This window comes from Adhaeribacter pallidiroseus (assembly GCF_003340495.1).
Lineage (GTDB): Bacteria > Bacteroidota > Bacteroidia > Cytophagales > Hymenobacteraceae > Adhaeribacter > Adhaeribacter pallidiroseus.
Genome location: NZ_QASA01000001.1, coordinates 3,227,558 through 3,285,228 on the forward strand (window position 1 = coordinate 3,227,558; position 57,671 = coordinate 3,285,228).

Annotated in this window: 55 protein-coding genes and 1 pseudogene (2 of these 56 running past the window's edge); 27 read left to right on the top strand and 29 right to left on the bottom strand. The window is 42.0% G+C overall.

Annotation, left to right across the window (positions count from 1 at the left end):
- From AHMF7616_RS12765 to AHMF7616_RS12800, 8 genes are all read left to right on the top strand, one after another.
- Positions 1 to 1,214, top strand: partial view of a peptidylprolyl isomerase gene (locus AHMF7616_RS12765; RefSeq protein WP_115373233.1) — the 3' portion only. It extends 1,075 nt beyond the left edge of the window; the window shows 1,214 of its 2,289 coding nt (coding positions 1,076-2,289); the start codon falls outside the window, past its left edge; it ends in the stop codon at positions 1,212 to 1,214.
- Positions 1,215 to 1,383: 169 nt separating this feature from the next.
- Positions 1,384 to 2,757: a peptidylprolyl isomerase gene (locus AHMF7616_RS12770; protein WP_115373234.1), complete on the top strand. Its 1,374-nt coding sequence runs from the start codon at positions 1,384 to 1,386 to the stop codon at positions 2,755 to 2,757.
- An 8-nt stretch (positions 2,758 to 2,765) separates the two neighbouring features.
- The gene (locus AHMF7616_RS12775) at positions 2,766 to 3,731 is read left to right on the top strand and encodes an AAA family ATPase (protein ID WP_115373235.1); all 966 of its coding nucleotides are present in this window, start codon (positions 2,766 to 2,768) and stop codon (positions 3,729 to 3,731) included.
- Between the two features lie 96 nt (positions 3,732 to 3,827).
- Positions 3,828 to 4,088 carry a hypothetical protein gene (locus AHMF7616_RS12780; RefSeq protein WP_115373236.1) on the top strand — a complete coding sequence of 87 codons (261 nt, stop codon included), beginning with the start codon at positions 3,828 to 3,830 and terminating at the stop codon, positions 4,086 to 4,088.
- 146 nt (positions 4,089 to 4,234) lie between these two features.
- Positions 4,235 to 5,197 (top strand): YopA family protein, encoded by a 963-nt coding sequence (locus AHMF7616_RS12785; protein ID WP_115373237.1) that lies wholly within the window; start codon positions 4,235 to 4,237, stop codon positions 5,195 to 5,197.
- A 22-nt stretch (positions 5,198 to 5,219) separates the two neighbouring features.
- The gene (locus tag AHMF7616_RS12790; protein ID WP_115373238.1) at positions 5,220 to 5,975 is read left to right on the top strand and encodes a class I SAM-dependent methyltransferase; all 756 of its coding nucleotides are present in this window, start codon (positions 5,220 to 5,222) and stop codon (positions 5,973 to 5,975) included.
- 126 nt (positions 5,976 to 6,101) lie between these two features.
- Positions 6,102 to 6,536 (top strand): hypothetical protein, encoded by a 435-nt coding sequence (locus AHMF7616_RS12795; protein WP_115373239.1) that lies wholly within the window; start codon positions 6,102 to 6,104, stop codon positions 6,534 to 6,536.
- A 135-nt stretch (positions 6,537 to 6,671) separates the two neighbouring features.
- Positions 6,672 to 7,259, top strand: a complete 588-nt coding sequence (locus AHMF7616_RS12800; protein ID WP_115373240.1) for a GNAT family N-acetyltransferase — start codon at positions 6,672 to 6,674, stop codon at positions 7,257 to 7,259.
- A 118-nt stretch (positions 7,260 to 7,377) separates the two neighbouring features.
- Here the strand turns inward: AHMF7616_RS12800 and tsf are convergent, their stop codons facing one another.
- From tsf to AHMF7616_RS12840, 8 genes are all read right to left on the bottom strand, one after another.
- Positions 7,378 to 8,214 carry a translation elongation factor Ts gene (gene tsf / locus AHMF7616_RS12805; protein WP_115373241.1) on the bottom strand — a complete coding sequence of 279 codons (837 nt, stop codon included), beginning with the start codon at positions 8,212 to 8,214 and terminating at the stop codon, positions 7,378 to 7,380.
- Positions 8,215 to 8,371: 157 nt separating this feature from the next.
- Positions 8,372 to 9,133 (bottom strand): 30S ribosomal protein S2, encoded by a 762-nt coding sequence (gene rpsB, locus AHMF7616_RS12810; protein ID WP_115373242.1) that lies wholly within the window; start codon positions 9,131 to 9,133, stop codon positions 8,372 to 8,374.
- A gap of 21 nt (positions 9,134 to 9,154) precedes the next feature.
- Complete coding sequence (gene rpsI, locus AHMF7616_RS12815) at positions 9,155 to 9,541, bottom strand: 30S ribosomal protein S9 (protein WP_115373243.1); 387 nt, start codon at positions 9,539 to 9,541, stop codon at positions 9,155 to 9,157.
- Positions 9,542 to 9,555: 14 nt separating this feature from the next.
- A complete protein-coding gene (rplM, locus tag AHMF7616_RS12820; RefSeq protein ID WP_115373244.1) occupies positions 9,556 to 10,002 on the bottom strand; it encodes a 50S ribosomal protein L13 in 447 nt (148 codons plus the stop codon).
- Between the two features lie 443 nt (positions 10,003 to 10,445).
- Entirely contained in the window at positions 10,446 to 11,126 is a 681-nt protein-coding gene (locus tag AHMF7616_RS12825) for a hypothetical protein (RefSeq protein WP_115373245.1), read from the bottom strand.
- A 363-nt stretch (positions 11,127 to 11,489) separates the two neighbouring features.
- Complete coding sequence (locus tag AHMF7616_RS12830) at positions 11,490 to 12,272, bottom strand: TIGR03915 family putative DNA repair protein (protein WP_115373246.1); 783 nt, start codon at positions 12,270 to 12,272, stop codon at positions 11,490 to 11,492.
- A 62-nt stretch (positions 12,273 to 12,334) separates the two neighbouring features.
- The gene (locus AHMF7616_RS12835) at positions 12,335 to 12,523 is read right to left on the bottom strand and encodes a hypothetical protein (RefSeq protein WP_115373247.1); all 189 of its coding nucleotides are present in this window, start codon (positions 12,521 to 12,523) and stop codon (positions 12,335 to 12,337) included.
- A 48-nt stretch (positions 12,524 to 12,571) separates the two neighbouring features.
- Complete coding sequence (locus AHMF7616_RS12840) at positions 12,572 to 13,837, bottom strand: putative DNA modification/repair radical SAM protein (protein WP_115373248.1); 1,266 nt, start codon at positions 13,835 to 13,837, stop codon at positions 12,572 to 12,574.
- A 241-nt stretch (positions 13,838 to 14,078) separates the two neighbouring features.
- Between AHMF7616_RS12840 and AHMF7616_RS12845 the strand changes: the two genes are divergently transcribed.
- From AHMF7616_RS12845 to AHMF7616_RS12885, 9 genes are all read left to right on the top strand, one after another.
- The gene (locus tag AHMF7616_RS12845) at positions 14,079 to 15,968 is read left to right on the top strand and encodes a POTRA domain-containing protein (RefSeq protein WP_115373249.1); all 1,890 of its coding nucleotides are present in this window, start codon (positions 14,079 to 14,081) and stop codon (positions 15,966 to 15,968) included.
- 342 nt (positions 15,969 to 16,310) lie between these two features.
- A complete protein-coding gene (locus AHMF7616_RS12850; protein ID WP_115373250.1) occupies positions 16,311 to 16,823 on the top strand; it encodes an RNA polymerase sigma factor in 513 nt (170 codons plus the stop codon).
- Complete coding sequence (locus AHMF7616_RS12855) at positions 16,810 to 17,580, top strand: HEAT repeat domain-containing protein (protein WP_115373251.1); 771 nt, start codon at positions 16,810 to 16,812, stop codon at positions 17,578 to 17,580. The genes AHMF7616_RS12850 and AHMF7616_RS12855 overlap by 14 nt, the downstream gene beginning before the upstream one ends.
- A 93-nt stretch (positions 17,581 to 17,673) precedes the next feature.
- On the top strand, positions 17,674 to 18,585 hold the full coding sequence (locus tag AHMF7616_RS12860; RefSeq protein WP_233507518.1) for a DUF4097 family beta strand repeat-containing protein: 912 nt from the start codon (positions 17,674 to 17,676) through the stop codon (positions 18,583 to 18,585).
- A 26-nt stretch (positions 18,586 to 18,611) separates the two neighbouring features.
- Entirely contained in the window at positions 18,612 to 19,316 is a 705-nt protein-coding gene (locus AHMF7616_RS12865; RefSeq protein WP_115373252.1) for a DUF4097 family beta strand repeat-containing protein, read from the top strand.
- A gap of 296 nt (positions 19,317 to 19,612) precedes the next feature.
- Positions 19,613 to 22,033, top strand: coding sequence for a DUF4331 family protein (locus AHMF7616_RS12870; protein WP_115373253.1), 2,421 nt, complete (start codon positions 19,613 to 19,615; stop codon positions 22,031 to 22,033).
- A gap of 78 nt (positions 22,034 to 22,111) precedes the next feature.
- Complete coding sequence (locus AHMF7616_RS12875) at positions 22,112 to 23,452, top strand: tetratricopeptide repeat protein (RefSeq protein ID WP_115373254.1); 1,341 nt, start codon at positions 22,112 to 22,114, stop codon at positions 23,450 to 23,452.
- Positions 23,453 to 23,807: 355 nt separating this feature from the next.
- Positions 23,808 to 24,206, top strand: a complete 399-nt coding sequence (locus AHMF7616_RS12880; protein ID WP_115373255.1) for a hypothetical protein — start codon at positions 23,808 to 23,810, stop codon at positions 24,204 to 24,206.
- A gap of 196 nt (positions 24,207 to 24,402) precedes the next feature.
- Positions 24,403 to 26,622, top strand: coding sequence for a TonB-dependent receptor (locus tag AHMF7616_RS12885; protein ID WP_233507519.1), 2,220 nt, complete (start codon positions 24,403 to 24,405; stop codon positions 26,620 to 26,622).
- 256 nt (positions 26,623 to 26,878) lie between these two features.
- Here AHMF7616_RS12885 and AHMF7616_RS12890 read toward each other — a convergent pair whose 3' ends face one another.
- Complete coding sequence (locus AHMF7616_RS12890; RefSeq protein WP_115373257.1) at positions 26,879 to 27,652, bottom strand: cupin domain-containing protein; 774 nt, start codon at positions 27,650 to 27,652, stop codon at positions 26,879 to 26,881.
- A gap of 79 nt (positions 27,653 to 27,731) precedes the next feature.
- On the opposite strand from AHMF7616_RS12890, the gene AHMF7616_RS12895 reads away from it, so the two are divergent.
- Positions 27,732 to 28,742 (top strand): helix-turn-helix transcriptional regulator, encoded by a 1,011-nt coding sequence (locus tag AHMF7616_RS12895; protein WP_115373258.1) that lies wholly within the window; start codon positions 27,732 to 27,734, stop codon positions 28,740 to 28,742.
- A gap of 295 nt (positions 28,743 to 29,037) precedes the next feature.
- Positions 29,038 to 29,880, top strand: coding sequence for a CvfB family protein (locus tag AHMF7616_RS12900; protein WP_115373259.1), 843 nt, complete (start codon positions 29,038 to 29,040; stop codon positions 29,878 to 29,880).
- Positions 29,881 to 30,079: 199 nt separating this feature from the next.
- On the opposite strand, the gene AHMF7616_RS12905 is transcribed toward AHMF7616_RS12900, so the two are convergent.
- The 5 genes from AHMF7616_RS12905 to AHMF7616_RS12925 form a co-directional block, all read right to left on the bottom strand.
- Complete coding sequence (locus tag AHMF7616_RS12905) at positions 30,080 to 30,943, bottom strand: hypothetical protein (protein ID WP_115373260.1); 864 nt, start codon at positions 30,941 to 30,943, stop codon at positions 30,080 to 30,082.
- A 635-nt stretch (positions 30,944 to 31,578) separates the two neighbouring features.
- The gene (locus AHMF7616_RS27950; RefSeq protein WP_115373261.1) at positions 31,579 to 32,016 is read right to left on the bottom strand and encodes a tetratricopeptide repeat protein; all 438 of its coding nucleotides are present in this window, start codon (positions 32,014 to 32,016) and stop codon (positions 31,579 to 31,581) included.
- On the bottom strand, positions 31,992 to 32,207 hold the full coding sequence (locus AHMF7616_RS12915; RefSeq protein WP_115373262.1) for a hypothetical protein: 216 nt from the start codon (positions 32,205 to 32,207) through the stop codon (positions 31,992 to 31,994). Before AHMF7616_RS12915 ends, AHMF7616_RS27950 begins: the two co-directional genes overlap by 25 nt.
- Positions 32,188 to 32,481 (bottom strand): hypothetical protein, encoded by a 294-nt coding sequence (locus AHMF7616_RS12920; RefSeq protein ID WP_115373263.1) that lies wholly within the window; start codon positions 32,479 to 32,481, stop codon positions 32,188 to 32,190. The genes AHMF7616_RS12915 and AHMF7616_RS12920 overlap by 20 nt, the downstream gene beginning before the upstream one ends.
- A gap of 240 nt (positions 32,482 to 32,721) precedes the next feature.
- Complete coding sequence (locus AHMF7616_RS12925) at positions 32,722 to 33,084, bottom strand: hypothetical protein (protein ID WP_115373264.1); 363 nt, start codon at positions 33,082 to 33,084, stop codon at positions 32,722 to 32,724.
- Positions 33,085 to 33,984: 900 nt separating this feature from the next.
- Here AHMF7616_RS12925 and AHMF7616_RS12930 point away from each other — a divergent pair.
- The 4 genes from AHMF7616_RS12930 to AHMF7616_RS12945 all read left to right on the top strand — a co-directional run bounded on the left by AHMF7616_RS12930 (position 33,985) and on the right by AHMF7616_RS12945 (position 40,311).
- Positions 33,985 to 34,719, top strand: a complete 735-nt coding sequence (locus AHMF7616_RS12930) for an oxidoreductase (RefSeq protein ID WP_233507520.1) — start codon at positions 33,985 to 33,987, stop codon at positions 34,717 to 34,719.
- 170 nt (positions 34,720 to 34,889) lie between these two features.
- Entirely contained in the window at positions 34,890 to 35,684 is a 795-nt protein-coding gene (locus AHMF7616_RS12935; RefSeq protein WP_115373266.1) for an SAM-dependent methyltransferase, read from the top strand.
- Positions 35,685 to 35,946: 262 nt separating this feature from the next.
- Positions 35,947 to 36,621: a response regulator transcription factor gene (locus tag AHMF7616_RS12940; protein WP_115373267.1), complete on the top strand. Its 675-nt coding sequence runs from the start codon at positions 35,947 to 35,949 to the stop codon at positions 36,619 to 36,621.
- Between the two features lie 660 nt (positions 36,622 to 37,281).
- Positions 37,282 to 40,311 carry a ligand-binding sensor domain-containing protein gene (locus AHMF7616_RS12945; RefSeq protein WP_115373268.1) on the top strand — a complete coding sequence of 1,010 codons (3,030 nt, stop codon included), beginning with the start codon at positions 37,282 to 37,284 and terminating at the stop codon, positions 40,309 to 40,311.
- 40 nt (positions 40,312 to 40,351) lie between these two features.
- On the opposite strand, the gene AHMF7616_RS12950 is transcribed toward AHMF7616_RS12945, so the two are convergent.
- From AHMF7616_RS12950 to AHMF7616_RS12960, 3 genes are read right to left on the bottom strand one after another with little or no spacing between them, the layout of a single operon-like run.
- Complete coding sequence (locus AHMF7616_RS12950; RefSeq protein WP_115373269.1) at positions 40,352 to 41,317, bottom strand: succinylglutamate desuccinylase/aspartoacylase family protein; 966 nt, start codon at positions 41,315 to 41,317, stop codon at positions 40,352 to 40,354.
- Positions 41,317 to 42,231 carry a 30S ribosomal protein S6--L-glutamate ligase gene (gene rimK / locus AHMF7616_RS12955; RefSeq protein ID WP_115373270.1) on the bottom strand — a complete coding sequence of 305 codons (915 nt, stop codon included), beginning with the start codon at positions 42,229 to 42,231 and terminating at the stop codon, positions 41,317 to 41,319. Before rimK ends, AHMF7616_RS12950 begins: the two co-directional genes overlap by 1 nt.
- Positions 42,228 to 42,701: an ATP-dependent zinc protease family protein gene (locus AHMF7616_RS12960; protein WP_115373271.1), complete on the bottom strand. Its 474-nt coding sequence runs from the start codon at positions 42,699 to 42,701 to the stop codon at positions 42,228 to 42,230. The genes rimK and AHMF7616_RS12960 overlap by 4 nt, the downstream gene beginning before the upstream one ends.
- A 194-nt stretch (positions 42,702 to 42,895) precedes the next feature.
- Here AHMF7616_RS12960 and AHMF7616_RS12965 point away from each other — a divergent pair, with 194 nt between their 5' ends.
- Together AHMF7616_RS12965 and AHMF7616_RS12970 are read left to right on the top strand one after the other, a co-directional pair.
- Positions 42,896 to 43,411, top strand: coding sequence for a hypothetical protein (locus AHMF7616_RS12965; protein WP_115373272.1), 516 nt, complete (start codon positions 42,896 to 42,898; stop codon positions 43,409 to 43,411).
- 176 nt (positions 43,412 to 43,587) lie between these two features.
- Positions 43,588 to 44,337 (top strand): DUF4184 family protein, encoded by a 750-nt coding sequence (locus AHMF7616_RS12970; protein ID WP_115373273.1) that lies wholly within the window; start codon positions 43,588 to 43,590, stop codon positions 44,335 to 44,337.
- 27 nt (positions 44,338 to 44,364) lie between these two features.
- Here the strand turns inward: AHMF7616_RS12970 and AHMF7616_RS12975 are convergent, their stop codons facing one another.
- The 4 genes and pseudogenes from AHMF7616_RS12975 to cmk all read right to left on the bottom strand — a co-directional run bounded on the left by AHMF7616_RS12975 (position 44,365) and on the right by cmk (position 47,666).
- Positions 44,365 to 45,168, bottom strand: coding sequence for an alpha/beta fold hydrolase (locus AHMF7616_RS12975; RefSeq protein ID WP_233507523.1), 804 nt, complete (start codon positions 45,166 to 45,168; stop codon positions 44,365 to 44,367).
- An 89-nt stretch (positions 45,169 to 45,257) separates the two neighbouring features.
- On the bottom strand, positions 45,258 to 45,800 hold the full coding sequence (locus AHMF7616_RS12980) for a DUF502 domain-containing protein (protein ID WP_115375599.1): 543 nt from the start codon (positions 45,798 to 45,800) through the stop codon (positions 45,258 to 45,260).
- Positions 45,801 to 45,884: 84 nt separating this feature from the next.
- Positions 45,885 to 46,756: pseudogene (locus AHMF7616_RS12985) on the bottom strand (4-hydroxy-3-methylbut-2-enyl diphosphate reductase).
- A 205-nt stretch (positions 46,757 to 46,961) separates the two neighbouring features.
- Positions 46,962 to 47,666: a (d)CMP kinase gene (gene cmk / locus AHMF7616_RS12990; RefSeq protein WP_115373275.1), complete on the bottom strand. Its 705-nt coding sequence runs from the start codon at positions 47,664 to 47,666 to the stop codon at positions 46,962 to 46,964.
- A gap of 260 nt (positions 47,667 to 47,926) precedes the next feature.
- Here cmk and ade point away from each other — a divergent pair, with 260 nt between their 5' ends.
- The gene (gene ade / locus AHMF7616_RS12995) at positions 47,927 to 49,576 is read left to right on the top strand and encodes an adenine deaminase (RefSeq protein ID WP_115373276.1); all 1,650 of its coding nucleotides are present in this window, start codon (positions 47,927 to 47,929) and stop codon (positions 49,574 to 49,576) included.
- 180 nt (positions 49,577 to 49,756) lie between these two features.
- Positions 49,757 to 50,623 (top strand): sulfite exporter TauE/SafE family protein, encoded by an 867-nt coding sequence (locus AHMF7616_RS13000; RefSeq protein WP_115373277.1) that lies wholly within the window; start codon positions 49,757 to 49,759, stop codon positions 50,621 to 50,623.
- A 10-nt stretch (positions 50,624 to 50,633) separates the two neighbouring features.
- Here AHMF7616_RS13000 and AHMF7616_RS13005 read toward each other — a convergent pair whose 3' ends face one another.
- From AHMF7616_RS13005 to cysQ, 8 genes are all read right to left on the bottom strand, one after another.
- Entirely contained in the window at positions 50,634 to 51,566 is a 933-nt protein-coding gene (locus AHMF7616_RS13005) for an EamA family transporter (RefSeq protein WP_115373278.1), read from the bottom strand.
- Positions 51,567 to 51,919: 353 nt separating this feature from the next.
- Positions 51,920 to 52,858, bottom strand: a complete 939-nt coding sequence (locus AHMF7616_RS13010) for an NAD-dependent epimerase/dehydratase family protein (protein WP_115373279.1) — start codon at positions 52,856 to 52,858, stop codon at positions 51,920 to 51,922.
- A gap of 3 nt (positions 52,859 to 52,861) precedes the next feature.
- Entirely contained in the window at positions 52,862 to 53,539 is a 678-nt protein-coding gene (locus AHMF7616_RS13015) for a phosphoadenylyl-sulfate reductase (protein ID WP_115373280.1), read from the bottom strand.
- Between the two features lie 166 nt (positions 53,540 to 53,705).
- On the bottom strand, positions 53,706 to 54,848 hold the full coding sequence (gene moeB / locus AHMF7616_RS13020) for a molybdopterin-synthase adenylyltransferase MoeB (protein WP_115373281.1): 1,143 nt from the start codon (positions 54,846 to 54,848) through the stop codon (positions 53,706 to 53,708).
- 95 nt (positions 54,849 to 54,943) lie between these two features.
- The gene (locus tag AHMF7616_RS13025; RefSeq protein WP_115373282.1) at positions 54,944 to 55,222 is read right to left on the bottom strand and encodes a MoaD/ThiS family protein; all 279 of its coding nucleotides are present in this window, start codon (positions 55,220 to 55,222) and stop codon (positions 54,944 to 54,946) included.
- Between the two features lies 1 nt (position 55,223).
- Positions 55,224 to 55,661, bottom strand: coding sequence for a M67 family metallopeptidase (locus tag AHMF7616_RS13030; protein WP_115373283.1), 438 nt, complete (start codon positions 55,659 to 55,661; stop codon positions 55,224 to 55,226).
- 58 nt (positions 55,662 to 55,719) lie between these two features.
- Positions 55,720 to 56,652, bottom strand: coding sequence for a PLP-dependent cysteine synthase family protein (locus AHMF7616_RS13035; RefSeq protein ID WP_115373284.1), 933 nt, complete (start codon positions 56,650 to 56,652; stop codon positions 55,720 to 55,722).
- A 450-nt stretch (positions 56,653 to 57,102) separates the two neighbouring features.
- Positions 57,103 to 57,671 carry the 3' portion of a 3'(2'),5'-bisphosphate nucleotidase CysQ gene (gene cysQ / locus AHMF7616_RS13040; protein WP_115373285.1) on the bottom strand. 211 nt of this gene lie beyond the right edge of the window, so the window shows 569 of its 780 coding nt (coding positions 212-780); its start codon lies beyond the right edge, outside the window; it ends in the stop codon at positions 57,103 to 57,105.

The following is a 57,671-nucleotide window of genomic DNA, read 5'->3' on the forward strand; positions in this document are numbered from 1 at the left end:
GCTCCGAATTAAATAAATCGGCTTTTCTAAAGAGAATTAAGCAAGAAAATAACTTTCAGGAAACAAAAGCCGCCAAAGACTTTGCTTTGAGTAAAGCTACCGATGCCTTAAAGGAGGGCAGTTGGCAATATACCGGCGCTGACAAAGAAATGAATCAAACTCTTTTTTTGCTTCAGGACCGGCCGTTTACGGTAAAGGATTTTTTTGCTTACGTCCAACAAAATCAAAAAGGCACTACTAATCCCACCTCTCCTACGCATTTAATGAATGTGCTATACGATAATTATGTAACAGCTAGCCTATTGAACTATGAACGGGAGCACCTGGAAGCGAAATACGTGGATTACCGCATGTTAGTAAACGAATACCGCGACGGCATTTTGCTGTTTCAGTTAATGGATGAAAAAGTATGGTCTAAAGCCATTCAGGATACGGTTGGTTTACAAACCTTTTTTAAAAATAACAAAGAAAATTATAAATGGGATACCCGGGCCGATGCTATAATAATTAGTGCTGCCAACAAAGATATTTTAACTCAAGCCCAGCAGATGCTTACTGCTGGTAAATACGAATTAAGTAAATTACGTCCGGAGCCTTTGTTGTTTCCGGCGGGAAAGGAAGTTATTACTCCCACCATGACCAATCAACTAAACGAAGTTTACGATCGGTTATCCAGTGATCCGTCGCTTACCCTCCAGCTTACCGGTAACGCCGACAGCAAAGAAAGTACCGGCAAAAATGCTGGTCTGGCTAATAAAAGAGCGCAGCAAGTAGCCGCTTTTCTTACCGGCAAAGGCATTACAGCTAATCGCCTGACTATTACTGCTAATAAGCCTAAAGCAGTAGCTACTGCTAATCGTAATGTAACCTTTACCTTATTTACCAGTGACCTGAAAGGGATAGAAGAAGCACTAAATACCTCTAACCCTTTAGACGTTCAGGTGCAAAATAAACGTTTTCAGAAAGGCGAAAACAAGATACTGGATGAAATTACCTGGCAGGAAGGCACCTATAACCTGGATAAAGATGGACGGGCTATTTATATTAAAATAAATAAAATTTTACCTCCTGGTTATAAAACCCTGAACGAAGTGCGTGGCTTAGCCACTTCCGATTATCAATCCTACTTGGAGAAGGAATGGCTGAAAGAGTTGCGCCAAAAGTACCCCGTAGAAGTAAATGCAGCTGAAGTACAAAAACTTACTCAAAAATAAATTTGTTAATACCCGCTCAGATAGAAGCGCGCCATACTGGTTGCGCTTTTATTTTGTTCAATTAAACCGTACCTTTGCCGGAAACGCATTAAACATAAAATTTATCTTAAACTTATACGTTAGCGTTTTTGCAGGCAACGCTTGCACCAGATTTAACATCTCATAATTCATGAACTATATTTTTAAAATTAGCTTTTTAGCCAAACTTTTACCTATTGTAGGTTTATGTCTGGGTTTGGCTACTTCCGGGCAGGCACAACAACGTACCGCTAAAGCCATTGATGGAATAATTATAAAAGTAGACAATCAAATTATTCTACGGTCGGAGTTGGAAACGGCTTTAGCTCAAGTGGCGAGCGAAGGGCAGCCCATTACTCCGGAATTGCGTTGCAATATATTGCGTTCGCTGTTAACGAACAGCTTAATGCTGGCCCGCGCCGAGATAGACTCCGTAGTAGTAGAAGAAGATCAGGTAAACAGTGAACTCGATCGTCGCATGGCTTACTTTGTGCAGCAGATTGGCAGCGAAGAAAAGCTGGAAGAATATTATAACAAAAGCCTACGGCAACTAAAAGACGATTTGCGTCGGCAGGTAAAAGACCAATTAGTATTGCAGAAAATGCAGTCGGAGTTAACCGAGAAAATTACGGTAACACCGAACGAAGTAAAAAAATATTTTAATCAGATTCCAAAAGACAGTTTACCTTATTTTTCTACGGAAGTAGAAATCGGACAAATTGTAAAATTGGCCCAAATTGATAAAAAAGAAAAAGATAAAGTACGGGCACGATTAGAAGAAATTAAAAAACGTATTCAAAACGGCGAAGACTTTGCTACTTTAGCTAAAGAATTTTCGGAAGATCCGGTATCCGCAAAAGATGGGGGTAACTTAGGTTTTTTTAAGAAAAAAGAACTGGTACCCGAATACGAAGCGGCTTCGCTTAAGCTAGAACCCGGACAATTATCGGATGTAATTGAGTCGCAATTTGGTTTTCACTTAATTCAGTTAATTGAGCGGAGAGGCGAGCAATATAATACGCGTCATATTTTGTTAAAGCCTGGTTCTACTGATCTGGATATGGAGCAAACAGCCCAAGAATTAGAAAAAATTCGCAACCGAATACTTGCTGACAGTATTTCTTTTGCCAAAGCCGCCAAAGATTTATCAGATGATGCGGCTACCAAAAATAACGGCGGCTTATTACCTAATCCGCAAGACGGTAGTACTTATATTCCGCTGGACAAAGTTGATCCGGGTATATTCTTTACCATTGATACCATGAAAGTAGGTAGTATAACCAAACCGCTGCCTTACCGTACCGAAGATGGGAAACAAGCCATGCGGATTCTTTATCTGAAATCGAATTTGGCCCCTCATCAGGCCAACTTAAAAGACGATTATCAGAAGATTTCGGCCGCCACACTAAACGAAAAACGGCAAAAAGCTATGAATACCTGGTTTAATAAAAACAAAAGTACCGTATTTATCGATATAGATCCGGAGTTTGATGCCTGTAATATTCTGCAATCGATAAACAACTAAGGTTCTTCATGAAGCAATTCTCTTCCGATAAAGAAGCGGCCGATGCGTTGGCCCAAGCCTACAAAAATTTAACTAGCGAAATTTCAAAAGTAATTATTGGTCAGGATGAGGTAGTACGTTTAGTATTAACCGCCGTGTTTAGCCAGGGGCATTGTTTGCTCGTGGGAGTACCCGGTTTAGCCAAAACCTTGCTGATCCAAACCATTGCTTCTTCCCTGGATTTGTCGTTTAACCGCATCCAGTTTACTCCCGACTTAATGCCATCAGATATTGTGGGTTCCGAAACCATGGATCAAAGTCGCAATTTCCAATTTGTAAAAGGTCCGATTTTCGCCAACATTATTCTGGCTGACGAAATTAATCGCACGCCGCCCAAGACCCAAGCCGCTTTGCTGGAGTCGATGCAGGAGTATTCGGTAACCGTGGCGGGCCAAAAATACGAGTTGAACCGGCCATTTTTTGTGTTAGCAACGCAAAACCCGATAGAACAAGAAGGTACGTATCCTTTACCGGAAGCCCAGCTCGATCGGTTTATGTTTAACATTTTGCTGGATTACCCGAGTTTTGCGTCGGAGCTGCAAATTGTAAAAAATACTACTTCCGATGTGAGTTATCGTTTGCCCACTGTATTGCACGCCGACGAAATTACGGCTTTCCAGCACTTAGTACGCCGGGTACCGGTGGTTGATAATGTAGTAGAATACGCGGTAAAACTAGTGCACCAAACCCGGCCCAATACCGCTATGGGTACCGCGCAAGCTTCGCAATATTTAGAATGGGGAGCCGGTCCTCGGGCCTCGCAGCATTTAATTGTCGGAGCTAAATGTAATGCCTTGCTGAACGGTAAATATTCTCCGGATATTGAAGATGTGCAAGCCGTAGCCTTACCCATTTTACGGCACCGCATTGTTCGTAACTTTAAAGCAGAAGCAGAAGGTATAAGTGTAGAAAAAATTATTCAAGATCTGTTGTAGCCTGAAACCTGAACTATAATTTTAAAAATTTAAAAGCCTGGTAGTTTTACCAGGCTTTTTAGTTTACTCGACTTTCTCAAATACATATTCTTTTTTATGGATGAAACTACAGATGAAATACTTAAGAATACGCCTCCAATAACTACATTTCCTGTTTTAATGGATGAAGTTAATCAACCCATTCTGATTTATAAGGGTGGCTTTCAGTTGAAACATGGAGATAAAATTATTTCAGTAATTGGAAAAGTTTTTATGATTGGTTTCCAACACTCGGATCAAAGTTTTCAGGTAAAGCAACAAATACCTCTATCTTTGAAATATTCCCTTTATTTGATAAACCTGGCAAATCAGAATTAATTATTGATGGATTATCATTTGGGGATGTTTCTATCACAGGTGCAGAAGATTGGCCGGATGGTACAAGCTTAGAAGGTTCTATTCCTTATGCAATCAAAGGAGATAGTTCTATTTTAGTTACAAAGGTAAGATTTGGCATACCCAATTTGAGAAATTTTAATGGAGGAAGTCAAACAAAAGAATTCTTTGAAGAGAGTGATCGTATAAGTTCCACCAGATTAACCTTCGAAAATGATGAATATCTCATTAATATTGATAAAAGACGTAATTATGAAGAACAAAGAAAAAATTTAAAAAATAAAGGTGGATTTTTTCTTCTTTACTCAGGTGAACTTACTAAGAAAAAAGGTCCCATAAATCTGAAAGAACTTAAAGATGTATTTCGCTGCTTTTCAAACTTCTTATGGTTTTTAAATGGTAGAAGATGCTCACCTCTATTTATTCAAGGCATTGTTCAAGATAATACAGTTTGGACTGATTACAGCAGGAATCTAGTTGACCAATATAAATACATTATTACTTGGCCTAAGAGATATTCTATTGAAGGTCTTAATAAACTTTGGCAGCACTTTAGTAATGATTGGAAAAATGAAAATGATAGGAATTTCTTCATCAGTGCAATCCATTGGTACATAGAGTCTAATTCTAATTCAGGATTTGCAGAAGGAGCAATCATAATGGCTCAAACTGCTTTAGAATTAATCTACAACTATCTTATAATTGAAAAGAAAAAGTTATTAAAAGGGAAAGATGCTGCAAGTATTTTAGCATCTAATAAAATTCGGCTATTATTATCCCTTTTAAATATAGACTTTGAAATACCAAGTGCGTTTTTACACCTTCAATCAATCGCAAAAAGATTAGAAGCAGAAGATGCTCCTGATGTATTTGTTAAAATAAGGAATGCAATCGTTCATTCACAAGAGGTTAAAAGAAAGGAGTTAACTAATATGCACGATGAAGTAAAACATGAGGCTTTACAACTTGCTTTATGGTATATTGAACTTTCACTCTTATATATTTTAAAATTTGATGGGAAGTATTTCAACAGAACTTTGGTTGATTATTCTGCAATAGAATCGGATGAAGTCTTTGTACCTTGGAAATGAGTAGCTTTATATTACTACCGGCATGAAACCCGTTAAGAACTTGTTTTCTGCACAGGCGAAGGAATACAAACAATTCCGGCCAACTTACCCTGTTGCTTTGTACCAGCGGATATACCAAGAAGTACTTTTCAAAGAACACGCCTGGGATTGTGGTACCGGTAATGGGCAAGTGGCAAAAGAATTAGCTAAAATTTTTAAAAAAGTAGCTGCTACTGACATAAGCCAATCCCAAATAGCGCAAGCAGAGCACCAGGACAATATTACTTATACTGTAAGCCGTGCCGAGCAAACTAACTTTGCTTCTGAAACATTCGATTCAATTACCGTAGCCCAAGCTATTCATTGGTTTGATTTTGAGTTATTTTACCAGGAAGTAGCCCGGGTAAGTAAACCTGACGCCTTATTAGCAATATGGGGATATGGTTTAATTCAGTTTAACGAAGCAACAATAAATACCATAATTAGACACTTTTATAAAGAAATTACCGGACCTTACTGGGACACCGAACGGCATTATATTGATGAAGCTTACCAAACCATACCGTTCCCATTTCCGGAAATCCAGATCAAGGAAAGATTTTATATAAACCGAGATTTTACTTTGTCGGAGCTAGCCGGTTATCTAAATACGTGGTCGAGCATTCAGAAATACAAGCTGGTAAATCATTTAAATCCTGTAAATGAGCTTTTAACTTCTTTGCAACCCTACTGGCAGGAAAATAAATCGCAAACTGCGACTTTTCCTCTGTTTCTGCGTTTAGGAAGAATTAAAAAGTAGCTGAGCTCCTACTTTATGTTTCTGTTTTATAATCAAAAAGACAAAAGTAAAAGCCTGTTACTTCAGACTGAATCCTTAAATTTACTTTCCTGATCAAAAACAAAGTCTATAACCAGCATTAATTCTATGGAAGCCCCTGCCCTTTTTGCCCGTTTTGAAGAAAACTTAAATACCATACTCACTATTCTGGAATCGAATAAAGTGGATATCAGCCGTACTCCTTTTGAATCCGTGATACCGCTGGAAGTTACTCGCCTCTGTGAAATACTAAATACCGCCGGCGAGCATTTTGCTATTACCGGCAATGGGCAACAAACAATATTTAACTTTCGGCAACAATACATGCAGCATAGCCAAAGTGCCGCCGAAGCTATGGCTAAAATTTTGAATGATAAAAAATCGTACATGAAAACCCCGGAAGGTTCTCTTTTAACGAAAGAATTACTCATTCGCCGCCTGGAGTATTTTAACGAAATGGCCCGTACTTTTAATATTATGATTACGCAACAGCAGTTAGGCAGTCCATTACAATACAGCTCTCAAGCATTGCTAAAAAAATAAAATTTTTAAAAATTTACTTAAAAGCCTGGCTTACCTGAGCCGGGCTTTTTTGATTTATAGTTATCGTGCTCTATTTTGCTTTATAAATAAAAAGCGCACATTACTTTTAAAATTATTTCATCAGCTCCATTTGTCATGAACTTCCCCATCCCCACTGAGTTGCGTACGGAAAGGCTGCTACTTCGGCGTTACGCGGCCTCTGATGCTTATGACTTTCTGCAACTTCTTTTAAAAAACCAAGCTCGCTTATCACTTGCTTTTCCCGGCAGAGTGGCTATGACCCAGAAATCAGAAAATGCCGAATACTTTATCCGGCAAATGCGAGCCGACTGGCAGTCAAAAAAAGTGTATGAATTTGGTATTTGGCTACAGGATAGAGAGCAGTATATCGGGGACATCGCTCTTAAAAATATCGAAAAAAGAGTACCAAAAGGAGAAATAGGATATTACCTGGATGCCGCTGCCGAAGGGCAAGGTTTGGCTGGCGAAGCACTACGGGCGGTAATCAATTTCGGCTTCGACAACCTGGCGCTAAATAAATTATTCATCAAAATGCCCATTCAAAATCAACGTAGTTACCATTTAGCCGAGCGTTGCGGATTTACCCGGGAAGGTTTATTGCGGCAAGACTTTCGGTCGGATGAGAAAACCGGTTTAGTGGATGTTTATTACTACGGAATGACGCGCACCGATTATGAGATGCGCGAACAAGCAAAAATTTAAAAAAACTTAGTTCCAGTCTTATATTTTCTGGAAATAAAAGGCTGTTGTATACAAAAGCGTTAAAAACAAAAAAGCCTTCTGAGATCTCAGAAGGCTTTGCATTTTTACAATTAAAAAATTAAGCACCAATTGCTACACGCTTAAATTCACTAACGGTTAAACCTTTACTGGTTTTATCCAGCAGTTGTGCAATCGTTAAGGAAGAATCTTTTACAAATTCCTGGTTTAATAAAGTGCTGTCTTTGTAGAATTTATTCAGTTTACCTTGAGCAATTTTTTCCAGCATCGCTTCTGGTTTCCCTTCGGCACGAGCTTGCTCTTTGCCAATTTCAATTTCGCGGGCAACGGTAGCCGCATCCACGCCGTCTTTATCTAAAGCAATGGGCTTCATAGCGGCAATTTGCATCGCTACGTCTTTACCCACCTCGGTTACATCGGTGCCGTTGGTGTTTTTTAAGCCAACTAATACGCCTAATTTGCCATTCGAATGGTTATAAGCCACTACTTTATCAGCAGTTACGGTTTCGTAAGTTACTACGTCTAACTTCTCACCAATTTTACCCATTAAGTCGGTAATATGGTCTTGCAACGAACGGCCATCTGCTTGTGAACTAGCTAATAATTCTTCTTTTGAAGTAGCATTGGTTGTTACAGCCGCTTCCAGAATAGCTTTAGCCAAGGTTTGGAAATCCGCTACTTTAGATACCGGCTCGGTCTCGCAAGCTAACGCGATTACTTTGCCCGTAGTGCCATCGGCACTTACTTGAGTTAAAACAACGCCTTCGGAGGTAACATTGTCGGCCCGTTTGCTGGCAATTTTCTGACCTGCTTTCCGGAGAATATCTTTAGCCGTTTCAAAATCGCCATTTGCTTCGGTAAGTGCTTTTTTGCAATCCATCATACCGGCGCCGGTTTCCTGGCGAAGTCTGTTAACATCTTGTGCTGTAATAGCCATTTTATTTAGTTATGAGTTAAGAGTTATGAGTTAAAAGTTACATGTTAGGAGATATCTGTTGTCTAACATCTAACGTCCAATTAAATATTTAAAAAAAACTGAACATCAGAGTTTTAAATCTAATGTTCAGTTATAATAAGGCATTCTAAAGATTAGATTATTCGGCAGCTACTTTTTCTGCTACACCTTCTTCTTCCGTCCGTTTTCTTTCGGTTTCTTCTTTATCTACTTTTCTTTCGGATAAACCGTCCTCAATTGCTTTACCAATAACACCTACGATTAAAGCAATTGATTTGGAGGCATCATCGTTAGCCGGAATTGGAAAATCTACTAACTCGGGGTTAGAGTTAGTATCTACAATCGCAAATACCGGTAAATTTAACTTTTGCGCTTCTTTAATTGCAATGTGTTCCCGCTTTACGTCCACTACAAACAAAGCTGCCGGTAACCGGGATAAATCGGCTATACCACCCAATACGCGGCCTAATTTCTCACGCTCGCGCGAAACCATTAAACGCTCGCGTTTCGCCAAGTTGGCGTAAGAAACATTGTCTTTGATCATTTTATCAATGGTAGACATTTTCTTCAACGACTTGCGTACAGTAGCAAAGTTGGTTAACATACCACCTAACCACCGGTCGGTTACATAAGGCATTTTCAGGCGTTTTGCTTCTTCCGAAACAATATCCTGCGCCTGCTTTTTAGTAGCCACAAACATAATTTTGCGACCAGATTTAGCAATCTGACGGATAGCCGCGGCGGCTTCGTCGATAGATGCTACGGTTTTATTTAAATCAATAATATGGATACCGTTCTTTTCCATGAAAATATACGGTGCCATTTTTGGATCCCATTTCCGGGTAAGGTGGCCAAAGTGCACACCAGCATCCAACAAATCTTTATAATTAACGCTTGCCATTTTGTGAATACACCTTTAAGATTATCTTTTAGAGAACTGGAATGACTTTCTCGCTTTTGCTCTACCAAACTTCTTGCGTTCCACCATGCGCGGGTCGCGGGTAAGGAAGCCTTCTTTCTTCAAGCCCGGACGGTTATCCGCTGTTTCCAAAACTAAAGCTTTGGCAATTGCCAAACGAATAGCTTCGGCCTGGCCACTTACGCCACCACCTTTAACATTTGCTTTTACGTCGTATTTACCAGTCTGATTCAGCGCCTGGAACGGTTGATTGATGATAGTCTGCAGTACTTCACTTGGAAAGTACGCTTTTATATCTCTATCGTTAATAGTGATATTCCCTTGCCCGGCCGTGATATAAACACGTGCCACCGAGGTTTTTCTTCTACCAGATGTATTGAGAACTTCCATTAATTAGTATATAGTTAAGATATTTTTACTTGTTTTGATTGTTGCGCTTCGTGCGGATGCTCGGCTCCGTCGTAAACAAACAAATTACGGAACTGTTCCCGGCCTAAACGGGTACGCGGCAACATACCCCGTACCGCTCTTTCTACCACTTTGGCTGGCGACTTTGCTTTTAACTCCCGAACCGTGGTTTGTTTCTGACCACCTGGGTAGCCGGAGTGCGTTACATACACTTTGTTGTCTAATTTTTTACCGGTTACCCGCAATTTTTCCGCGTTAATAACAATTACGTTATCGCCGCAATCGGCATTTGGGGTAAAGGAAGGCTTATTCTTGCCTCTTAAAATGTTAGCGATTTGGCTGCATACGCGGCCTAGTGTGGCGTCTCCGGCGTCTATCACTACCCAACCTTTGTTAGCGGTCGCTTTATTAACTGATAGCGTCTTATAACTTAAATGATCCATTGGTGTGCTTTTAAAGCGATTAGTTAAATATTTATTTATCTTCCTGTTTCCAGAAAATGAGCACAAAGATAGATGTATTAGTTAGCAAATGCAAACTAAATTGTTATTTCTCTGATTGTAACCTAATTAACCTACTTAGTATTTTAAGAGTATAGCAGCAAATTCGGGTAAACCAGAATAGATGGGATTGATTGCATGCTGATTAGCAGGAAGGTATTGGGCAAAGAAATCTTCCGCCGTGAACTTTATTGTAGCTTAATGGAAATTTTTTAAAAATTTGTCGCTTTTCCTAAATAAAACACTTTATTACAATAACAAAATACTTTAGTAACACATGAAATAAATTAGCTGTACGGAATAGATGAATTTGCTAAATTTTTATTAAAAAAGTAACTGAATTTAAAGACTTAACTTGTATTGATTCGAACTTTAATTTGTTAAAATTAAGTAGAAATTACTTCCAGCAATTCTTCAATTAATTCCCGATTAATATAATTAATAGCAGCGTATTTTTCATAATACATAGCCTGGATGAGAGCAGCCGGATTGGTAGCTTCAAAGGTTACTCCTTCATCGCCGGGGCGGAACATCACTTGCATCGGAACGGCTGTATCCCCATTAATAGGCGGTTGAAAATATTTGTAAGGCAAAATAGTGCCGCCGTTTTGTTGAAAAAAGTTTACTTTACGGGAATAAATTTGAGCTTCCTCGGCACTATCATTTGCATTAGCCGTTATTTCCCAAACAAAACCAACCGATAAATAGCCTTTTTCTTTTAATATAACAGCGCCAGTTTGGTAGATGTAATCAAAAAATAAAGAACCGATTTGCTTATTGCGTGCTTCTGCATCAATGGCCAAATAAACCAGAAAAACGGCCGAAGGATTAGTAAGCAAATGCACGGTAGCCATGCCAATAGTTTTTACTTTATTGGATACCCGAAAAGCTAAACCAACCCCTTGATCCAGGCTGTCCAGTATAGCTTGTGGTGGTTCTTGTTCTTCGGTTGCAAAATTTTGATAATAAAGGTTCCACCAGTTGGTATCAGCAATTAATAGTTTAGAATCTTGAATGCATTCAAAGCAAACGGGTTGCTCCGGCACTTCATTAAAATCTAACGACATACATTAGTAGTTGGTAAGTAGCTTATGTTTGGCTCGGAGTTAGTAATTAAATATAATTTTAGAATGCTGTTTACCTATACTGACTAATTAACAGCCACACCGGTTGCATCCAACTGCATATATTCATTAACAAGATTTAAAACACACAACAACCAACAGGGACGAGAGCAATGATACTGAAGCAAATATAATTAAATGCGCGGTGTAAGTAAATACCTAATTTTAAGTATTTTCAAAACCACAAAATTAGATACTATTTGCAGAGCTAAATTATTTACGAATTATAATTTTTTAAGATACACCCCAAGTAAAAATACTTCTTAAACAAAAAGATACTTAATGCGATAAGATGTTATTTTAAATTTATGACTTATAAATTGCCGGTCTTTTTTCGGCTAAATATTTCCAGTAACGAGCCGGAATATGCCGCAGATGCAGCTTTTTATTTTTCCGTTCTGCAATATTTACACTATTAAAATAGGTTTGCCACAGATCCTGGTAAACGGTTTCGTATTGGTCTAGCAAAGTTGCAGGTAACTGACCGCTCCTATTAATGGGCACTTGTTCTAATTGCACATAAACGGCAGTACGCAAATTATAATAAATTCCGTATTTGCGTTTTATATCATAGATAAGCCAGCGCTGGTCGGCGTAGCGGAGCGTGAAATGTTTTACAATTAGAGGCAAGACATTAAAATCTGGTTCTATAGCGGCATAAAATAAATCATCGCTTGTTTTTTGAAAACGCACAAAGGCTTCCATGCGGTGCGATTCCCGGAAAACTTGTTTGGTAATTTGCGCTATTTGGCGTACACAATCAGCCGCGAAATTTTCTTCAATATTTACTGTATTATCAAAAGCTAACTTGATGTAGTTGTAAATGGTTATCTCTACATTAGGTAATTCCGATAAGAAAGCTTTGAATAACTGTACGCCCGAGGCTGGCGAAATTTTGCGGAGTAATCCTTGCCACACCCGATCTGCTTTGTCTTGATCGGTACAGACAAAAATGGATGTAGCAAATAAGCTAGGCTGTAAAATAAGTTGTTCTTTAAAGATTTTATCTGGCCAGGCTTTCCGCTCGTATATTTCAAAAATCACGCTCAACAAACCCTCGAAAGAACCATCGTACGTGTAGTGATACATACCAGTGTTTTTTAAACTAGGCAGAAGTGCAGTGTTGGTTTTTTAAAAATTTATTTAAAAAATTAGATGTATTGGTAAAACAAAGTTTGTGATTCACCGGTAGTGGACGGGGTTGTATGGCGCATCCGGGTTTTGCGCTTCTCATTTAAATATTGCAGGTGTACTACCAGTAAACTAAGCTTGCAGTGGCAAGATACCGGGGCTACTTTGGTATTATAATTTTTTTGAGACAGATTAGTGGTGTTTTTCATAATATTTACTTGATTAAGTGGTTTAGTAGGTAAAACTTATTGCAGTAATTAGCTGGCAGCTCCGAACAAACTAAGCTGTTGCTTTATTAGGCTATTGCGGACAGAGCCTTCCCCAAACAGAATTCGGCGCCGAATGACATCTTCAGTGTACGTTTTAGCATCTGGACTTTTGCCGTTACAGGTAATAAAATACCGGGCGCGCTTCAACACCACGCCAATTTTTAATAAATGGTCAGCCGTAAGCGTAGCAAACCGGCGCGCCATTATAATTTTCTTCGCTGACTTTACCCCGATACCCGGCACGCGCAAGATCATTTCGTAATCGGCCGTGTTTATTTCAACCGGAAAAAAGTGCATGTTTCGTAATGCCCAGGACAGTTTAGGATCAATTTCTAAGTCCAGGTTAGGATAAAAGTCTGATACTATTTCGCTTACCCCAAAACCGTAGAACCGCATCAGCCAGTCGGCCTGGTAAATGCGGTTTTCGCGCATTAAAGGCGGCACGTTTATACCGGCAAGCCGACTATCCTGGCTTACCGGCACGTAACCGGAATAATACACCCGCTTGAGCTGGTACTTGCCGTACAGTTGGTCAGAGAGTTGTAAGATTTGCTGGTCGTTTTCGGCGGAAGCTCCCACAATAAGTTGCGTACTCTGGCCGGCTGGGGCAAAAGCAACGGCATTTTTAAAAATTTTGCGTTCTTCTTTGCTGGCAATTAGTTCCTGGCTAATCGCCGACATGGGTTTTATAATCTGCGCGTAATTTTTTTCGGGAGCCAAATGTTTTAAGCTTAGCTCCGTGGGCAACTCAATATTTACACTGAGCCGGTCGGCGTACAAACCGGCTTCCCGGATTAAATCTTCGCTGGCTCCCGGGATGGTTTTCAGATGAATGTAGCCATTAAATTTATGTTCCTGGCGCAGCTTCTTCGCAATCCGGATTAAGCGCTCCATGGTATAATCCGAATTTTTAAAAATTCCAGAGCTTAGAAATAAACCTTCGATGTAATTGCGGCGGTAAAAATTAATCGTCAGGTTTACTACTTCGTCAATCGTAAAAGCAGCCCGTTGAATATCATTACTGCGGCGGGTTACACAATACGCGCAATCGAAAATGCAATAGTTAGTCAATAAAATTTTAAGCAAAGAAACACAGCGGCCATCTTCGGTGTAGGAATGGCAAATTCCCATGCCTTCGGCGTTGCCTAAACCTTTGTTATGGTTTTTCCGCTTTCCACCACTTGAAGAACAAGAAACATCGTATTTGGCGGCATCCGCTAATATTTTTAGCTTATCTTTAACTTTGTCGTTCATACTGGTCTTTTACTGGTACTAAAATATACCTATTTTAATTACAAAACCAATATATTTAGTAAAATGTTTAAAAAATTAGCAAAATAATAAATATACAATGCTTAAAGCAATACCGCTAGGAAAGCAATAATTTCGTCCCTATTAGGTTTAAATAGTAGATATAATTATTTTGTATTAAATTGAAATCGGTCTTATATCTGTAAGTAAAGACTGCCTATTTAAGATGTGACTTTATACCTTTATGGTATTACTAGATTATTTTTGGAAACGGTTTTTGTTGTTTGCACTGGTAGTTTTTCTGTTTACAGCACCAGTTTACAGCCAACAAACGAAACCCAACCCTGATTCTTTAAAAAAAACTTCGGAGGCGGATACCACGCGTAAAAAGCTTGATTCTGATAAAATATTGCAGGATATAAAAGCTTATTCGAAGCGTAAAACTATCATAGGCCGCTTAATGAAAGCCGTTTTTCGGTTTGACCGGAAACCAGAACCAGTAGGCGTAAATGCCGAGGTGCTGAACAACCAATACCGCAAGCACGGTTATAAAATTGTCAGGCGCATCTACATTAAAAACTTAGATGCTTTTGGTTATTCCATAACCGATACCTTACGGGTGCCCGTAAACTTTCTGGAAAAGGCCGGCAACTCGGTGCACATTAAAACGCACCAGGGCCGTATCCGAAACAAGTTGCTGTTTAAACCCGGTGAGCCGCTTGACCCCTTAGACCTAAGCGAATCAGAGCGTTTGCTGCGCCAAACGGATTATATTCTGGATGCCCGGGTAACGGTAAATGAACAAACCTCCACCCGCGACAGCGTAGATATTGTAGTGATTACCAAAGATATTTTTTCTATCAGCGCAGGCGGTTCGTACAATGCCGGAGGAGGATCCGGGCGAGTAGTATTACGCGATATTAATTTTATCGGCAGTGGTCACCAAATTCGCAACGTGTATCGCTTTGGCTTAGACTCGGCGCAACAATCGTATGAATATACAGGTAGTTACCGGGTTGAAAATATTTATAAAACCTTTATCAGTAGCGAGTTAATTTACCGCGACGAAGTGAATTACAAACAAAAAGGGGCTAGCCTGCAACGGGATTTCTTCTCCATTAACACGAAATACGCCGGCGCCATAGCCTTAAACTGGTACAATATTCCTACTTATGTTCGGTTAACGGATACTACCGGCAGCCGGCAAAATGTATCGTTCTCTACCCAGGATTACTGGATTGGTAAATCTTTCCGGTTTAAATCGTACAATTTAGGCCAAGAAAACCGCGCGCGTATTGTTACATCGGGCCGTGTTATTATTACCCACTATCCTACTCCACCTACCGATGAGTACCAAAGCAATACCTTTTACCTGGCCGGCATAGGCTATACTTACCGTAAATATTATAAAGACAAGTACTTGTTTGGTTTTGGCCGTACCGAGGATATTCCGGCGGGTAACTTGCTGGCGTTTACCTATGGCTTTGAGAACGGAAATAAATACAACCGGCGGTATGTAGATATTAAAGCCGGCTTTGGCAAGTACAACCGGGAGTTTGGGTACTTAAACGTTACCGGTGAGTTTGATACCTACATTCGGGATAAAAAGTGGGAACAAGGCGAACTAGCAACCGAAGTGTTATATTTTACTAAGTTATATCATTGGGATAACTGGCAGATACGGCATTTTTTTTGGAACCGGGCTTCGTATGGCATAAACCGCAAATACGGCGAAAACATATTAAATGTAAATAAATTTGAAGGCATCCGGGGCTTTAGCTCCGACGAACGGGGCACCCGAAAATTTGTTATAAATTACGAAAACAACTTGTACACGCCTTTCTCTTTTATTGGTTTCCGGTTCGCGATTGTGGCCTTTGCCGATTTTGCCTGGTTATCTACGGGCAACAGCAGTAATCCTTTTAGTAATAGACCCTTGCAAGGTTATGGCATTGGTTTTCGGTTCCACAACGAATACACCACCTTTAATACCATTCAGATTTCGCTGGGCTTTTATCCGCAAGGGCCCACTACCATTAAAACTTATCCTTCTACCCGACCTTATTACGAGTTCAACGATTTTATTTATTCCCGCCCGATTACTTCTATTTTCGGCGACGGCATTTATCGGTAAATGGTTGAATGGTTAGATTGCTGGATTGCTGGATTGTTGAATGGTTCAATTGTTAGATTATTGAATTGTTAGATTGTTGAATGGTTCAGTTGCTAGTTTCAGAAACGTTTAAATTTTCCGCCAGAATAGCAAAAGCCGTGCAGAAAGGCATTAATCAGATGTTCATTGCATGCCAGTAGGCTACAGCTCACCAGTAGTAAGCAAAGAGACTAAGTTTTTCCCAGCCATTTAAGAATAAAACAATCCAGCAATTCAACACTTTAGCACTCCAGCAATTCAACAATTCAACAATTTTTTAAAAAACGTGTAATGTTTCGCGGCCTGCCTCGTCTTTGTTTTTGAATGGATTTACAAACGTTTAAACAGAAAGTTTTACCCACCAAGGACAAGCTTTTCCGGCTGGCAAAATCAATGCTGCGCCACCACGAAGAAGCCGAAGATGCCTTACAGGAAGTCTTTCTGAAACTGTGGACCAATCAGCACAAACTGGAAGCTTGCAAAAGTGTAGAAGCATTTGCCATGACGGTAACTAAAAATTTGTGCCTGGATAAGTTAAAAGTAAAAGCGCCCAAGCACCTGGCCGATGTAACGGAGTTGGAGATTGCCTCCGGCTCCCACTCGCCGCATGTTAGTTACGAGTTGAGTAACAGTGCCGAGGTGATGCGCCGCTTAGTAGACGAGTTACCCGAACAACAAAGATTGATCTTGCATTTACGTGATGTGGAAGGATACTCCTTCGAAGAAATAGAACAAATTACGCAATTATCGCTCAACACTATCCGGGTTAATTTATCGAGAGCCCGCAAATTAGTACGCGACCGTTATTTAAAAATTGAAAATTATGAAGTGGGATAATATAGAAGTGCTGCTGGATCGCTATTACGAAGCCGAAACTACCCTGGAGGAAGAAAATTACCTACGCCAGTATTTTAACCAAGCCGAGGTACCACCCAGCTTAAAAGCAGCCCAAGACTATTTTAAATTTAGGGAGGCCCAACGCCACGAAAAACTGACCGGCTATACCCACGACGAGTGGTTATTTTCCCAAATAGAAGAACCCAAAATACGGCGGTTTTTCTTACGGCCCGATTCTTTTTCTATGCTGTTGCAAGTAGCTGCCAGTATAGCCTTACTAATTATTGGTTTTTGGTGGGGCAACCGGAACACATTTGTTAACACTGCCCAGCCGGAAGTAGCGGCTCTGCGTCAGGAAATACAAGAATTTAAAAAAGTATTGTCGCCCAAGTCTGCGGAAAGTGCAACGGCCTCGGAGCGTTTGCTGGTGGTTCGGCGGGAAGTAACGAAAGCGCCGGCCGATAAAGAAGTAGCGCAAATTTTAATCAACGCCATGAACTTCGACCCGAACGTAAATGTGCGCCTGGCCGCTTGCGAATCTTTATTTCAGTACCGGCAATTGCCCATGGTGCGCGAAGCTTATATCCAGTCGTTACAAATACAAACCGACCCGAATGTGCAAGCCATGCTGATTGATATTCTGGTGGCTTTAAAAGAAAAACAAGCAATAGATCAGGTAAAGAAATTAACGCAAAAACCGAATCTGCAACCTACCATTAAACTAAAAGCCCAACAAGCCATCGGCATCCTGATTTAAAAAAGTTGGCTACTTGGTACCAGTTTAGCGCAGCAATTTTAATACAGGTTTTTATTAATAATCCTTATTATACCCTATTTTTTAAATTTAATCATGAAAAAGATATTCTTCTGTATTGCTCTAAGCACGTTTCTTACTCACCCAGACTGGGCCCAAGAGGCTGGGAGCAAACTAATTATAAACAATGACACCGGGCTTACCCTGGCCATTAACGCTGATTCTGGTTCTGCTGCCAACTTCCTTCTGGAACCGGAAAAAGAAATTAACGACGACCATCCCGGCGAACGCCGCGAATATAAAACTAAGCTGGGTAACAGTGCCGAGAACCAAGTACGCTTAATAATGGCCAGCAGCGAAGTAAAAATTATTGGCCATAATTCCGACGAGGTAATTATAGAAACGAACAACTACCAGGCACCACCCGCCCGAGCCCAGGGCCTGAAACCACTGTATAATGGCGCCGAAGATAATACCGGTATTGGTTTATCGGTAAAGCGCGAAGGAAACACCTTGACCATTGTGAAAGCGCAAAAAAATCAAGGCAAATACGTGATTCGGGTTCCCAAAAAAGTATCGGTAGCTTATACCGAAGCTAACTGGAATGGCGGCGATTTTGAATTATCGGATGTGGAAGGCGAAATAGAACTAAAACTCAATAATTCCCGGGCCGAACTCACGAATGTGGCCGGACCTATCGTGGCTAATAGTACCAACGGCGGCATACAGGTAAAATTTAAAAACGTGAACCAGCAAAAGCCCTCGTCTATTTCGGTGGTAAACGGCGAAATCGATATTTCTTTACCCGCTGCTACCAAAGCTAACTGGAATCTGCGCTCGATCAACGGCGAAGTTTACACCGATTTTGATATGGCTTTACCTAAAGATAAAACTGATTTGCAAAAAATTGCCGGCAGCAATAATGTAAAAGGTAAAACAAATGGGGGCGGCGTAGAAATGAACGTGTACACCATTAACAGCGATATTTTTATTCGCAAAAGCAAATAACCTAGCGCACCTCTCAATCAAAACTCATGAAAAAATTATTGCTTTTCGTACTGAGTAGCTACTTTCTAGTAATAACAGCGTTAGCACAGCAAGTAGTCGAAAAAACGTTGCCGGTAGCCCCTCATCAAAAGATAGACCTGCAATTAAAATTTGGCGATGCTATTAAAGTTACCGCCTGGGACCGCAAAGAAGTATACATTAAAGTTACGTACAACATTAATTCCGGGCGGCTGAACAATGCTTTAAAATTAAATTTCACTTCTGAAACCGAAGGACCAAGGGTAACCGTTGACCTGGATCAAGACTTATTAAAAGGTGGTAAAGCCGAAGATTGCCCCGATAGCTATAATAAGGGCAATCATTATTACAATAACGTCCAGCAATACTTTACCTGCACCCAAATTGATTATGAAATAAAAGTACCCCGCGAGGGCAACTTGGTCGTAAACACCATTAACGGCAACATAGAGCTCCGCGAATTCACGGGATCAGTAAACGCTAAATCTATTAGTGGTTTCGTAGATATGAGTTGGCCGGGTAAAAAAGGCGCAACCGTTGCGCTCAAAACCATAACCGGCGAGGTATATTCTAACCTGGATATTGATTTTACCAACAAGCAAAAAGAAATACCGATGGTAGGCTACCAATTAAAAGGCAATATAAATGGCGGTGGCACCGAAGTTAAGTTAGAAACAATCAGCAATAACGTTTACTTCCGGAAGAAAGAATAACCTGTTATACCAGATCGTTTTCGCAAATAAATCCAGCTCCTTCTGTCTATTTTTTTAAAAAGCAACCTCTCACCGGGTTGCTTTTTTAGTTTTTAATAGTGTTAAAATCTTATAAACCTTCGTTTAAATACCAGAAATTGCTTTTCTACTTTTTAAATAATTTTTATAAATATTTTTTTGCAGCAAGCAATCCAGCTACAAAGCTATTCCGTAGATGCTCTTTACATCCCACTAATAATCAAATGATTATTTAATCCTCTACTTTTCTTAACAACTATTAAACTTAAACAAATCCTATGAAAATGTTTACCAAGTCTGGCCTGCTGAAATCCGGGCTGGTAGTGGCGGCAGTAGCCTCCCTATCCGTGTTTGCCACCCGCTACAATTACTTGGAATCTTCCAGTCACCGGGAAGCTCCCATAATTGCCAATGACCCCTTGGCCGATAATACCGACGTGTATGCTTTCCGTAACCCCCGGAACAAGAACAATATGGTAATTATCGCAAACTACGTTCCCTTTCAGCATCCGCACGGCGCTCCCAACTTTTATAGCTTCGGAGAAAATATTGCATACGATATTCACATTAAAAACGACGCTACCAAGAAAGAAGACGATATTTTGTACCGGTTTGAATTTAAAATAACGAATGAAGACCCCACCACGCACTTTTACATCCGCTTAGGCAAGCAAAATCAGAAAAACACCTATACCTGTAAGAAAAGTACTGATGGGGGTAAAACTTTTACTACTATCATCAGCAATGGCGTGGTGCCGCCTTATAATGTAGGCCCGCGAAGCATCCAAAGTGCAGTTGGTTTAAACAGCGACTACGACAAACTGATGCAAGGCGCGATTATGACCGCCAGTACCGGTGAAAAAGTCTTCTGCGGACCGGTAGATGATCCGTTTTTTGTAGATATTGGAGGCATTGAAGATTTAGGTAACGTTCGGTCGAACAAACCGGTTGACGGCTTAAAAAGACTGAATGTACACAGCATTGCATTGGATATTCCGATCGAAATGCTAAATAAAGAACACCAGAAAGTAAGCCAGGCCTGGAGCATTCTGGATCCAGATTTTATTATTGGCGTTTGGGCCTCGGCTAGCCGACGTAAAATTATGGTACGCGAAAGCAATGGTAAAATCAAACACGAGGGCGAATACGTACAGGTTTCGCGTTTAGGCATGCCGCTCACTAACGAAGTAATTATTCCGATTGGTAAAAAAGACGAATGGAATAGTGTTTCGTCTAATAAAGATTCAAAAGATTTTGAGCAATACTTTACTAACCCGGAACTGGCATTATACATGGATGATTCTAAATTCGGGAAAGCTGTGCCGGGTTTAGCGCCTTTGCGCATTCAAACTAAATCGTTGGGTAAGTATGACTTCCGGAATGGGGCTGATGGCTTGTATTCTTTGTTAGGCAATCCAGCTACTAAAGGTACCGCCCTGGACACCAAATTATTCGGGAATTATTTACTCCGCGATAACGAACCCCGCTCCGTAGATTTACTACCAATTTTTATGACAGGGGTGCCAAACCTACCCCCCTACCAACTAGCTACTGGTAAAAAAGACGGTAACCCTTTGGCCGCTGGTAAACCATTTATCAATAACTTTTTGCCTACTTTCGGCGATATGTTGCGGGTAAATATGTCTACTCCGGTTACTACCCGCGAATCGCCGGACTTTAGCAGTTTAGGTTTGGTGCAAGCCGCTGTGCTAGGTTTAACCGATCCGCGGTATAATAAAACCAAGTTTGTTCAGTTTATTCCGAACATGGACGGCTTCCCGAACGGACGTCGTTTAGAAGATGATGTAGTGCGCATTGAATTACAAGCAGTTAGCGGCGTTGTGCTGGCGGCAATAGGTTTAGGCTACGACGATTATGACGTAAAAGCAGGGGCCGGAACCATCGGCGATGTAGAACAACAACATAATAGCGATCCGATTTTGATTACACCACCCGCCGGTACCATTATAACGGATATTCGTTCGGCCACATTTGGTACGGGTAAAGGCAGTAGTTACGATAATTTTAAATTTGATGCCAGTTGCCAAGCCGATGTTACCGATATTGTGAGAACTTTTTACGCGGCCCGTCTAACAGACTTTGAACCTAACTACCAAATTCCGGTAAACCGCAATGTTTTAGGTAATCCGTGTCCGGGTTCCGAAAAAAGTTTGCTGGTTTTAGCAGATTACCGCACGCCGGCTAGCTTGGCTACTAAAAATTTAGTGAATGTTTTAACCTTTACTACTGGAGTTGAGAAAAATGATGCTCCGTTGCCCGGCGCGTTTCCTTTTGAAGCCAGACCTTGGAACGGATTCCTTGATGGCGGCCATGGTAATGACAATGGTAGCGGTAATATTGACCCTAGCGCTAGTTCCAGCATGGCTCCTTTTCAAGCACCAGCCAGCATGAATTTAGCTGCTCCTGATGTAATGCTGAAACAAATGGAAAGCTTTCCAAATCCTTCACAGGATCAAACTACTTTCCGTTACCATATTGTGCAGCCAGCTAATGTTAGCTTACATATTTACGATGCTAATGGCAACTTAATAGCTACTCCGGTTAACAAGGAACCAAGAGCTGCGGGCACGTACGAAGTAGCGGTAAACGTAAGTAAGTACAAGGGCGGTATTTATTACGCCCGCGTAGTAAACGGAACTAAATCCGACCAAACTTTAAAATTTGTTGTTACTAAATAAGCCTGGTTATTCACAGGAAAGGCCAGGTAAAATACCTGGCCTTTCTAACTAGCTCATAAACCCTTTTGATATTAATTTATGAAAAAAAACTACTTCTACCTCGCGGCTCTATCGGTAATGTTGGTGGCAGGCTATGTATTTTACCAGAAGTATCAGAACGTTTCGGATCCTACTCCCCCGCTTCGCGAACGGCAAGGGCCTATTTCTACTACCAGCGAATGGATCAATACGAAAGCGGCCATTCAGGGATTACAGCGTAAGCTGCGCGAAAAACCCGGTGATTTAAAAAGTAAACTATTATTAGGCTTAGCCTATATGCAGGAAGCTCGCGTAACTGGCGAACACCCTTATTATTATCCGGCTGCCCTTGGCTTAATTCAGGACGTTTTAGACCACGAATCTCAAGATCAGGTATTAATATATGAAGCTACCGTAGCCAAAGCAACCATTCAGCTTTCGCTCCACCAGTTTGACGAAGCCTTAGAAACTGGTAAAGAAGCACTAAAAATTAATGATCACGGGGCTGCGGTTTATGGCGTGCTATGTGATGCTAACGTGGAACTAGGTCATTACGAAGAAGCTATTACCATGGCCGATAAAATGGCTTCTTTACGACCAGATTTAAAGTCGTACTCGCGGGTATCGTACCTCCGCGAAATCCACGGCGATATGCCCGGCGCTATTGAAGCCATGGCATTGGCCGTAGCTGCCGGTTTTCCGGGCTTAGAACAAACCGCTTGGGCCACGGTAACATTAGGCAGTTTATACGAAAAAACCGGTGATTTAAAAAATGCGGCTGTGCAATTTAACAAAGCAATACAATTCTCGCCTAATTACGCTTTTGCCATCAGCGGCTTGGGCCGCTTAGCTGTAAAAAACAAAGACTATAAAACAGCGGAACAATTATTTACGCAAGCCGCCAACATTATCCCGGAATTTTCATTTCAGGAAGAGTTGGTTCGGTTGTACCAGCAGCAGGGTAAAACGGCTAAAGCCCAAGCTACCATGGTGGATTTATTAAATGGCCTGGAAGAAGATCAGGAAGCGGGCCACGTAGTAGACCTGGAGCTAGCTAACATTTACTTGGAGCTAGGTAAAAATCCCAATAAAGCGCTGGAATATGCCTTAAACGAATACAAAAGAAGACCCGATAACATTGATGTGTGCAAAGCACTGGCCGCTATTTATTACCAAAAACAAGATTACGCCACAGCTGCCACTTACTTAAAAAAGGCAAAGCGCACCAATAGCCAGGATGCCGGCCTGGTTTGCCTCGATGGTTTGGTTAAGTTTCGTTTAGGCGATCAGGCAAACGGGACTACTCTCATTCAAAAATCATTCACGATTAACCCGTACCAAAATACCTTGTGCAGCGCTGAAGCCAAAAATTTAGTTAATAAAGCGCTATCCAAACTCTAAAAAAGCTTTTCCGAAATTTAAAAATTTAAAAAATCTATGTTTTTTTAAATTTTTAGGCAAGTTCCGGTTTGGCTTTTCAACACAACGTTTATTTTTCTGTTTTTCCTATCATCGCACTAGTTACCATAAACAGCACCTAATCTTTGTAAGTAAAAGAGCTATTTCATTTATAAATTATTTACCAAATCAAGGAGTAACGTTCTCTTTTGCGCGGCTTATTCCGGTACAAAACCGCTAACCGGCAAACTAGCTCTTTGCGTTATAGTACTGGCACGTAAGATTTGGCAGAACCAACATTTAAAATAATTCCCCAATAAAAATCACCTTTTAAAGTTTACGGATTTAATTTTTAAAAATGTTTAAATCGTTTCTAGTTGGTTTCCTGTTGTTCAACTATTGCTTAGTAGTAGTTGTAACCAATATTGCCACTGTGAACGCCGTTAAATATACCCATGTTTATAGCGCTGTAAAACCCTATGTGCATGCTCCGGATTGCCAACAACGGTTTTATTTACAATTTGATTGTTTTGATACCTGCAACAACACGGCGCAACTAGATACCCCAACTACTCCCAGTAGTGCTTATTTGCTTTTATCAACGATCGGCCTTGATTTTCATTTTGCCTGGCCGGAACCGGCAAATGATCTGATTAGTATCCAGTCTCTTCTATTGTTGCCTGCCACTACTCAGGCTCCGGTAGCAGGTTTTGCTTCTCTTATTGATCCTCCTCCGCTCGGGTTTATTACTGCTTAATGACGCTTTGTACCGCGTGGTACTTATTAAATCGTTTTAAACCAAAACAGGCAAGCCTCCTTATGCGCCTGCCGGATTAAAAAAGAACCAAATGCAAGACTTTTATATAATAATAGCTTTGTTAAAGGCAAGGAAATACCGGCTAACCAATATTTTTTTAAAAATTAGTCTTTGCTGTTTATTTGTATGCTTTACCTTGTCGGCTACCGCCCATAAAATATCTATTAAGGGCGTAGTTTATGGCAAAAACACCAACACCCCTTTATCAGGGGCTACTGTTAAGTTACTCCATACGCCTAAAGTTTCTACTACCGATAATTTTGGCGTGTACATTTTCACCGATCTGGCCGATGGCCCGTATGAACTACAAATTTCTTACTTGGGCTACGAACAAAGCCGGGCGAGCGTAGAAGTAAACCAAGCCGCCCCGGCCAAAGTAGTGACGCACCTGGCAACCGGCAACTTACAGCTTTCCGAAGTAGCGGTTTCGGCGGCTCAAGATAAACCTTTAAACATTATTAGCGCCGTGGATTTGCAAATGCGGCCTATTCAGAACTCCCAGGAAATCTTGCGCTTTATTCCGGGCCTGGTAATGGCGCAGCACGCCGGCGGTGGTAAAGCCGAACAAATTTTTCTACGGGGTTTTGATATTGATCATGGCACGGATATTAACCTCACTGCCGATGGTATGCCGGTAAACATGGTATCGCACGCGCACGGGCAAGGTTATTCCGACTTGCATTTTTTAATTCCCGAAACCATACAAGCCGTGGATTTTGGCAAAGGGCCCTACCAAGCCAATAAAGGCAACTTTGCTACCGCCGGTTACGCCGATTTCCGGACCCGCACGGCTCTGGATCGAAACAGCATAAAACTAGAAGCCGGCCGTTTTGATAATTACCGGGCCGTGGGTATGTTTAATTTACTCGGACCAGCGGCGCGACAAAATCATCAGAACGCTTACGTTGCCGCGGAGTATCTATTCAGTAACGGTTATTTTGATTTACCGCAAAACCTGGATCGCCTGAATATTTTCGGTCGTTATCAAGGCATTATCAACGATAAAACCATTATTAATGCTTCCCTTTCGGCATTTCGGAGTAATTGGGGCGCTTCGGGGCAAATACCGGAACGGGCCGTGTCGCAAGGCCTCATCAGCCGTTTTGGCGCGATCGATAGCAGCGAAGGTGGCAATACGGCCCGGTACAATGCTACCATTTCCCTCGAAAAGATGCTGGCCCACGAAGCGGTGCTAAAAAACCAGGTATACCTCATAAAATACGATTTTAATTTATATTCTAATTTTACCTTATTCCTGAACGACCCGGTAAACGGCGACGAAATCCGGCAACGCGAGAACCGTACCATTTACGGCTACCAGGGCAGTTACGAAAAAGAACTTACGTTACTGGGCAAACCGCTCCGGAGCGATATTGGCATTGGCTTGCGCTACGACGATGTGAATGGGTCCGAGTTAAGCCGCACGCGTAACCGGGCCTTTGTAGCACCGGCGCAACTCGGCAACACTAACGAAGCCAATGCTTTTGCCTACTGGAGTGAAACCTGGGAGCTTTCGCCTCGCTTGTCTGTAAATGCTGCGCTGCGCTTCGACCAGTTTTATTTTAAATACCGGAATTTACTACCAACCGATACGCTGGCAGCCGTTCTTAAAGCCAAACGAAACCGCCTCAGCCCCAAACTGAATATTTCTTACGCCTTATCTCCCACAGTACAGGTATATCTGAATACCGGCCAAGGATTTCACTCCAACGATACCCGGGTATCGGTGTTGCCTAATGCTCGCGAAATCTTACCCAAAGCCACCGGCACCGACCTGGGAGTAACATTAAAACCAACCAATCGATTATTTGTAAACGCAGCGCTTTGGTTCCTGGATTTAGAACAAGAATTAGTGTACGTTGGCGATGAAGGCATTGTGGAACCGTCCGGCAAAACCCGGCGTTACGGATTAGACTTTTCGGCTCGTTACCAGTTTACAGATAACTTATTTGGTGACGCCGACGTGAATCTGGCCAAACCCCGCGCCCGCGACACCGAAGCTGGGGCTTATTATATTCCTTTAGCGCCTACTGCTACCAGTACCGGCGGTTTTACTTACCAATCACCCAATAAATTCCGGGGCAGTTTGCGCTACCGCTACGTAGGCGACCGCTCTGCCAACGAAGATTACAGCTTAACCGCCGATGGCTATTTCTTACTCGATGCGGTAGCCGCGTACACCTTTAAAAAACTGGAATTTAAGCTTAGCGCCGAAAACCTGCTGAACCAGGAATGGAAAGAAGCCCAGTTCGAAACCGAGTCGCGGTTGCGTGGCGAAGCGGAAGGTTTAACGGAAATTAATTTCACCCCCGGTACGCCATTTTTTATTAAGGCGGGTATTACGTATAATTTTTAAAAAATTAATCAACATACTCGTATTTTCTAAAACTCTGGTAAAAAGAACCTGATTTCAGCTATTTATTAAAAAAAAACAGCTAATGATCCGGCTGATAAAACACCAAACGCGTTGCTTATCAAAATTTAGCAAGTAGCGCAGAGATTTAAACTTAGTTAATAGAAACTTTTTAGCAGCTTTCTAAATGAAAAAACCTGGCCGGTTAGAAGATAATAACCGGCTAGGTTTTTTCATTTATTAAATAAGAACTTTATTGTTACCGGAAGTATTTCTCCAAAGCTTTATCCTCGCCTTTCCATTGCGCAATTTTGGCCAGGGCATTCACTAATGGTTCCTGAATAAACCCGGGAACGTCGGGTAAGTAGGTGCCGCTGTAACCCAAAAGTAAGGCCATGTGCCACGGATTTTTAGTAAGAGGTCCGTTAAACTGACCGTCGTTGGCCAAGCCATAAGCAATCCGGATACTTTTTTCCAGGCCGCCCGCCGGCGATACTTTTACCCGTAAAAGCATGGTGGAATTGGTAGGATTTAAAAAATAATGCATTTCGCCTCTTCTGGCGGTGGCACTTTGGCCTTCGTTTACCCGGAATTCTTTTTTACCCTGCCCTACTTGCGCCTGGCCTTTGAGAACCGTAAAAGTCTCATCAAAATTTTTGTGGTAATGCCACTCATTGCCGCCATGGGGTTCTACTTCAACTTGAATCAACTCATAGGCGCCGTTCGTCTCGGCCCCGGTTTTCAGGAACGTGGACTGGTAGTTTCCGCCGCTGTTGTAAACGGTCCGGTCCGGGCGATTACCCACACTTAAATCTAAAGGCCGCAGGAATAGCGCAAAACCAGTGATAGCTAAAAACAGGAAAACACCTAAAAATACGGGCAAGCCTACCAAGGTATACAACAGCTTGATAACTAAAGGGTAAGAGTCTTTCCAGATACGAAATACCGCCGTGGGGTAAAAGACCAAAGAAGTATATTTCCAGGCCCGGGAGTTGATTACTGTTGGTGTGGATGCAGGTTGTATGTTGTTCATAAGTTTGGTTATTTTTAGACAAATTTGTACCTTAAAACGTTGGGATGGCTAGGGGTAAACGGATTTTGATTGTGGCAAAATGGATAAAATTGAAAATCACAACTGGAGTGAGGTTTTCAGCGATATTTCTTACCAGGAAGTATTTCGCAACGATCGCTACGTAGAAGCCGTAGCGCATTTTAAAGAACCTAATCTGGCGAATGCCCAAATTACGACCATTCAAACGCCCGGGATAGAGTTGATACAAGCCAACTTTACCACGGCGCGCAAACTGGTGCTGGTAGATCCGGAAAGTACCGAAAAAATTAGTTCTTCTTTTATTTTAAGCGGCGATGTAGAGTCGCAGTTTGCTTTAAACAAAAACCCCGTGGTGCATTGGGTAAATACACATGGCTTTCAATACACGCCCGATTTTCAAGGCCGGCACATTATTCACAACCACAAGCTGCAAGCCTTTTCCCTGAATTACGATAACGCTTATTTTAAAAGCTTGGCCCAATCATCGGGCATGCCCTACCTCGATAAGGTTCTGGATTGCATGGAACGCGGCGAAACCTTGTTAGTTTCGCCGGGGGAGTTGGTCATGCAACCCCGCATGGCCGAGTTACTCCACGCCATGGTCCAATGTAAATTTCAGGGCCTGACGAAATACTTGTTTATCGAGGCCAAAATTTTAGAATTATTGGCCCTCCAAATGGAGCAGCTCAACACCAAAACCAACACCAGAGTAGAGTGGAGCCGCGCCGACCAGGAGCGCTTAAAAGCGGTGCACGACTTTATTAACCAGTCTTACCTGGAGCCATTAACTTTAGCGGGTTTGTGTTATCAGTTTGGCCTGAATGAATTTAAATTAAAAAAAGGCTACAAGCATTTTTTTGGCACTACGGTTTTTGGTCATATTCACCGGTTACGCTTACAAGCAGCGCAACAGTTACTCGCTACCGGGCAAATGAATGTTTCCGAAGTTTCCTTTCACTTAGGCTACAACAACATCAGCAGTTTTTCCGAAGCCTTTAAAAAACATTATGGCTACCTACCCGGGAAACTTAGTTTGCAACGAACCAGTCTTTCCGCATCCTATACATTTTAATTTTTTTAAAAATCTTTCATCATCCGCAAATTACCAAGGCTTAATGGAGTTGTAATTTCAATCTTTCCTTACAGTTCCTAATCCACTAGGTTTTGCCTGTATCGTTTACTTTTTATAATTAAACAGCCTACACCCTTACTTCCGACAATAATGGCCGTAGAAACCTATTAATGCCGGTGTTCTAAGTAGCTTAAAACAATTAAAAGGAGATAGGCGGTTAAATAGCGAACAGGGTAGCTGGTTATAAAGCGTTTTACGTACTTTTGATTTATAATAATTTATTAGTGTAGCTAACATGGTAGCCATTGGCGATTACAACATACTCGAAATAGCAAAAGAAGTAGATTTTGGCGTTTACCTGGACTCGGAAGACGGAGAAATTCTGCTGCCCACCAAATACGTACCCGAAGAGGCCCGAGTGGGCGACCGGTTACGCGTTTTTATATACCGCGACTCCGAAGACCGCATGATTGCCACCACCCTGGAACCAAAAGCCAAAGTAGGCGATTTTGCCGCGCTTCCGGTAAAAGATACTAACCAATACGGCGCTTTTCTGGAATGGGGACTGGAAAAAGACTTGTTTGTACCTTTCCAAAACCAACGCGACAAGATGCAAGCCGGCCGACGCTACGTGGTATATGTTTACCTCGACGATAGTTCGGACCGCATTGTAGCTACCGCTAAATACGAAAAATTTTTAAAAAAAGAAGTAACTGACCTCACGGAAGGACAAGAAGTAAACTTGCTCGTTGCCGGAATATCCGATCTGGGTTTTAAGGTTATCATCCATAACCAATACCTGGGCATGCTCTACAAAAACGAGGTATTCCGGGATTTATCTATTGGCGAACAAACCCAAGGTTACATTAAAAAAATCCGGGAAGACCAAAAAATAGATGTATCCTTACAACGTCCGGGCTTTGGCGAAGTAAAAGATGCCGCCCAAATTATTATGGATAAACTGCAAACCAACAATGGTTCCCTGCCCTTATCGGATAATTCCCAACCCGACGAAATTTACCAGACCCTGGGCATGAGTAAAAAAACATTTAAAAAAGCGATTGGGACCTTATACCGCCAAGGTCATATTTTGCTGCAGGAGCAAGGTATTTCGTTGAGCAGCCAAGTGGAAGAATAGTTGTAAACGCGTTAAATATTTAATTTTAAAGAAAAGCCATAGCCTAAAAACCACCGGCACCAATACCCGGACTTAGAACGATAAAGGTTTAGATTTTAAAATTACTTTAAATACATCACTCTCTACTAATAACTAAAAGGCGAACCCGGTTAAAAGCAATTTTTAACCGGGTTCGCCTTTAATCCATACGGCCTTTTTACTACATTACTACCGGTACAACCAGGTACTCAAAATCATCGGAAGAAATTAAGCTGTTGTCAGAAGCCTTCATAATTTTGCGATTGGTTACATATCCTTTTTGATCGAAGGCATACTTATATTTCCGGTATGCTTGGGTTAAATTATTGTTTACCACTTTTATATTACGCGTTCTCATGGGTAAATGCTTGCTGAAACTACCAAAAATAGCGGGATAGAAATCCAGATTTTCTATTTCGGCGTTAAAATGGTATTTGTCTATTTTTGGCGAGGGAAAATCGGTATTCGTGTACCAATAATCGTTAATAATCTTTATACCGCCAGGCACATGGTGATAGGTAATATTTACAATATCGCCACTCGAATTGTAATTAAAAGTCGTTGTCTCCTTTATGTTAGGATCGGGGTTGTAAATCTTCTTTAATTTACCGGTACTGCTATTGTATTCAAAACCATGAATTTCGGTTTTTACTACGGCTCCGTTTAGGGCATAAAGGGTGGTGAGTGATTTTATGGCTTTGTTACTGGAGTTTAAAGAATAAACTACTTTTTTATTAAGCTTACCCCCGATATACCTTTTAGACGACAAATACATGCTATTGTTTTCGGTGTACCAATCGTATTGTACATAAGTGTTAGGCGTCATTTTATATTTTTGCAAATGATGATCAACATCGTACTCCAGGGTAGCGCTGTTTTGCTTAATAAGGTAATGTTGCAAATACACCAGGTTATCTAAGTCGGCATCGACGGTGGTTTGTGCTTTGGCAGGTTTAGGTTTAACTTCTTCCTGCTCGCAGGAAAATAAACCCAAAAGAACCGTAAAAAGAAATGCACCAACAATAGATTTACTAAAATTTTTCATTGTGTTTTTAATTTTTAAAAATTAAATAATTGTTTAAAGGTTTTAGGTTGATAAATTTTTGGGGTTGTTACTAGTTTTAAATCGGGTACTTAATACGCCTCATGAACCTACCTATTCTAAGGGTCGTTAAGAGCAGATTATCTTATAAGGCTGTAATTTTAAAGGTTCAGATGCAGATTGGTTAACCGGATTGCTTTGAACGCTGCAAAACTAATAAGGCAAGCTCGTGGCTAGTTAACACGCCTGTAACAAATGCTGTAACAAATGTAACAAAGCCCAAAATAGCCTCATAAACAGGCTTTTATGGTTTTTAGTAGCCTGTTACGAATGATTTTTTAAATTTTTATAAAATTTACCCGACGGAACGAATCTTTTTCTTAAGGGGATTTAACCTGGAATGAAGAACTAGTGAAAAGTCTATCTTCAACCTAGCGGAAATAGAAAAATTTAAAAATTATGATTAAGGAATAACCGGCTAAGAATTGAAATTATTCTTAAGTTTCGGAAGGTCTGGGGGATGGTGTTACCCGAAGGTGCAGGTTTTTTTAATTTTTAAAGTATCCGTTTAGTTTAAAACAGACATCGGAGGATTTTGAAATTAATCGAGTTTTTAGAAAAGCAATTATTAAGGAGCGCTACCCTAGCACTGCTTTACATAAGCATTGTTTTAATTCGTGGTAGGTATTGCCAACGCAGTTTAAAGCAAAGGCCTTACTAATTTGATTATTAACCGAATCTAAAAATTTTATTGCTTTAAAATTACACTCCAGCGATTCTTTAAATTTTTTTTGATTTTGCAGCATCACTCCCAAGTAACTAAAAATAAGCCCCTGGCCTTCTATATCATTTCTTTTTTCAGCAATTTTTAAACTCTTGTAATAATATTCCAACGCTTTGGTGTAGTTGCCGGTATCTTCATAAATGATGGCTAAGTTTCCGTAACCTGTTCCAATTCCCTTCTCATCATCTGCCTGAATGTAATACTTTAAAGCAGTTTCAAAATTAATCTGCGCCTCTTTATTCTGGTTAAATTTATAAAAGTAATTACCTAAACAAGTGTAACTCGATCCAATGCCTTTTTATAATTTAACTTTTCGGCTAAGGCCAAACCCTGTTGAGCCAAGGATTTACTTTTTTCAAAATCGTTGGTCCAGTTGCGGTATAAACCCGATAATTTATTTAAAATGTTTACCCGGTTAGTATCCGCGGGGGTTTTTACCAGTACTTTTTTGAGGCTATCTATTTTACTGAAAGCTATTGCCATCGCCAGTTTCGTGGCTGGAACCTGCCTGACTGCCAAAGAAGGTGTTAAAGTGCCCCGTTTTATTAATTTGACCGCTCAAAGTGCCGAAAAAGGCATTGTGATAACCCGATGTGTTTGCGCCTCCAGAGAAATAACCGACAAAGGTGTTGAAATTACCAGTGGTTACCTTGCCAGCGTCTTTACCGGCGTAGTAGTTATTGTGTTGGCCGAAAGAGGTATGATTAGATAGAAGGATAGCTATAAGAGCGCTACCCAAAAGTTTTATGGTTTTCATAAGATAAATGGATTGATCGTTAGAAAGTAAATATTATTGTTGTTTTAATTGCGCGTCCGCTGTTTCAAGTTGTTGCACGCGCTTGTTCTTGGCATGATTTAAATAAGGTGTCTGGCCTAGGCCTAATTTAAAAAACTGCATCATAAGCGTAGACCCGGATAACCTGATCGAGGATTTTAAATACCTGACCTACATACTGCTTTATAAAACTTTTGCTGCGCTCAGGATTAACTCCGGTTGCTACTTACGAACGGCCCAAATATCTTCGTCGTAGTTCGCCGAACCAGAAGCCTCGTAGTGAATTTGCAAACTGTCGCCGGCCAAATTACCCGTGCCTTTTAAGGTTAGTTCAAAGTTGTTTTCTTTAAAAGTCTGGGCAGGAATGGTTAAGTTATTTCCCGATGCCGTGGCATTAATGGGCACGTACATAAAACCGCCGAAGTTGTGAATGATAAACTGATTACCTTCTTTCTTCTCAATAGTCAGGGTGTACGTGTCGTTGTTGCTGTCTTCGGAAACAAATTTACCCGCAAAGGCGCCGACTGGCATTACTTCGTCTTTGTCGTTTTTACAGGCTGGTAAGAACGTACCCGAAATTAACATGTAAAATACTACGGATTTGATTACTTAATTTTTTAAAAAGTTAATTGTTTTCATGGGGGATGAAGGTTTTAAATGGATGGATTAATTAGCGATAGAATAAGGTTTTACTAAATGGATGAATACTGTTGTAATAGGTTTGAGAGTAAATAAGAAGTCCTGCTTGCAAGTATTTTTAAGACGGCACAAAGGTAAAGCCCGGTTTATGTTCCTGGTTAACACTTTTGTAACAGAATGTGCCAGAATTGTAACATTCTGCTATAACCCGGCAAAAACATTAAAAAATAACAATACGGGATGTTCAAGAGATATTAGAAGTACCCGTTTAAGTAGTAAAATGGCCGCGTATTAAAAAACAAGCATCCAGATAAATCCTTAACCGGCAACCATTTAAGTTATTGATTACCAAGGGCGCATTTAACTAAAACAGAAAACAAGTATAATTAGATGTTTAGTTGTTCGAGTGTTTTCAGGCTGACAAGCCAACTTAAAGGTCTAAAATATTTATGGAGCTAATTTTAAAGCCAGCTTTTTTAGGTTCAAATAATATTTGTACTTTTCCGGCTTATGTTACAATAGTGTAAAAGAATGTTACACCTGTTATAAACAACACAGGAGCCTTAGCACCATTAAAAGAATATAATTTGTACAAAGCTGCTTTTTACCAGTAAAACCTTTAATCAATAAAACAAGCCAGTTGAAAATTTAAAAATGAAAGGTAGATGCAGTACTTAATAGCCTAAGCAGTAGTTTTTGAAGACGGACCCCAAATACTGGCATTTGGTAACCTGGTATTTTAAAATTTTTTAAATTTTAACCAATGGTTTAGAGAAATGGATCTTTCACCCTAAATTGTTTCGTAAGGTATAGATCAAGAAAACACTGGTATATTAGTAACATTTTTTGCGCCATCCCGAATACGCATTCAAACCATTGCATCGCATGCTTTCTACTGCTCCTAAAACTGCTATTATTGCCGGGGCCACGGGCCTGGTAGGTAGCCATTGCCTTAATTTGTTGCTCCAAAGTAACCGGTACCGGAAAGTAATTTCAATTGGCCGGAAGCTTTTGCCTTTGGAACATCCTAAACTGGAACAGAAGCAGGTGGACTTTGCTATTCTGGAAAGCTATACCCACAGTTTAATCGCCGACGATATTTTCTGCTGCCTGGGTACCACCATAAAAAAAGCTGGTTCCCAAGAAAAGTTTTACCAAGTAGATTATACGTACGTGGTTAAACTAGCAACCATTACGGCGGCTAATTTTGCTTCCCAGTTTTTGGTGGTATCGGCGCTGGGGGCCGATGCTAATTCCCGGATTTTCTACAACCAGGTAAAAGGCAAAATGGAAACTGCTATTAAACCGCTTTCTTTTTTAGGGGTGCATATTTTTCAACCTTCGCTCTTACTGGGGCAGCGCTCCGAAAAACGCTTAGGAGAGCAGGTGGCCCAGGTAATTGCCAAAGCCTTACCTTTTGTATTTATTGGTCCGTTGCGTTCGTACAAGCCCATTGCCGCGCGCAGTGTAGCCCAAGCCATGCTGTACGCCGCCGCACAAGATGGCGCGGGGATCAGTATTTATCCTAATTCCCGGATTGCCACTACTGCGCAACTAGCCGAGAGTACCGCTGGGCAATAAATTTTAAATTTTTTCGGCCTACTGCTCTAATCCGTTTCCTAACTAAGCTCTTCAGGAGTACTTCAACCTGTTTTCCGGAACAGAATTACATGATATTTGTGTAAAGCCCCGGTAAATGGTTAACCAATCCTATAGGCTGTACGTACCTCCGGCAAGAAACTGTTATTGGTATGTCCGCATCGGCTCAGAAAAAACTATCCGCTACTTTTCCTCGTTCGGCCCGCTACGACCTTCAGTGGGTACGGGAGCATTCAATGGGTGAAAACGTTTTATTTAATTTAGAAAGCCTTACTTCTTTAATAGCGTTACAACCCGGCATGCGCGTTTTGGATTTAGGCTGCGGCAAAGCTATTAGTTCTATCTTCCTGGCTAAGGAATATGGTGTACAAGTATGGGCCGTAGACGAAGCAATCTCTCCTACCGAAAACCTGGCACGGGTGCAGGAAGCAGGCCAAACAGAAAAGGTTTTTCCGCTGCAAGGCAACGCCCGTGAGCTGGCTTTTCCGGAAGAATACTTTGACGCCGTTATGGTAGTGGATTCGTATACCTACTTTGGTACCGATGAAAAATACCTGCCCTATATTTGCAAGTTTATTAAACCAGGCGGTTATTTAGCCATTGCGGATGTTTGCTTTACCCGCGAAATTACCACATTGCAGGAAGTACCTGCTTTTCTCCGGAAAGACTTTCAAAACTACTGGTACTTTATTCATGCTATTGCTTGGTGGCAGCAGCTCTGGGAGAAAACGGGTTTAGTAGAAATAAAAACCGCCGAAATCTTACCGGCCGCTAATCTAATTCGCCAGGAATACATCGGGGATTTTAAAGATAAAAAGTTTAAAGACCCATTCGCCCGCGCTCTGGCTGCCGATACCAACGAACTTATTTCTTTCTTCCGACTGATTGCCCGCCGCACCGAAAAGAACGCTTATCTCCAAACATATAAGCCTAAGCATAAAGGTTAAGTACCGCACAAATAACCTCTAAATCCAATAATGGTATAATTTGTGTTACAAAAATAGCTGGTAGGAGTTTTCTTTGAGATCATCCAATTCGTGAAATCGGGCATTTGTTCTCCTGATAATGATTAATCTTTTTTGTATTTCTGCTTTGCCTTGAAAAAGCCGTTGAGCCGGCTAAATCTAAGCTACTCACTGCCTATACTTGTTGTTTTATTACCTAAAAAATTAAAAATTTTTAAAAATTACCCGTTCAGAAGCAGCTCTTATGGTTAAAATTGCTATAGTGGATGATAATCTATTGTTGCGCAAAAACTTAGAACTGCGCTTACAGTCTTACCCCGATTTAGAGGTGCAATCGTTTAGCAGTGGCTTGCAGTTTTTAGAGGAAATTCAAAAAGTAACGCCGGATAATTTGCCCGAAGTAGTCTTAATGGACATTCAGATGCGCTCGTTAGATGGAATAGAAACTACTTACCAAGCCAAAGTTAAATTTCCGGGTATCGAATTTATTATGCTTACCGTTTCCGACGACGATGATACTATTTTTAGGGCGATACAAGCCGGGGCCAGTGGCTATTTATTAAAAGAAGAACCCGCTTCGGTTATTGTGCAAGCTATTTTGGGCACCAAAACCGGCGAAGCTTACATGTCGCCGGTAATTGCTAAGAAAGCCTTAAACCTGTTACGAGCGCAAAGCCCTAACCCGATACCAACTGGAACTACCCTGCCCGAGCCGCTTCCGGATAATTTATCAAAGCGGGAAATAGAGATTCTGGAGTTGCTTACTACCGGTAACAGTTCCCAAACCATCTCCGAAAAATTATTCATTAGCACCTATACCGTACAAACACACATCAAAAATATTTATCAGAAACTGCATGTTAATACCAAATGGGCCGCGGCTAAATTGGCCACCGATCATAAGTGGTTTAGTAAGTAAACCTCTTTAAAATAGTATTAAATTAAAAATATTTAAAAATCAAAACCGGAACGTATGGGTAATTGCGTACGCCAACTTTATTGCCACAGCACATAAGCTATTAAGCTAAGGCACCCGCCGCTTGTAACGGAGATGAGCCAGCATATTTGCTAAGACGGGAAAATGCAAAATTTCTTATTGCTTTTTTTAGAATTATACGTATGCACTGCATTTCTGCTATCTTCTCTATTAAATGGTTGGTTAACAAGTTCACTCAATAAAATATTCTTCCTTGGGCATTTGCATCCGTTTGCCCTATTTTTTAAAAATTTATTGATTAGGGGTAACAATCTCTTGATAACTGGTATCTAATTAGCAAGGCCGGATAAGCCTAGCTGTTTATGTTTATCCGGCCTGCTGAGAAAACATGAAAAAGCTTTCTATTTCGGGTAAAAGCACTACCGGCCGGCGAACGCAACCATCTTATAAATAATAATTATCCGAAAGTGCCAGTAAGTCACCGAAGTTTAAATGCTTTATTTATTACCAAAGTCTTGTTGCTACTGTTATTTTAAACTAACTAATTTATAATCATGCTTTTCATTATTTAAATCTAGGTGTAAGATTATACTGGTATAAAAAATTAAACTCCCACTCCCTTGGTAAAACTTTTACCCGCGCATGCTAGCTTTCACTCGATTTATAGGTATCGTAATCATTTGTTTTTTTAATTTCCAGGCCTGGGCGCAGCACGTCTATCGCAATTACTTAAACGAAGAAGGCTCCAGCAATGCTACCATTTATCATGTGCTGCCCGATTCAAAAGGATTTATCTGGTTTGGCACCGAATACGGCGTTATTCGATTTGATGGCAAAAATTATTTGAAGCTTACCGTGAGCGATGGGCTTTCGGATAATGAAGTGTTGAAAATTCAGGAAGACTCGAAAGGCAGAATTTGGTTTTTAACTTTTAACGGCCGCTTATCTTATTATTACAACGGAAAAATTTTTAACGAAGATAATAACCCGGTTCTAAAAAAAGCCGGCGCCCTGGCTACTTTAAATTCGTTCTACGAAGACCAGTCCGGCAACCTTTGGTTTAGCGGGTATTATAATCAAATTTTAAAAATTTCGCCTACTAACCAAGTGCAAAAGTTTGATTTGGGTAATCAAAAGAGAATTCCTGAAATTGGAAAAGGCACCTTTTTTTATGAAGATAAAAGCGGCGAGTTATTAATCGTTAGCGCCAAAAACTTTTACACTTTCCGTTCTAATTACGAGATAAAACCGCGTTTTTTTAAATTTAAAATTCAAGGCCTAAAAACTTATTACAGCAACAAACCTAATTATCTGCTTTTTTTATCAAAGGCCGGTTTAGTTGAGATGCAGGATACGGTACAACGCCTGCTCATCCCCGCCAATCAATTACCAACCCTTACGCAGCTCAACACTATTTTCGTAGATAAAAACCAGTCGCTGTGGCTCAACAGTTTAGGGGATGGAGTATACCAGATTAAAAATTTCAGAACTAACCCGGAGCCCTACCAGCATTTTTTGTCCGGTAAAATCATTACTTGGATAGACCAGGACAAAGAAAACAACTTGTGGTTTACATCGGCGGAAGAAGGAGTTTATATGTTACCCGGCAATCACTTGGAATTTAGCTCTTTTTCGTATACCCAAAAAGAAGGACTAACCTCCAATAATATCTTTTCCATTACAAAAGATCGTAAAAATCACATCTGGTTAGGTTTAGGCAACGGCCTCATTAATCAAATTACTCCTACGGGCATAAAAAAGTATAACATAAATTTTAGAAAAGCTCCTTACAACCGGGTTCTAGATTTATTTGTGGATAACAAAAATGTTATTTGGGGTGCCACCGACATGGGGGCGGCTAAGTTAGTACCTCGCAAAAAAGGGAAATATCGGGTGCATAACATGCTTTACCATAATGATGCGCGCCCCTACGCAGTAAAATCTATTGCCCAGGCTCCTTCCGGGAAAATGACTTTTGTACATGCCGCTGGCATTGAAGCTTTCAGGAAAACAATTGATCCTAAAAACCCATATTGGGTAGCACCCATTGCCGGCGTTACTAGAAACCGCACGTATACGCATTTTTACGATCATGCCGGCACTTTATGGTTTGCTAATTTAAACGGTTTGCAAAAGTATATTAACCCCGGTACAATTATAAACTACGGCATTAATCATTCTTTATTATCCCGCCGGATTACCGATATTTCGGAAATGCCGGACGGCAGCCTCGTACTGGCTACTTATGGTTATGGATTAATTGTTTTTAATAAAGATCGGATTACGCATCATATCACCAAAAAAAATGGCTTAGCCGAAGATATTTGCAAAAAAATATTTGTGCGGGGTAGTACCGTTTGGGTAGCTACAACTACCGGTTTAAGCAAAATAGTTTTTAAAAATGGGGCTATCGCCGAAACCCGGAACTATTACAGTACCGATGGCTTATTATCTAACGGCATTAATGATATTTACGCCGATGCCCAAGGCGTGTACATTGCTACATCTAAGGGCTTAAGTATTTTAAAAGATCGTAACCAGCAGATGCTTACCACGCCTCCACCGGTATATATAACGCAGGTAATAGCGGGCAAAAAAGATGTTACCGGAATAACTGGTAGTAAACTGAATCATCGGCAAAACCGCTTTATTTTTAATTTTATTGCTATCACCTACCAAGATCCCGAAAACGTAAATTACGAGTATCGTTTACACGGCGTTAACAGCAGCTGGATTACTACCGCCAATAATACCGTAGAGTTTTCGTCTTTAGCTCCCGGCAAGTACGTGTTTGAAGTAAAAGCGAAAAAGCGAAACAGCCATTGGAGTAAACCCATCCGCTTTTCTTTTACTGTTGCGCCTCCATTTTGGCAAACCTGGTGGTTTATTGCTGTTGCTATTGTAGGTGTTTTGGGCACGGTATTTTTAATTAGCTGGTACTTTCTGCAGCAAAAATTAAAAGCAAAGATTCGTCAGCTCGAAACGGAGCATAAAATTCAATTGGAACGCGAGCGCATTGCCCGGGATTTACATGACAACGTTGGTTCTCACCTAACTTACATTGTGAACCGGCTCGACGATTCTCCCCATTTTGCCCAAGCGCCGGAGCAACTAAATCAAATGGAACAATTACGCGATTTTACGCGGCAAACTATTACGCAGCTCCGCGAAACAATCTGGGCCATCCGGAAAGAGAATGTAGCGGTTGGGGAGTTAAACGCTAAACTGCAAAAATTACTGTGGCAAATGGTACCGCCCAACGGACCACTAACGTACCAGTTTAAATCTTCGGCCAATGAGACTATTTTACTTACCTCGGTACAAACGCTGAATATTTTCCGAATTGCCCAGGAAGCCCTCACGAATATTCTCAAGCACAGCCGCGCTACTTTTGTTACGGTTTACGTGAGCACCGTGGCGGATAAATATTTACAATTACTTTTACAAGATAACGGCATTGGCTTTGAACCATCCGGAGTAAATCTGGCAGATCACTATGGTTTAACCAACATGCACGAAAGAGCCGCCGAGTTAAAAACCACGCTGGAAGTGAAATCTGAAAAAGGAAAAGGTACACAAGTAATTTTGCTGGTAAACCTCACCGATGCTGCCCCACCTGCGGCGGCTCCACTTACTATTCAGAGCACGCCGGTACATACTCATACACTTTGAAATTTTAAAAATTTCTTAATTAGTGGAAGCTGATTTTAAATTATTGGGTTTCCTCCATCACCGGAATACCTACGTGGAGCAAAGCATCTCCCTGGTTCACAACAGTCATGTTATTTAATCCGATGATGTAGCCGGTATACGGACTTTTCAAGCGTAATTCCATATCGCCGTAAGGATCGGCCAGGCTGCCATACACTTCGTCTTTTTTTAGAAATTGGCCTATGCTAACCCGCGTGCGAAATATGCCGGAAACCTTGGCCCGGATCCAGTTGGATTTTTGACAAACAATGGGTTTTACGGGCAATTTGCTCATGGTATTGGCTTGCAGGTTAAGTTTCTCCATTACTCGCAGGGTACCCTTAATGGCCATTTTAATACCGGTTTCATCTAAGCGCAGCGACTCGCCCGATTCGTACACGATAATGTACTTACCCCGCTGAAAAGCTTCCTTCCGCAAAGATTTAGCCCGTAAAGCAGCATTTAAGATAAAAGGCGCCCCAAACGCCTCTGCCAGCCGCTGGTTTTCGGGATATTCTGTTAAACACCGGATTTGCGGATAGTTGGTGCGGCTGGCCCCGCCCGTATGAAAATCAATACCGTAATCGATGTACGGCAGAATTTCCTGGGTAAAGCGGTGAGCCACCCGGCTGGCCAGAGAACCCGTTTTACTACCCGGGAAACTCCGGTTTACGTCTTTGCCATCGGGTACTTCGCGCGAAAAATTTAAAAAACCGTAAATATTTAAAATCGGAATGGCAATAATGGTTCCGCGTTGCGGATACAACATTTTCCCCCGGATCATGCGCCGGATGGTTTCGATGCCGTTTACTTCGTCGCCGTGCATACCCGCCATTAACAATAATACCGGACCGTCTTCCAGGGCCCGGTACACATAAACCGGAATGTCAATGATAGTACCGCTAGGTAAACGGGAAACTAAAAGCCGGGTTTGTACATTCTGACCCGGTAAAATAACCTGGCCGTTTATCGCGATTTCTTTGGGCATTATTCTTTAATTATCTTGGAAGCCCGCTTTTCTTTTTTCTGCTCCACCAAGTTCGCGGTATATTCTATTATTTTACTGGCAATATCGGTTTTAGTGGTTTTTTCGATTCCTTCCAGGCCCGGTGAGGAATTTACTTCGAGAATCAAGGGGCCTCTTTCGGATTGCAGCATATCTACCCCCGCAATGGCTAAATCCAGCACTTTAGCGGCTTGCAAAGCAGCGGCCTTTTCGGCCCGACTAAGTTTAATTAATTGCCCGGTACCACCCCGGTGCAGGTTCGACCGGAACTCCCCTTCTTTGCCCTGGCGTTTCATAGCGCCAACTACTTCGCCGTTAACTACAAACGCCCGGATATCGGCGCCTTTCGATTCCGAAATAAATTCCTGGACAATAATGCGGGCTTTTAAGTTATGAAAGGCTTCAATCACCGACTCGGCGGCTTTATCAGTTTCGGCCAGCACCACGCCTAAACCTTGGGTTCCTTCCAGTAATTTAATTACCAACGGGGCGCCGCCCACCTGGGCAATCAACTGGGTAACGTCTTTGGAGTAATTGGTAAAGGCTGTTTTGGGCATACCTAAACCTTCGCGCGATAATATTTGCATGCAGCGCAGCTTATCCCGCGACCGCACTATGGCCTGAGAATTTACGGCGCTTTTTACTTTCATCATTTCAAACTGCCGGACTACTGCTGTACCGTAAAACGTAACCGAGGCCCCAATTCGCGGAATAATGGCATCCACATCGGTTAACTTAACGCCTCTGTAGATAATGGCCGGTTGCCCGGCTTCAATCACTAAATCGCATTTTAAATGGTCCAGTACTACTACTTCGTGCCCCCGCTGCTGCCCGGCCTCTACTAACCGTTTGGTAGAATAGAGCTTGGCGTTGCGGGATAAAATGGCTATTTTCATATTTTTTTATTTTGCTGCTTTCTAAGTTTTGCTTTTGCGGATAGATTTTTATGAGCCACATCCACCATAAAATTTTTCCGGATGGCGGCCCGGCCAATTAAAACCGGGTATTTCATATCGCTGCGGTCAGATAGCGAAAAATCCGCTTCTATTATTTTATTAAATAATTGGATTTGGGTCCGGATAACGTAGCGTTCCTGCACGTCGCCAAAAGAACTTTTAATATCGCGTTGAGTAAACTGGTCGAATTCAAAAATTTTCTGGTGGTACAAGGGGTGCGATGGATCTAACAAGTTAAAACGAATAACGGGCCGGCCGTCCGGCAAAGTAACTTCCCGAATAGCTGTACAATGAATGGCCGAAGTATAGGCACCGGTATCTATTTTGGCTTCTATGTCAAATAAGCCCAGAGCCGGAAAATCAATCAGCTCCCGCCGGCCAATTATTTTTTTCTTCTTTTTTACTGGCATACTCGTGCTGGTTAAACAATTACCTGGCGCCTTGTTCTGATCAAACTTGATTTTTTTACCCCGTTTACCGCTTCTAGTACGTAAAAGTAGTTACCAGGCGCTTTTTAACGTAAAAATATTTAAACGGCCTTGCTAACATTTGTGGCGTATTCAGCCGTATAAACTGGTATTGAGACTGCTACCAACCAAGCCTTATGAAAAAATATATTTTATTTATCGCCTTATTAGTACCTGTATTGCCCGCAGGCTCTAAACCCGTAGAATTATTAACGAACCAATCCGCCGCCCGGGGGACTGCTACCGTGGCCGAACTGGCCAACGTGGTTTTTACGGCTGTCCAAAGCAACGACTTTGAACAGTTACCCTTGTACGTACCCACCGATACGGAACTGAGTAACTTAAAGAAAAAATCGTCGGAGGATTTACAAGCCGTGCTGCAAGATTTAACGGCCGAGGAAGTAACGGCTACCCTTCGGGAAGCTTTTAACACCGTTATTCAGGAAGGAATTGATAAAACTTTAAACTTAACGGAACTTACCTTGGGCGATGTGCGGGAAGGAAAAGCCAGTCCTAAAAATAAAGTCTTAATTCCGGTAACGGCCATACTTACTACCCGCGCCGACCAAGTGCTGCCTTTACAGTTCGAAGCTTTAAAAATTAACGGCCGGTATTTTTTGTTTCAACGCCTGGAATGGCAAGCCGGCAACTAAAATTTACTTTATTTTGCCTTACCCAGCCGGCACTTAGTTCAGGGTCTTGTACAAGTTGTACCGTATTACTCCAGCGGTTAATAGCTCTTTTTACAATCACTTAGTTCAGAGTCCTTTATAAGTTGTACCCGCAACTTCTTAAATTTAATGGATTAGGCCACCGATATTTCTTGTAAATGCCATTTACTTTCGCACACCCCGCTATTGTGTTGCCGGGTGTTTATTTACCCCCACAATGGGTATCATTAACCGGATTAGTTGCCGGGAGCCTGGCTCCGGATTTCGAGTATTTTCTGCGATGGCAGGTTTTAAGCCAATACAGCCATACTCTTCCGGGAATTTTCTGGTTAGATTTACCCCTTGCTTTAGGTATAGCAATGGTTTATCATTTGTTAATAAAAAAGACTTTGCTCGAGAATTTACCTTTGTATTTAAAGGGCAAGTTATTCAAATTTAAAAATTTCAACTGGGTTACTTATTTTCAAGAACATTTCCTGGTGGTACTGCTATCAAGTTTAGCAGGAATATTATCGCATATCGGGTGGGATAGCTTTACTCACCCGCATGGTTTTATGGTAAAGCAAATTACCTTTTTATCTAACCCAATTACGGTAAATCAAATCAGCATTCCGGTATATAAGTTATTACAACACGGCAGTTCCCTGCTTGGTCTCCTGCTAATCGGATTAACTATCAACAAACTTCCGGTTCATAAAACTTTAAAAAACCCGCATCAGGTAAGCTATTGGCTAACAGTAACTTTTTTCATTTGCCTGTTTATCGGCATGCGGTTTTTATTTGGCCTGGAGTTTAAGCAGTACGGGAACGTAGTGGTCACGGTAATTTCGGCGGGGTTGCTGAGTTTGAGTATTACCCCGTTTTTTTTAAATCAAGTTCTACCGAAAAACATTCCTGATAACTATTAACCAAATTCAGCACAAAGCCGTGATTTTTTACGAAAACATACCCGGATGGCGGCGTAAATAGGTTGCTACTTCGTGCAGCAGAAAGGTATGGCCGGTTTTTAAAATAATAAGCTCGCTGTTGGTAATAGAACGGGCAAAAACCTGCAACCGCTGGCCCGAAATTACCTGATCGTACTCGCCTAAAAACAAGGTAAACTTTATATTTTGGCTATTCAGGAGTTTTACAATTTTCCGGATGTCAAAAGTAAGCGCCCGGAAACCAACCCAGCTTTTGTAAACCCGCAGGCGCTTTTGGGTACTATTCATTTGCCAGGCGGCAAACTTAATTAGGCCCGGATCTACGAGCCTTTTATTATCCAGCCAATTAATAAATTTAAAAAAACGGGCGGGCCGCACCACCGTGCGTTTAAACAAACCCTGCAACCAGCCCGGATAAGTGGCCACACTGTACCAAAAACTCGTACTAATGCCATCCGGAGCCACTAACAAAACCTGGTTTATTTTTTCCGGAAAAGCTTCCAGCAGGGTAAGCGCAAATTTGCCGCCCATGCTAAAGGCCATTAAGGAAAAACGGCTGATTTGTTGTTCATCTAATAATTTTTGAATGAGCTTAGCCAAAAACTCTTTTTGCAAAGGCGTGTCTTTTTTGTGCAGCACACTTTGCCCGTGAAAAAATAAATCGAAAGCCACTATTTTAACGTGCGGTAAAACGCCGGCAATGTTGTAAAAATGCGTATGATCTTGCCCATACCCATGAAAAGCCAGCACTACTTGCTCGCCGCTACCATAAACCTTATAATGCAAACGCGACCGACCTTCCTGAACAAACACGGGATATGAGTTATGAGTTATGAATTTTGAGTTTTGTATTTTACCATTACTCGGATCCGTGGTCTGTGGACCATCGACCATGGACTACTTCACAGTTTGGCTACCCCACCGGAAACAATAAACTTCATCACCTCGGAGCTGGGAAGTTCTAAATACGTTAGATTATCGCGGTGCACAAACCATAATTCGCCCGAAAAATTATACGAATCCGGAAAGTAAACCGCTACTTTATCTTCTTGATTTATGCTGGTCAGGTTATCGTGGGTTACAAAGCCCATCCGGAACGTTTCGGGCAGGCTGTTCATCTTTACCAGCACCGGCTTGTTAAACTTTTGGTTATCGCCCACAAAGGCATTAAATAAATCTTTAATGGAAGAATAGATAATACTCACGAGAGGTACGCGGGTAAGTAAGCGCTCGGAGATAACCAGAAAAGGCCGTACTAAGAAAGAAGAGCTGATAAAACCTACCAGCGTAACCAGCACCAGCATTACCGCAATCCCTAAACCCGGAATTCCCAGGTCAAAGAAATGATCCAGCCAGGTAACAAAAGCCAGAATAATATAAATAGTAATGCTAATGGGCGCCAGAATGAGAAACCCATTGAGGAAGTAACGAAGTAAGCGTTTCATCGAATTAGCGGTTCGGGAAGGTAAAGCAAAAGGTTTTACCAATAAACGTACCAGCCAGGAAACTATCTCAAAACGCGGTTCGGTTTACCTTAGATTTTTAATTTTTTCGGCTACCTGCTGCATGAGCCACATAGGAGTGGAAGTAGCCCCGCAAATACCCACCGAGTTTACGCCTTCAAACCAACTTATGTTTAGTTCATCGGCATTTTCCACGAAATAGCTTCGGGCATTATTCGCCTGGCACACCGCGTAAAGAGCCTTGCCGTTGGAGCTTTTTTACCACTCACGAAAATAATAACGTCGTGCTCGGCGGCAAATTTAGTTAACTGCGGTTCGCGGTTTGATACTTGCCGGCAAATGCTATCGTTGGCGTCGAAGTTTTCGAGGCTGCCCCCGGCTTGCGCAATTTGCTGTTCAATACTGGCTTTAATGTGGTAAAATCCTTTGGTGCTTTTGGTAGTCTGGCTAAACAAAGTTACCGGGCGGGTAAAATCAATCTTGTTTAAATCAGCCTCGGAGGTTACTACAATGGCTTCGTTTTGCGTTTGCCCGGCAATACCAATTACCTCCGCGTGGCCGTGCTGGCCGTAGATTACAATTTGGCCGTTGTAACTTTTAGTACTATCAAAAGCGTGTTTTACCCGGTTTTGCAATTTTAAAACTACCGGGCAAGAAGCATCAATTAATTCCAGGTTGTTTTCTAAAGCAATTTTGTAGGTTTCGGGCGGCTCGCCGTGGGCCCGGATTAAAACTTTGCTATCCTGCAATTCTTTTAACTGTTCCCGATCAATAATGCGCAAACCTTTGGCGTAAAGCCGCTGCACTTCCATGCTGTTATGCACGATATCGCCCAAACAATACAATTCAGCTGATTCTTCCATTTCGTCCTCGGCCATTTGTATGGCGAATTCTACTCCAAAGCAATATCCTGAATTTTTATCGATGGCTATAGTCATTGTGCTTGTGTTAAATAGTTGTTCTGCCAAAATTGCGGGTATTTTGTTACATTCCTCAGCATACAACAATTAATCCATATTAATTCCAATAAGTATTGGTGCGGTATGGTTAAATTACTTGTAAATCTACCGAAATTTTAAAAAATTTTGCTTTTTAGAAGACTTCTTTACAAAAATTTAAAAATTGCTTATTTAATCAAGGGGTTTACTCTTTTGGCACCGAAAACTCCTGGCTGCATAATCTTTCGGCTACTTTGCGCAATACAAAATCTACCTGTTCGTCGATGGTGATGTACGAGGTGTCGAGCAAAGCTGCGTCTGGTGCCTGGATTAAAGGGCTTTCCTTGCGGGTAGAATCAATCAGGTCGCGTTTTTTTAAATTTTCCACGATTGTATTTAAAGGTACCAATTCGTTTTTTTCGAGTAGTTCCTGTTGGCGGCGTTTGGCCCGGGTTTCTACGTCGGCCGTCATAAAAATTTTTACTTCGGCATCCGGAAATACGGCCGTACCAATGTCGCGGCCATCCATTACTACGCCCCGGCGCTTGCCCATTTTTTGCTGTTGGTGCACCAGAGCATGGCGTACCTCCGGAATAACACTCACCTCACTTACCTTATCCGAGATGTACATTTTCCGGATTTCGTCTTCTACGTTTAAACCATTTAAAAAAACTTCGTTGCGCTGGGTTTTGGGGTTGCGTTCAAACGTAATGTGAATGTGATCAAGGGCTTGTTGAATTTTTTTGGGATTTGTAAAATCAACGTAGTTCTGCAGAAAATACAAAGTTACGGCCCGGTACATGGCCCCCGTATCAATGTAGGCGTATCCCATTTCTTTGGCTACTAACTTGGCCGTGGTACTTTTTCCGCAGGAAGAATGCCCGTCGATGGCAATAACAATTTTTTTCATAAGAACCTGGTTGCGTGCCTAACAATCTTTCTTCGGACAAGGAAGCGATTTACCAGGCTTATGACTGCGTTTAAAGGCTTTGGTTTTTTTCTGTTGAGGCGTTTGGCGCGTACAAGCCGTTTGGGTACCGGCCAGCAAACATCCCAGAATCGCGAAACTTAAAATTATCTTTCTCAAAGCTGCAAAAATTTCGTGCAAATATAACGTTAATTGTACTTACGATTCGTAGTATACGTAAATTAATCGGAACCAGCTTAACTATGTCATACCGGGAGTTTAAAGTCAGCGGCCAAATTGTAGACGTCATTCATAAACAGATTTTCAGCGGCACTATTGTGGTAATTAACGGCAAAATCGCCCACGTTACCCCGGAACCCGTCGCAAGTCAGCAGTACATTTTACCCGGTTTTATTGATGCGCACGTGCACATCGAAAGCTCCATGCTGGTACCCAGCGAGTTTGCCCGCCTGGCGGTGCCGCACGGTACGGTAGCTACGGTGTCAGACCCGCACGAAATTGCGAATGTACTGGGCCTAGCCGGGGTGGAATACATGATTGAAAACGGGCAGAAGGTACCGTTTAAATTTTACTTTGGCGCTCCCTCCTGCGTACCCGCCACTATCTTTGAAACGGCAGGAGCCGAAGTTACCCCCGAAGATATTGAAGATTTATTTCAGCGCCCGGAAGTTAAATACCTGGCCGAAATGATGAACTGGCCCGGCGTGTTAAACCAGGACCCGCTGGTAATGCAAAAAATTACCCTGGCTCAAAAATTTGGTCGACCAATTGACGGACACGCGCCCGGGCTGCGGGCCGAACAAGCCCGACAATATGCGGCTGCCGGCATCAGCACCGACCACGAATGTTTTACCGCCGAAGAAGCCCGCGATAAACTAGCTGCCGGCATGAAAATTTTGATCCGGGAAGGCAGCGCCGCCAAAAACTTTGAAGCCTTGATAGACTTATTGCCCGAGTTCCCCGGCGAGATCATGTTCTGCTCCGACGACAAACACCCGAATGATTTGGTTGAAGGACATATTAACCAGTTAGTAAAAAGAGCTTTAACCCGCGGTATCGATGTATTTGATGTACTACAGGCGGCTTGCGTGAACCCGGTTCGCCACTATGGTCTGGAAGTAGGCTTACTGCGCGAAAATGATCCGGCCGATTTCATTATTCTGGATACGCTTGCCCCGGATTTTAAAGTTCTGGAAACGTTTATAGCGGGCCAACAAGTAGCCGAACGTGGCGTTACCTTACTGGAGTACCGCGCCAGCGTCTCCCCCAACAATTTTAATACGCACGCAAAATCGCCCACCGATTTTCATTTTACCATGCCTGGTCCGGGTTTGCTAAACGTAATAGAAGCCCACGATGGACAGTTAATAACCAAACGCATTACGGCTCCGGCTTTGCTGACCCAAGAGAACAATGCCATTGCCGACGTAGCCAACGATATTTTAAAAATTGCGGTGGTAAACCGCTACCACAACGAGCCACCCGCCATTGGTTTTATTAAAAATTTTAATTTAAAAAGCGGCGCTATTGCTTCTTCGGTGGCGCACGACTCGCATAATATTATAGTAGTGGGTACCGACGACGTAAGTATTTGCAAAGCCGTAAACTTATTAATTGAGGTGCAAGGCGGTATTGTGGCGGTAAACGGCGGTGATATAAAATTACTTCCGTTGCCGGTAGCCGGTATTATGTCCGCGGATAACGGGTACGAAGTGGCGCTGGCTTACTCTGATCTGGATGCCATGAGCAAAGCCATGGGCAGTACCTTGAAGTCGCCATTTATGACTTTATCGTTTATGGCCCTATTGGTTATTCCGGAACTAAAATTAAGCGATCAAGGCTTGTTCGACGGCAATAATTTTACATTTACCCCGGTGGTGATCCCACAGTAAGCACCCGGACCTTACAGCTAATTACTTTTTAATCTCTCAGCAAATTCAAGTTTAGGGTTATTGGCAATAATTTTGTAAATTCTGAATCTAACAAGGATATATAAAATTTTACCTTTTCATTTTTCACCGGTCTAGCGTGCGTTCAACGTAGCTGATCAACCCCGGTAAATAGTTGCGCCAATGGATTTTCTAATTACACCGTTGCTCTTGGTTTTCGCAGGTTTATTGGTAAGTGCTTTTGGTACGCTGGTTGGCTTTGGCGGCGGGGTGTTTATGGTTCCGCTTTTAATTATTTTTTTTGGATACCCGATTGAGCAAGCCATTGGTAGCTCCATGTCGGCGATGGTACCGGCGGCTTTAATTGCGTCTTTTTTTAACTACCGCGAAAAAAATATTGATTACCTGGTAGCTTCGCTTATTCAGTTTCCGGCCATGGGCGGTACGGTGCTGGGGGCATTTCTGGTTACTTTTCTGCCGGTTTTAGAATTGCAGTTTACCTTTGCCTTTTTTGTAATTGTAGTGGGATTTTATTTACTAGGCACTCCTCAAAATCCGCCTAAATCATTACGCCATACCGGCATGATGTACCAATTAAGCCACTTGCCTACTTCTTTTATCCGGAAAAATCACCAGAAGCATTTGGCTTATCGCTTAAACGGCAGTTTAGTGGTATTTTTTGGCTTTTTAACCGGCACCATTGCGGGCTTGTTTGGCATTGGGGGCGGATTTCTGCAAACACCTGCCATGATCAAAATCTTCCGGATGCCGGTTAAAATTGCGACTTCTACCTCGTTGTTTATTTTACTGATTACCAGCATTACCGGGTTTACCACGCATTACTGGTTAGGGCACGTTATCTGGGATAAAAGCTTACCGCTCATGCTGGGTTTTGCATTGGGTGCCACGCTCGGCCAATCTTCAAAAAAAATGGAATCCCGTTTACCCCGCATGGATTATCTAATCGGGATGGGTTTATTTCTGGCCGGCATGACTTTGATTATCAATATCATTATGAAAGCCGGGGTACTTTTTAAAATTTCGTTCTGAGTTTTTAAATCTACTTTTTTTGCAGAGCCGGAGTTGGTATTACCGAACCAGAAGTAACTCGCTCCTTTTTAGCGTTAGCCTGAAGAATTAAAATAACCGCTGGTAAAATAAGCAAACCAGCAAATAACATTTGCATGGTTACCGGTTCGTTCGCAAAAAACCAACCCAGCAATACGGCTACTAACGGGTTTACAAAAGCATAAGTAGCCACGCGGCTCGGTGGGGCTACCCGAATAAGCCAGCTGTATGACGAAAAACCGATTAACGAACCAAACACCACCAGGTAGCAAAACGCCAGAATGGATTTCGTGGAAAAAGCCGCAAAGTTTAAATCGGTGTACTCGCCTATTAAAAAACCAACGATTACCTGCAATACGCCCCCCGTAAGCATTTGCACTGCCGAAGACATAATAGGAGCTGCCACGTTTTTACCCCGGGCCGCGTACAATGAACCAAAAGCCCAGGATACGGTACCCACCACAATGATCAACATACTTAATACATCCATGTTGCCCTGCCCTAATAAGTTATCGGGCCCGATTAACACCAGAACACCCGCTAAACCTAAAATTAAGCCCAAAACAGTTCTAATATCCGGTTTGGGTTTCCCGAAAAATAAATACCCTAGCAAAGTAATCCATAAGGGCACCGTAGCAATTAACAAAGCCGCCATACTCGAGGGCACCGCTTGTTCGGCCCAGGCTACTCCCCCATTACCAATTAATACCAGCAAAACCCCGATAATTGCGCTGCTTTTAAATTGCCGGGCAGTGGGCCGAGCGACACCTTGGAGGCGGGCATACAAAAATAAAATTAAACCCGCCAGTAAAAACCGGAATCCCGACATAAACAAAGGCGGCATGGTTTCAATGGTAAACCGGATGCCGAGGAAGGTAGATCCCCAGATAAGGTAAATAGCCGCAAAAGCCAGGTAAATTTTCAAACGCGAGGGGGTACAGGAGAACTCATAACAAGAAAGAATTATTAGATTGACTAGAACATATGTTTACTAACAGAAGCAGCTCTGGGAATTAAAGAAATTGCGTTGCAAACCGGGAGCAAAGGGCACCAAATAAAATTAAAACTACAATCCCCGAATGTAGGGATTTTCTTCAGGAAGAAGGAAGCCGGAGAATAAAGTCTGAAAATTTAGAAAAATGACAATTTGCCCTGCTGAAAAATTAGTAATAGTGAGATTTATCCATTAAAAGCCATTTTCTATGAATAATGGATAGCTTTTAAACTAAAAATGCTGCCCGGAAAAGGCAGCATTTTAAATACTTACTTTTCTTTATTTTATTTATAAAAACCGCTGGGCACGAATGCAAAATGGTGGCTAAACGCAATTAACTCTTCCGCAATGGTTTTGGGCCGGTACGTGGAAATCGCTTCCAGGCGGCTATCCGGATTTAAAAATAAGGTTCGCGATTTCCGGTCCTGTAAGATAAACAGCATCTCCAGGTCCGGGTAAATTTCCTTCATGGTATCGGCCAGTTCATTCACGCTCAAGTTTTTATCTACCAGGTTATAAGTACCCGATGCTAATTCATGGGTAAGTATGTTGGCTAAATCCTGACTTACTTTTTGAATATGCACGAAGGCCCGTTGTTGTTTGCCACTCCCTTGCACCGTAATGCGGTTGGTATAATGCGCATCAAACATAAACTTATTAATCACCGAATCGAAGCGCAGACTACGGCTGTAACCATACACGTTACCGCACCGGATAATGTAGGTTTGCAAGCGGTCCGATAAACGAGCTATCATTTTTTCGCCGTTGTGTTTCGATAAACCATAATACGTACGCGGTTGCGGCTCGGTATTTTCGTCCATGGGCACACTCGCATCGCCGTACACCGAGGCCGAGCTCAAGTAAATCACTTTTTTTACTGGGCTTTGCTCTAAAGCATAACTTAATTCGGCGGTGCCCCAATGGTTTACCTGTTCAAACAAATGCGGGTCGTCGTTCGAGAAGGTAGTCAGTACTTTGGCCGCTAAATGGTAAACTACATCTACCTCGTTAATGACCTTGCGCAGTTTGTACGAATCCAGAATATCGCCCATGATAAACCGCACCCGGTGGTCGGGCAAATGGTTGCGACCGATAAATAAATTAAAATTTTTGCGGCTTAAGTTATCGTAGATAATTACTTCTTGTACTTCCGGGTTTTTTAAAAGTTCGTGCGTTAATTCGGTGCCGATGTAGCCGGCACCGCCAGTAAGGAGTATTTTCATGTTTTATTTGGCGATTAATTGCGTGTGTAAACCGCATTCGGTTTTGTTCATACCAAACCAGCGGCCGTTGCGGTCGTCGAGTAAAGCATCAACGTCTATTTTGCGGGTGCAAGGCTCGCAACCAATGCTCACGTATCCTTCGCCTTCGAGCGGATGCTTAGGTAATTTATGTAACCGGATGTAGTCGTATACCATTTTGCTGGTCCAGCCCAGCATCGGGTGGTAGCGCAACACACCGTTAGGCGCTTTTTCTTCGCGCTTCATTTGCGCCCGTACTTTGCTCTGGTCGCCGCGTACCCCACTGATCCATACATCGTTGCTGGCCAGAATTGGTTCTAAAGGCTGAATTTTGTTTAAATAGCAGCAATAATCCGGGTCGGAGGTAAAGAGCAAACGGCCGTTAGCATCACGTTGCTGGTATTTTGGCACCGCCGAAAACAAATCGGTAATGTTTAAGCCCAGCAAATCTTTTACCTGTTGCCGGAACTCCAGGGTTTCCGGAAAATGGTAACCCGTATTTAAAAAATAAATAGGAATTTCGGACGCCACCTGGCTGATAATGTGCAATAAAGGCATGCTGTTCGTCTGTAACGACGAAGAAGCAAATATCTTTAAACCGCGTGCTTTATAAGCATCTAAATCCTGACGGATATCTTCGGTTAATTGTTCAAACTCGGTCATTTTTTAAAAATAATGGATTGTTGGATTGTTAAATGGTTAGAAGGTTGAAAAGTTGGAAGGTTGAAATGCTGAATTGTTAATAGGTATACATGTTTCAATCAATTAAAACTTTCCAACCTTTTAACCTTGCAACTTTCTAACCATTATTTAACCTGTAACCTGTAACTTAGTATTTAGCCATAGTGGGATCAATTTCGTTGGCCCAGGCCAGAATGCCACCTTTTAGGTTATACAGATTTTTAAAACCGTATTTCTTCTCTAGAGCTGCAATTGCTTTCGCGCTCCGAACCCCGGAACGGCAATGCAAAACTACGTTTTTATCGGAAGCAATTTTATCAATAGCAGTTTCTACTTCAGCCAGCGGTATTAATTCGCCGTGTAAGTTCGCAATTTCGTATTCGTAAGGCTCGCGCACGTCAATCAACTGGAAATCGGTGTGGTTTTCCTGCCATTCGTGCAAATCACTTACCGAAATTTCTTTTACTTTTTCCTTTTCGTCTTCGTCATCGGCACCAATACCGCAGAAGAATTCGTAGTCAATCAGTTCAGTTATGGGTTTGTTGTCCGGATCTTTGTGCACTTTTAATACCCGGGTTTCGAATACGGCGGCATCAAATAAGAATAACCTGCCGGATAATGGCTCACCTACGCCGGTTAAAACTTTAATAACTTCGTTGGCTTGCAAAGAACCAATTATACCGGGCAACACGCCCAATACGCCTCCTTCGGCGCAACTCGGCACTAAGCCGGGCGGCGGTGGAGTCGGGAATAAATCGCGGTAATTAGGCCCGGTTTTACCTTCGGCATCGGTGTAGTTAAATACCGAAACTTGCCCTTCGAAGCGGAAAATAGAACCGTACACGTTGGGTTTGTTTAAAATAACGCAGGCATCGTTTACCAAATAGCGGGTCGGAAAATTATCGGTACCGTCGGCTACTAAATCATAGTCCCGGATAATATCCAGCGCATTTTCGGAAGTTAACCGTTCGTTGTGCACGATAAAGTTTACGTGCGGGTTTAAAGCCGCCAAACGATCTTTCGCCGCTTCTACTTTCGGGCGGCCCACATCGGCTACACTAAATAAAACCTGGCGCTGCAAGTTGCTATCGTCTACCACGTCGAAGTCCAGGATACCAATAGTACCCACGCCGGCCGCGGTTAAATACAACAACAAAGGGCTGCCTAAACCCCCGGTGCCCACTACCAAAACTTTGGCAGCTTTTAAACGGCGCTGACCTTCAATATTAAATTCCGGTATTATCAAATGGCGGCTGTACCGCTCTAATTCTTGTTTATTAAAAGTTACCATTTTAGTAGGTATTAACTTTTTAAGTATAATTAACCAGATTACTCTGGCATTTTTTAAATTTTAATCTTGAGGGGATGCTTGTAAATCAGCAAAATTTACTTGCTACCACCGGCAATGGCCGGGATAATACTGATCACGGAGTTTTCCTGCACAGCGGTTTGCTCGTTTTGTAAGGCCTTAATGTCCTCGTCGCCGAGGTATAAGCGCACAAACTTACGCACCTGCCCCGCATCGTCGAAAATATGTTTTTTTATTTCCGGGTGCGTCTCTGCTAAACTTTGCAGACTTTCCAACACGTTAGAGCCGTTGGTTTCAATGGTGGCCTGGTTGCCGGTAAACTTCCGGAGGGGCGTAGGAATGATAATTTTTGCCATTTTAGTTATGGTGAATAAAATTTTGGTTTTGTAAAATAGATTCTTCTTCGAACTGATTCGCCTCGTTTAACTGCCACGAAGTTAAGTCAGCTACTTTGCCCTCTCTAACTGACACAATAATGTAAGAGAAATACGGCACGGCCTGGTTTAAATCGTGCTCCGATGGCCGGGCTGGATGATCGGGATGAGAGTGATACACTCCTAATAAACTAGTGTTGTTCTCCAGCGCATATTTTTCGGCTCGCATGTAATCAACCGGAGAAATCTCGAAACGGCGGCGTTTATCGCCATTTTTGCTGTTAATTACCGGCACGGTTTCCTGCACCAATCGTACCTCGGTTTCGTGGCCGTACAAAAAACCGCAGCATTCATCCGGATAAATCTCGGTGGCGTGTTCCTGAATCAGGCGCTGGGCGGTTTCGGTGAGTTGTAATTTCATTTATGTAAAAACTGTGTTTTTTTAAATTTTTAACCAGAGCGTAATCAAAGTCTAAAGTCTAAAACAGCGACTTTAATACTTCGGCGTATTTTTCGGCATTGTCCGGGAAAACCGTTACGATTACTCCTTCTTCGATGCTATCGGCCACTTTAATGGCACCCGCTAAATTAGCGGCGGCCGAAGGACTAATTAACAATCCTTCTTTTTGCGCAACTTTCTGAATTAAGTCGAAAGCCTCGTAGGTATCAATCGCCAGATTTTGATTAGCAATAGTAGCATCGTAAATCTTCGGAACCCGCGCGGTTTCCAGGTGCTTCCACCCTTCCAGACCGTGCATGGCGGCATCGGGTTGCAACGATATTAATTCGATTTCTGGATTTAACTCTTTCAGCTTGCGGCTAGTGCCGGTAAACGTACCCGTAGTGCCTAAACCGGCCACAAAGTGGGTAATCTCCCCTTTGGTTTGCCGGAAAATTTCGTTAGCCGTGGTATGGTAATGGGCTTGCCAGTTACTTTGGTTACCGTATTGATCGGCGTAGAAATACCGGTCCGGGTAATCAGAATATAACTGTTTGGCAATTTCCTGCGCTTCGTCTGTGGAGCCGAAACGGGAAGTATACACGATGTTAGCGCCGAAAGCTTTTAGTAAGGTTTTCCGTTCTTCGGAAGCATTTTCGGGTAAGCAAATAGTAACCGGAATTTGTATGGCAGCGCCAATAGCGGCGTAGGCAATGGCCGTATTACCGCTCGAAGCATCCAGTAAAGATTGACCGGGTTGTAATTGGCCGCTTTTCACCGCATCCTGAATAATCCGGAAAGCTGGCCGGGCTTTCACGCTGCCGCCTAGTTGTTGCCACTCTAGTTTCGCGTAAATTTTAACGCCCGGTTTGCTGTAAGCCCGGGTAATCGGGAACAAAGGCGTATTGCCTATAAAAGAACTTAAAGTACTTAGTTGCTCTTGTAAATCTTGCGTTTCGGCGGTGAGTAACATATTTTAAAAATTTAAGTCAGAAGAATTATTTAAAAAAAGAAATAAAAAAAGCCTTTCCGGGAGTCCAAGAAAGGCTTGATGATAGACGTATGTACAAATTAACACGCAGCCGCATCAAGGCTTCCCCGGGGGCAAGCACAGCAACAGCAACACGCCGCATAGTTAATTATAAATTGTCCGTTCATTTTAATTTCTTTTAGTACATAAACAAAAAAAGCCTTCCCAAGTTTCGGAAAGGCTTTTATATTCTTGCTTTTTTTAATTTTTATAAAACAGCAAACCTTTCCGAGAGTGTAAACGCCGCGCAACAGCAACCTGCCAGCGCATTGTTAACAACCGAAAAAGTATTATTTGCTTTCATCATTTATTTTAATTGCGGCAAAGGTAAAAAACAAAACCAAAGCACCAAATTATTTACACAAAATTAATGCCGTAACTATACGGCTATTTTTACTGCCAAGCGGTGCATAAAAAGCTGCCATTCAGCAAAGAAGGTTTATTGTACGTAAACGGCTCGCCATCTGGTCCGGTTACTTTGCCACCCGCTTGCGCCAAAATGGCGTGTCCGGCCGCCGTATCCCATTCCATGGTAGGTCCATGCCGGAAATACAGTTGCGCCTTCCCTTCCGCGATTAAACAAAACTTTAAAGAAGATCCAACACGAATTTCATCAGCAACTGAAAACTGGTTTAAAAAGGCTATTTCTTCAGGAGCACCATGCGAACGGCTTTTTACCGCTATTAATGTATCCGTTTTTCCAATTACTGCCAGCTTTACCGATTCCTGATTACCTTTTACTTTATAAGCTCCGTTCTGCCCATCGGTAAAGTAAAGCTCGTCGGTAACGGGGGCATAAATAACTCCGGCTACCGGAGTAGTTCCTACTATCAAAGCAATATTTACCGTGAATTCGCCATTGCGGCTGATGAACTCTTTGGTACCATCCAGGGGGTCTACGCACCAATACAAAGGCCAGGCTTGCCGCTCTTCGTAGGGCACCATTTTTCCTTCTTCAGATA

Bases quoted from the DNA above. Each gene is read 5' to 3' on its own strand.
- AHMF7616_RS12770 (WP_115373234.1), top strand. From the start codon at position 1,384: ATGAACTATATTTTTAAAATTAGCTTTTTAGCCAAACTTTTACCTATT.
- AHMF7616_RS12775 (WP_115373235.1), top strand. From the start codon at position 2,766: ATGAAGCAATTCTCTTCCGATAAAGAAGCGGCCGATGCGTTGGCCCAA.
- AHMF7616_RS12780 (WP_115373236.1), top strand. From the start codon at position 3,828: ATGGATGAAACTACAGATGAAATACTTAAGAATACGCCTCCAATAACT.
- AHMF7616_RS12790 (WP_115373238.1), top strand. From the start codon at position 5,220: ATGAAACCCGTTAAGAACTTGTTTTCTGCACAGGCGAAGGAATACAAA.
- AHMF7616_RS12795 (WP_115373239.1), top strand. From the start codon at position 6,102: ATGGAAGCCCCTGCCCTTTTTGCCCGTTTTGAAGAAAACTTAAATACC.
- AHMF7616_RS12800 (WP_115373240.1), top strand. From the start codon at position 6,672: ATGAACTTCCCCATCCCCACTGAGTTGCGTACGGAAAGGCTGCTACTT.
- tsf (WP_115373241.1), bottom strand. From the start codon at position 8,214: ATGGCTATTACAGCACAAGATGTTAACAGACTTCGCCAGGAAACCGGC.
- rpsB (WP_115373242.1), bottom strand. From the start codon at position 9,133: ATGGCAAGCGTTAATTATAAAGATTTGTTGGATGCTGGTGTGCACTTT.
- rpsI (WP_115373243.1), bottom strand. From the start codon at position 9,541: ATGGAAGTTCTCAATACATCTGGTAGAAGAAAAACCTCGGTGGCACGT.
- rplM (WP_115373244.1), bottom strand. From the start codon at position 10,002: ATGGATCATTTAAGTTATAAGACGCTATCAGTTAATAAAGCGACCGCT.
- AHMF7616_RS12825 (WP_115373245.1), bottom strand. From the start codon at position 11,126: ATGTCGTTAGATTTTAATGAAGTGCCGGAGCAACCCGTTTGCTTTGAA.
- AHMF7616_RS12830 (WP_115373246.1), bottom strand. From the start codon at position 12,272: ATGTATCACTACACGTACGATGGTTCTTTCGAGGGTTTGTTGAGCGTG.
- AHMF7616_RS12835 (WP_115373247.1), bottom strand. From the start codon at position 12,523: ATGAAAAACACCACTAATCTGTCTCAAAAAAATTATAATACCAAAGTA.
- AHMF7616_RS12840 (WP_115373248.1), bottom strand. From the start codon at position 13,837: ATGAACGACAAAGTTAAAGATAAGCTAAAAATATTAGCGGATGCCGCC.
- AHMF7616_RS12845 (WP_115373249.1), top strand. From the start codon at position 14,079: ATGGTATTACTAGATTATTTTTGGAAACGGTTTTTGTTGTTTGCACTG.
- AHMF7616_RS12850 (WP_115373250.1), top strand. From the start codon at position 16,311: ATGGATTTACAAACGTTTAAACAGAAAGTTTTACCCACCAAGGACAAG.
- AHMF7616_RS12855 (WP_115373251.1), top strand. From the start codon at position 16,810: ATGAAGTGGGATAATATAGAAGTGCTGCTGGATCGCTATTACGAAGCC.
- AHMF7616_RS12860 (WP_233507518.1), top strand. From the start codon at position 17,674: ATGAAAAAGATATTCTTCTGTATTGCTCTAAGCACGTTTCTTACTCAC.
- AHMF7616_RS12865 (WP_115373252.1), top strand. From the start codon at position 18,612: ATGAAAAAATTATTGCTTTTCGTACTGAGTAGCTACTTTCTAGTAATA.
- AHMF7616_RS12870 (WP_115373253.1), top strand. From the start codon at position 19,613: ATGAAAATGTTTACCAAGTCTGGCCTGCTGAAATCCGGGCTGGTAGTG.
- AHMF7616_RS12875 (WP_115373254.1), top strand. From the start codon at position 22,112: ATGAAAAAAAACTACTTCTACCTCGCGGCTCTATCGGTAATGTTGGTG.
- AHMF7616_RS12880 (WP_115373255.1), top strand. From the start codon at position 23,808: ATGTTTAAATCGTTTCTAGTTGGTTTCCTGTTGTTCAACTATTGCTTA.
- AHMF7616_RS12890 (WP_115373257.1), bottom strand. From the start codon at position 27,652: ATGAACAACATACAACCTGCATCCACACCAACAGTAATCAACTCCCGG.
- AHMF7616_RS12895 (WP_115373258.1), top strand. From the start codon at position 27,732: ATGGATAAAATTGAAAATCACAACTGGAGTGAGGTTTTCAGCGATATT.
- AHMF7616_RS12900 (WP_115373259.1), top strand. From the start codon at position 29,038: ATGGTAGCCATTGGCGATTACAACATACTCGAAATAGCAAAAGAAGTA.
- AHMF7616_RS12905 (WP_115373260.1), bottom strand. From the start codon at position 30,943: ATGAAAAATTTTAGTAAATCTATTGTTGGTGCATTTCTTTTTACGGTT.
- AHMF7616_RS12915 (WP_115373262.1), bottom strand. From the start codon at position 32,207: ATGGCAATAGCTTTCAGTAAAATAGATAGCCTCAAAAAAGTACTGGTA.
- AHMF7616_RS12920 (WP_115373263.1), bottom strand. From the start codon at position 32,481: ATGAAAACCATAAAACTTTTGGGTAGCGCTCTTATAGCTATCCTTCTA.
- AHMF7616_RS12925 (WP_115373264.1), bottom strand. From the start codon at position 33,084: ATGTTAATTTCGGGTACGTTCTTACCAGCCTGTAAAAACGACAAAGAC.
- AHMF7616_RS12935 (WP_115373266.1), top strand. From the start codon at position 34,890: ATGTCCGCATCGGCTCAGAAAAAACTATCCGCTACTTTTCCTCGTTCG.
- AHMF7616_RS12940 (WP_115373267.1), top strand. From the start codon at position 35,947: ATGGTTAAAATTGCTATAGTGGATGATAATCTATTGTTGCGCAAAAAC.
- AHMF7616_RS12945 (WP_115373268.1), top strand. From the start codon at position 37,282: ATGCTAGCTTTCACTCGATTTATAGGTATCGTAATCATTTGTTTTTTT.
- AHMF7616_RS12950 (WP_115373269.1), bottom strand. From the start codon at position 41,317: ATGCCCAAAGAAATCGCGATAAACGGCCAGGTTATTTTACCGGGTCAG.
- rimK (WP_115373270.1), bottom strand. From the start codon at position 42,231: ATGAAAATAGCCATTTTATCCCGCAACGCCAAGCTCTATTCTACCAAA.
- AHMF7616_RS12960 (WP_115373271.1), bottom strand. From the start codon at position 42,701: ATGCCAGTAAAAAAGAAGAAAAAAATAATTGGCCGGCGGGAGCTGATT.
- AHMF7616_RS12965 (WP_115373272.1), top strand. From the start codon at position 42,896: ATGAAAAAATATATTTTATTTATCGCCTTATTAGTACCTGTATTGCCC.
- AHMF7616_RS12970 (WP_115373273.1), top strand. From the start codon at position 43,588: ATGCCATTTACTTTCGCACACCCCGCTATTGTGTTGCCGGGTGTTTAT.
- AHMF7616_RS12980 (WP_115375599.1), bottom strand. From the start codon at position 45,800: ATGAAACGCTTACTTCGTTACTTCCTCAATGGGTTTCTCATTCTGGCG.
- cmk (WP_115373275.1), bottom strand. From the start codon at position 47,666: ATGAAAAAAATTGTTATTGCCATCGACGGGCATTCTTCCTGCGGAAAA.
- ade (WP_115373276.1), top strand. From the start codon at position 47,927: ATGTCATACCGGGAGTTTAAAGTCAGCGGCCAAATTGTAGACGTCATT.
- AHMF7616_RS13000 (WP_115373277.1), top strand. From the start codon at position 49,757: ATGGATTTTCTAATTACACCGTTGCTCTTGGTTTTCGCAGGTTTATTG.
- AHMF7616_RS13010 (WP_115373279.1), bottom strand. From the start codon at position 52,858: ATGAAAATACTCCTTACTGGCGGTGCCGGCTACATCGGCACCGAATTA.
- AHMF7616_RS13015 (WP_115373280.1), bottom strand. From the start codon at position 53,539: ATGACCGAGTTTGAACAATTAACCGAAGATATCCGTCAGGATTTAGAT.
- moeB (WP_115373281.1), bottom strand. From the start codon at position 54,848: ATGGTAACTTTTAATAAACAAGAATTAGAGCGGTACAGCCGCCATTTG.
- AHMF7616_RS13025 (WP_115373282.1), bottom strand. From the start codon at position 55,222: ATGGCAAAAATTATCATTCCTACGCCCCTCCGGAAGTTTACCGGCAAC.
- AHMF7616_RS13030 (WP_115373283.1), bottom strand. From the start codon at position 55,661: ATGAAATTACAACTCACCGAAACCGCCCAGCGCCTGATTCAGGAACAC.
- AHMF7616_RS13035 (WP_115373284.1), bottom strand. From the start codon at position 56,652: ATGTTACTCACCGCCGAAACGCAAGATTTACAAGAGCAACTAAGTACT.